64 protein-coding genes (2 of these 64 cut by a window edge) are annotated in these 55,859 nt (G+C 44.0%); 15 read left to right on the top strand and 49 right to left on the bottom strand.

The features are described from left to right. Together F0231_RS02170 and phhA are read right to left on the bottom strand one after the other, a co-directional pair. Positions 1 to 183, bottom strand: the 5' portion of a protein-coding gene (locus F0231_RS02170) for a 4a-hydroxytetrahydrobiopterin dehydratase (protein ID WP_171758058.1). It extends 147 nt beyond the left edge of the window; the window shows 183 of its 330 coding nt (coding positions 1-183); the start codon lies at positions 181 to 183; its stop codon lies beyond the left edge, outside the window. Continuing rightward, positions 176 to 967 (bottom strand): phenylalanine 4-monooxygenase, encoded by a 792-nt coding sequence (gene phhA / locus F0231_RS02165; protein ID WP_171758057.1) that lies wholly within the window; start codon positions 965 to 967, stop codon positions 176 to 178. Before phhA ends, F0231_RS02170 begins: the two co-directional genes overlap by 8 nt. A gap of 223 nt (positions 968 to 1,190) precedes the next feature. Between phhA and F0231_RS02160 the strand changes: the two genes are divergently transcribed. Then, positions 1,191 to 3,179: an acetoacetate--CoA ligase gene (locus F0231_RS02160; RefSeq protein WP_171758056.1), complete on the top strand. Its 1,989-nt coding sequence runs from the start codon at positions 1,191 to 1,193 to the stop codon at positions 3,177 to 3,179. A gap of 71 nt (positions 3,180 to 3,250) precedes the next feature. Here F0231_RS02160 and F0231_RS02155 read toward each other — a convergent pair whose 3' ends face one another. Next, positions 3,251 to 3,829, bottom strand: coding sequence for a class I SAM-dependent methyltransferase (locus F0231_RS02155; RefSeq protein ID WP_171758084.1), 579 nt, complete (start codon positions 3,827 to 3,829; stop codon positions 3,251 to 3,253). A gap of 144 nt (positions 3,830 to 3,973) precedes the next feature. Between F0231_RS02155 and F0231_RS02150 the strand changes: the two genes are divergently transcribed. Together F0231_RS02150 and F0231_RS02145 are read left to right on the top strand one after the other, a co-directional pair. Then, positions 3,974 to 4,852: a LysR family transcriptional regulator gene (locus tag F0231_RS02150; RefSeq protein ID WP_171758055.1), complete on the top strand. Its 879-nt coding sequence runs from the start codon at positions 3,974 to 3,976 to the stop codon at positions 4,850 to 4,852. 170 nt (positions 4,853 to 5,022) lie between these two features. Continuing rightward, entirely contained in the window at positions 5,023 to 5,916 is an 894-nt protein-coding gene (locus F0231_RS02145; protein ID WP_171758054.1) for a cation diffusion facilitator family transporter, read from the top strand. A gap of 54 nt (positions 5,917 to 5,970) precedes the next feature. On the opposite strand, the gene F0231_RS02140 is transcribed toward F0231_RS02145, so the two are convergent. From F0231_RS02140 to F0231_RS02130, 3 genes are read right to left on the bottom strand one after another with little or no spacing between them, the layout of a single operon-like run. Further along, a complete protein-coding gene (locus F0231_RS02140) occupies positions 5,971 to 6,357 on the bottom strand; it encodes a DUF4345 family protein (protein WP_171758053.1) in 387 nt (128 codons plus the stop codon). Positions 6,358 to 6,416: 59 nt separating this feature from the next. Next, on the bottom strand, positions 6,417 to 6,881 hold the full coding sequence (locus tag F0231_RS02135; protein WP_171758052.1) for an ASCH domain-containing protein: 465 nt from the start codon (positions 6,879 to 6,881) through the stop codon (positions 6,417 to 6,419). A gap of 23 nt (positions 6,882 to 6,904) precedes the next feature. Beyond that, positions 6,905 to 7,369 carry a DUF2059 domain-containing protein gene (locus F0231_RS02130; protein ID WP_216611924.1) on the bottom strand — a complete coding sequence of 155 codons (465 nt, stop codon included), beginning with the start codon at positions 7,367 to 7,369 and terminating at the stop codon, positions 6,905 to 6,907. A gap of 308 nt (positions 7,370 to 7,677) precedes the next feature. Here F0231_RS02130 and F0231_RS02125 point away from each other — a divergent pair, with 308 nt between their 5' ends. Further along, positions 7,678 to 8,640, top strand: coding sequence for an integron integrase (locus F0231_RS02125; RefSeq protein WP_171758050.1), 963 nt, complete (start codon positions 7,678 to 7,680; stop codon positions 8,638 to 8,640). A 69-nt stretch (positions 8,641 to 8,709) separates the two neighbouring features. Here F0231_RS02125 and rplT read toward each other — a convergent pair whose 3' ends face one another. The 4 genes from rplT to thrS form a co-directional block, all read right to left on the bottom strand. Next, complete coding sequence (gene rplT / locus F0231_RS02120; protein WP_004401084.1) at positions 8,710 to 9,063, bottom strand: 50S ribosomal protein L20; 354 nt, start codon at positions 9,061 to 9,063, stop codon at positions 8,710 to 8,712. A gap of 41 nt (positions 9,064 to 9,104) precedes the next feature. Continuing rightward, on the bottom strand, positions 9,105 to 9,299 hold the full coding sequence (rpmI, locus tag F0231_RS02115) for a 50S ribosomal protein L35 (protein ID WP_004411425.1): 195 nt from the start codon (positions 9,297 to 9,299) through the stop codon (positions 9,105 to 9,107). Positions 9,300 to 9,405: 106 nt separating this feature from the next. Then, positions 9,406 to 9,957: a translation initiation factor IF-3 gene (gene infC / locus F0231_RS02110; protein ID WP_071881323.1), complete on the bottom strand. Its 552-nt coding sequence runs from the start codon at positions 9,955 to 9,957 to the stop codon at positions 9,406 to 9,408. 3 nt (positions 9,958 to 9,960) lie between these two features. Then, positions 9,961 to 11,889, bottom strand: coding sequence for a threonine--tRNA ligase (gene thrS / locus F0231_RS02105; RefSeq protein ID WP_004411423.1), 1,929 nt, complete (start codon positions 11,887 to 11,889; stop codon positions 9,961 to 9,963). A gap of 373 nt (positions 11,890 to 12,262) precedes the next feature. Between thrS and F0231_RS02100 the strand changes: the two genes are divergently transcribed. Together F0231_RS02100 and F0231_RS02095 are read left to right on the top strand one after the other, a co-directional pair. Then, positions 12,263 to 12,745, top strand: coding sequence for a molybdopterin-dependent oxidoreductase (locus F0231_RS02100; protein ID WP_171758049.1), 483 nt, complete (start codon positions 12,263 to 12,265; stop codon positions 12,743 to 12,745). Beyond that, a complete protein-coding gene (locus F0231_RS02095) occupies positions 12,729 to 13,823 on the top strand; it encodes a GGDEF domain-containing protein (RefSeq protein WP_171758048.1) in 1,095 nt (364 codons plus the stop codon). Before F0231_RS02100 ends, F0231_RS02095 begins: the two co-directional genes overlap by 17 nt. Here F0231_RS02095 and F0231_RS02090 read toward each other — a convergent pair. Genes F0231_RS02090 through F0231_RS02080 form a run of 3 tightly spaced genes read right to left on the bottom strand, consistent with a single transcriptional unit; the run spans position 13,820 to position 15,547 of the window. Further along, a complete protein-coding gene (locus F0231_RS02090; protein ID WP_171758047.1) occupies positions 13,820 to 14,656 on the bottom strand; it encodes a CsgG/HfaB family protein in 837 nt (278 codons plus the stop codon). The genes F0231_RS02095 and F0231_RS02090 overlap by 4 nt on opposite strands. A 10-nt stretch (positions 14,657 to 14,666) precedes the next feature. Next, a complete protein-coding gene (locus tag F0231_RS02085; protein ID WP_171758083.1) occupies positions 14,667 to 15,047 on the bottom strand; it encodes a curli assembly protein CsgF in 381 nt (126 codons plus the stop codon). Between the two features lie 41 nt (positions 15,048 to 15,088). Then, a complete protein-coding gene (locus F0231_RS02080) occupies positions 15,089 to 15,547 on the bottom strand; it encodes a curli production assembly/transport protein CsgE (RefSeq protein WP_171758046.1) in 459 nt (152 codons plus the stop codon). 402 nt (positions 15,548 to 15,949) lie between these two features. Here F0231_RS02080 and F0231_RS02075 point away from each other — a divergent pair, with 402 nt between their 5' ends. Further along, complete coding sequence (locus F0231_RS02075) at positions 15,950 to 16,582, top strand: curlin subunit CsgB (protein ID WP_171758045.1); 633 nt, start codon at positions 15,950 to 15,952, stop codon at positions 16,580 to 16,582. Positions 16,583 to 16,631: 49 nt separating this feature from the next. After that, positions 16,632 to 17,585: a curlin gene (locus F0231_RS02070; RefSeq protein ID WP_171758044.1), complete on the top strand. Its 954-nt coding sequence runs from the start codon at positions 16,632 to 16,634 to the stop codon at positions 17,583 to 17,585. 444 nt (positions 17,586 to 18,029) lie between these two features. On the opposite strand, the gene pstB is transcribed toward F0231_RS02070, so the two are convergent. The 4 genes from pstB to F0231_RS02050 form a co-directional block, all read right to left on the bottom strand. Continuing rightward, positions 18,030 to 18,779 (bottom strand): phosphate ABC transporter ATP-binding protein PstB, encoded by a 750-nt coding sequence (pstB, locus tag F0231_RS02065; protein ID WP_171758043.1) that lies wholly within the window; start codon positions 18,777 to 18,779, stop codon positions 18,030 to 18,032. A 49-nt stretch (positions 18,780 to 18,828) separates the two neighbouring features. Next, positions 18,829 to 19,692 carry a phosphate ABC transporter permease PstA gene (pstA, locus tag F0231_RS02060; protein WP_171758082.1) on the bottom strand — a complete coding sequence of 288 codons (864 nt, stop codon included), beginning with the start codon at positions 19,690 to 19,692 and terminating at the stop codon, positions 18,829 to 18,831. Positions 19,693 to 19,726: 34 nt separating this feature from the next. Beyond that, entirely contained in the window at positions 19,727 to 20,656 is a 930-nt protein-coding gene (gene pstC, locus F0231_RS02055; protein WP_171758042.1) for a phosphate ABC transporter permease subunit PstC, read from the bottom strand. A 105-nt stretch (positions 20,657 to 20,761) separates the two neighbouring features. After that, positions 20,762 to 21,583 (bottom strand): phosphate ABC transporter substrate-binding protein, encoded by an 822-nt coding sequence (locus F0231_RS02050; protein ID WP_171758041.1) that lies wholly within the window; start codon positions 21,581 to 21,583, stop codon positions 20,762 to 20,764. Between the two features lie 369 nt (positions 21,584 to 21,952). Between F0231_RS02050 and F0231_RS02045 the strand changes: the two genes are divergently transcribed. Continuing rightward, a complete protein-coding gene (locus tag F0231_RS02045) occupies positions 21,953 to 23,596 on the top strand; it encodes a methyl-accepting chemotaxis protein (protein WP_171758040.1) in 1,644 nt (547 codons plus the stop codon). 67 nt (positions 23,597 to 23,663) lie between these two features. Here F0231_RS02045 and F0231_RS02040 read toward each other — a convergent pair whose 3' ends face one another. Continuing rightward, positions 23,664 to 24,995 (bottom strand): DEAD/DEAH box helicase, encoded by a 1,332-nt coding sequence (locus F0231_RS02040; RefSeq protein ID WP_171758039.1) that lies wholly within the window; start codon positions 24,993 to 24,995, stop codon positions 23,664 to 23,666. Between the two features lie 357 nt (positions 24,996 to 25,352). Here F0231_RS02040 and F0231_RS02035 point away from each other — a divergent pair, with 357 nt between their 5' ends. Next, positions 25,353 to 25,601, top strand: coding sequence for an Lpp/OprI family alanine-zipper lipoprotein (locus F0231_RS02035; protein ID WP_126572928.1), 249 nt, complete (start codon positions 25,353 to 25,355; stop codon positions 25,599 to 25,601). A gap of 964 nt (positions 25,602 to 26,565) precedes the next feature. On the opposite strand, the gene F0231_RS02030 is transcribed toward F0231_RS02035, so the two are convergent. The 22 genes from F0231_RS02030 to F0231_RS01925 all read right to left on the bottom strand — a co-directional run bounded on the left by F0231_RS02030 (position 26,566) and on the right by F0231_RS01925 (position 43,631). Next, positions 26,566 to 28,203, bottom strand: a complete 1,638-nt coding sequence (locus F0231_RS02030; protein ID WP_171758038.1) for a hypothetical protein — start codon at positions 28,201 to 28,203, stop codon at positions 26,566 to 26,568. Next, a complete protein-coding gene (locus F0231_RS02025) occupies positions 28,200 to 28,673 on the bottom strand; it encodes a DNA-binding protein (protein WP_171758037.1) in 474 nt (157 codons plus the stop codon). The genes F0231_RS02030 and F0231_RS02025 overlap by 4 nt, the downstream gene beginning before the upstream one ends. Next, a complete protein-coding gene (locus F0231_RS02020) occupies positions 28,667 to 29,554 on the bottom strand; it encodes a hypothetical protein (protein ID WP_171758036.1) in 888 nt (295 codons plus the stop codon). The genes F0231_RS02025 and F0231_RS02020 overlap by 7 nt, the downstream gene beginning before the upstream one ends. 3 nt (positions 29,555 to 29,557) lie before the next feature. After that, entirely contained in the window at positions 29,558 to 30,049 is a 492-nt protein-coding gene (locus F0231_RS02015) for a hypothetical protein (protein WP_171758035.1), read from the bottom strand. Beyond that, the gene (locus F0231_RS20900) at positions 30,046 to 31,620 is read right to left on the bottom strand and encodes a phage tail protein (protein ID WP_253825699.1); all 1,575 of its coding nucleotides are present in this window, start codon (positions 31,618 to 31,620) and stop codon (positions 30,046 to 30,048) included. The genes F0231_RS02015 and F0231_RS20900 overlap by 4 nt, the downstream gene beginning before the upstream one ends. A 50-nt stretch (positions 31,621 to 31,670) precedes the next feature. Beyond that, the gene (locus F0231_RS02005; protein WP_171758034.1) at positions 31,671 to 32,333 is read right to left on the bottom strand and encodes a phage tail protein; all 663 of its coding nucleotides are present in this window, start codon (positions 32,331 to 32,333) and stop codon (positions 31,671 to 31,673) included. Between the two features lie 6 nt (positions 32,334 to 32,339). Beyond that, a complete protein-coding gene (locus F0231_RS02000; RefSeq protein ID WP_171758033.1) occupies positions 32,340 to 33,530 on the bottom strand; it encodes a baseplate J/gp47 family protein in 1,191 nt (396 codons plus the stop codon). Beyond that, positions 33,527 to 33,868, bottom strand: coding sequence for a DUF2590 family protein (locus tag F0231_RS01995; RefSeq protein ID WP_171758032.1), 342 nt, complete (start codon positions 33,866 to 33,868; stop codon positions 33,527 to 33,529). The genes F0231_RS02000 and F0231_RS01995 overlap by 4 nt, the downstream gene beginning before the upstream one ends. Beyond that, positions 33,858 to 35,678, bottom strand: coding sequence for a phage tail tape measure protein (locus tag F0231_RS01990; RefSeq protein ID WP_171758031.1), 1,821 nt, complete (start codon positions 35,676 to 35,678; stop codon positions 33,858 to 33,860). The genes F0231_RS01995 and F0231_RS01990 overlap by 11 nt, the downstream gene beginning before the upstream one ends. Positions 35,679 to 35,878: 200 nt before the next feature. Next, the gene (locus F0231_RS01985; protein ID WP_171758030.1) at positions 35,879 to 36,160 is read right to left on the bottom strand and encodes a putative phage tail assembly chaperone; all 282 of its coding nucleotides are present in this window, start codon (positions 36,158 to 36,160) and stop codon (positions 35,879 to 35,881) included. Further along, positions 36,153 to 36,467, bottom strand: a complete 315-nt coding sequence (locus F0231_RS01980; protein ID WP_253825698.1) for a hypothetical protein — start codon at positions 36,465 to 36,467, stop codon at positions 36,153 to 36,155. The genes F0231_RS01985 and F0231_RS01980 overlap by 8 nt, the downstream gene beginning before the upstream one ends. A 224-nt stretch (positions 36,468 to 36,691) precedes the next feature. Beyond that, the gene (locus F0231_RS01975) at positions 36,692 to 37,291 is read right to left on the bottom strand and encodes a glycoside hydrolase family protein (RefSeq protein ID WP_171758029.1); all 600 of its coding nucleotides are present in this window, start codon (positions 37,289 to 37,291) and stop codon (positions 36,692 to 36,694) included. After that, entirely contained in the window at positions 37,278 to 37,487 is a 210-nt protein-coding gene (locus F0231_RS01970; RefSeq protein ID WP_112460238.1) for an HP1 family phage holin, read from the bottom strand. Before F0231_RS01970 ends, F0231_RS01975 begins: the two co-directional genes overlap by 14 nt. 4 nt (positions 37,488 to 37,491) lie before the next feature. Beyond that, the gene (locus F0231_RS01965) at positions 37,492 to 37,698 is read right to left on the bottom strand and encodes a TraR/DksA C4-type zinc finger protein (protein WP_076653592.1); all 207 of its coding nucleotides are present in this window, start codon (positions 37,696 to 37,698) and stop codon (positions 37,492 to 37,494) included. A gap of 15 nt (positions 37,699 to 37,713) precedes the next feature. Continuing rightward, positions 37,714 to 38,172: a phage protein gene (locus F0231_RS01960; RefSeq protein WP_171758028.1), complete on the bottom strand. Its 459-nt coding sequence runs from the start codon at positions 38,170 to 38,172 to the stop codon at positions 37,714 to 37,716. A gap of 3 nt (positions 38,173 to 38,175) precedes the next feature. Continuing rightward, a complete protein-coding gene (locus tag F0231_RS01955) occupies positions 38,176 to 39,309 on the bottom strand; it encodes a DUF2586 domain-containing protein (RefSeq protein WP_171758027.1) in 1,134 nt (377 codons plus the stop codon). 2 nt (positions 39,310 to 39,311) lie between these two features. Then, a complete protein-coding gene (locus F0231_RS01950) occupies positions 39,312 to 39,971 on the bottom strand; it encodes a phage virion morphogenesis protein (protein ID WP_171758026.1) in 660 nt (219 codons plus the stop codon). Then, a complete protein-coding gene (locus F0231_RS01945) occupies positions 39,964 to 40,452 on the bottom strand; it encodes a phage tail protein (RefSeq protein ID WP_171758025.1) in 489 nt (162 codons plus the stop codon). The genes F0231_RS01950 and F0231_RS01945 overlap by 8 nt, the downstream gene beginning before the upstream one ends. Continuing rightward, positions 40,449 to 40,913 carry a head completion/stabilization protein gene (locus tag F0231_RS01940; protein WP_171758024.1) on the bottom strand — a complete coding sequence of 155 codons (465 nt, stop codon included), beginning with the start codon at positions 40,911 to 40,913 and terminating at the stop codon, positions 40,449 to 40,451. Before F0231_RS01940 ends, F0231_RS01945 begins: the two co-directional genes overlap by 4 nt. 108 nt (positions 40,914 to 41,021) lie before the next feature. Further along, complete coding sequence (gene gpM, locus F0231_RS01935) at positions 41,022 to 41,738, bottom strand: phage terminase small subunit (RefSeq protein WP_171758023.1); 717 nt, start codon at positions 41,736 to 41,738, stop codon at positions 41,022 to 41,024. A gap of 10 nt (positions 41,739 to 41,748) precedes the next feature. Next, positions 41,749 to 42,759: a phage major capsid protein, P2 family gene (locus F0231_RS01930; RefSeq protein ID WP_171758022.1), complete on the bottom strand. Its 1,011-nt coding sequence runs from the start codon at positions 42,757 to 42,759 to the stop codon at positions 41,749 to 41,751. Beyond that, a complete protein-coding gene (locus tag F0231_RS01925) occupies positions 42,759 to 43,631 on the bottom strand; it encodes a GPO family capsid scaffolding protein (protein ID WP_171758021.1) in 873 nt (290 codons plus the stop codon). Before F0231_RS01925 ends, F0231_RS01930 begins: the two co-directional genes overlap by 1 nt. Before the next feature lie 176 nt (positions 43,632 to 43,807). On the opposite strand from F0231_RS01925, the gene F0231_RS01920 reads away from it, so the two are divergent. The 3 genes from F0231_RS01920 (at position 43,808) to F0231_RS01910 (ending at position 46,944) form a co-directional block, all read left to right on the top strand. After that, a complete protein-coding gene (locus F0231_RS01920) occupies positions 43,808 to 45,595 on the top strand; it encodes a terminase family protein (protein ID WP_132941697.1) in 1,788 nt (595 codons plus the stop codon). Continuing rightward, complete coding sequence (locus tag F0231_RS01915; protein WP_171758020.1) at positions 45,592 to 46,626, top strand: phage portal protein; 1,035 nt, start codon at positions 45,592 to 45,594, stop codon at positions 46,624 to 46,626. Before F0231_RS01920 ends, F0231_RS01915 begins: the two co-directional genes overlap by 4 nt. A 66-nt stretch (positions 46,627 to 46,692) precedes the next feature. After that, complete coding sequence (locus F0231_RS01910; RefSeq protein ID WP_171758019.1) at positions 46,693 to 46,944, top strand: ogr/Delta-like zinc finger family protein; 252 nt, start codon at positions 46,693 to 46,695, stop codon at positions 46,942 to 46,944. On the opposite strand, the gene F0231_RS01905 is transcribed toward F0231_RS01910, so the two are convergent. Both F0231_RS01905 and F0231_RS01900 read right to left on the bottom strand, forming a co-directional pair. Further along, positions 46,939 to 47,241 carry a hypothetical protein gene (locus tag F0231_RS01905; RefSeq protein ID WP_171758018.1) on the bottom strand — a complete coding sequence of 101 codons (303 nt, stop codon included), beginning with the start codon at positions 47,239 to 47,241 and terminating at the stop codon, positions 46,939 to 46,941. The two genes, F0231_RS01910 and F0231_RS01905, sit on opposite strands and share 6 nt — an antisense overlap. 35 nt (positions 47,242 to 47,276) lie before the next feature. Continuing rightward, positions 47,277 to 47,993: a DNA cytosine methyltransferase gene (locus F0231_RS01900; protein WP_253825697.1), complete on the bottom strand. Its 717-nt coding sequence runs from the start codon at positions 47,991 to 47,993 to the stop codon at positions 47,277 to 47,279. 123 nt (positions 47,994 to 48,116) lie between these two features. Here F0231_RS01900 and F0231_RS01895 point away from each other — a divergent pair, with 123 nt between their 5' ends. Continuing rightward, positions 48,117 to 49,151: a DNA adenine methylase gene (locus tag F0231_RS01895; RefSeq protein ID WP_171758017.1), complete on the top strand. Its 1,035-nt coding sequence runs from the start codon at positions 48,117 to 48,119 to the stop codon at positions 49,149 to 49,151. Continuing rightward, positions 49,144 to 50,478: an ISL3 family transposase gene (locus tag F0231_RS01890; RefSeq protein WP_171758016.1), complete on the top strand. Its 1,335-nt coding sequence runs from the start codon at positions 49,144 to 49,146 to the stop codon at positions 50,476 to 50,478. The genes F0231_RS01895 and F0231_RS01890 overlap by 8 nt, the downstream gene beginning before the upstream one ends. A 20-nt stretch (positions 50,479 to 50,498) precedes the next feature. Here F0231_RS01890 and F0231_RS01885 read toward each other — a convergent pair whose 3' ends face one another. The 7 genes in view from F0231_RS01885 to F0231_RS01855 are tightly spaced (at most 53 nt apart) and all read right to left on the bottom strand, a layout consistent with a single transcriptional unit that may run on beyond the window. Beyond that, positions 50,499 to 51,284 (bottom strand): DNA cytosine methyltransferase, encoded by a 786-nt coding sequence (locus F0231_RS01885; protein ID WP_253825695.1) that lies wholly within the window; start codon positions 51,282 to 51,284, stop codon positions 50,499 to 50,501. A gap of 11 nt (positions 51,285 to 51,295) precedes the next feature. Then, the gene (locus tag F0231_RS01880; protein WP_171758080.1) at positions 51,296 to 53,779 is read right to left on the bottom strand and encodes a replication endonuclease; all 2,484 of its coding nucleotides are present in this window, start codon (positions 53,777 to 53,779) and stop codon (positions 51,296 to 51,298) included. 53 nt (positions 53,780 to 53,832) lie between these two features. Continuing rightward, positions 53,833 to 54,384, bottom strand: coding sequence for a hypothetical protein (locus F0231_RS01875; RefSeq protein ID WP_171758015.1), 552 nt, complete (start codon positions 54,382 to 54,384; stop codon positions 53,833 to 53,835). Then, the gene (locus tag F0231_RS01870; RefSeq protein ID WP_029837881.1) at positions 54,381 to 54,923 is read right to left on the bottom strand and encodes a DNA methyltransferase; all 543 of its coding nucleotides are present in this window, start codon (positions 54,921 to 54,923) and stop codon (positions 54,381 to 54,383) included. Before F0231_RS01870 ends, F0231_RS01875 begins: the two co-directional genes overlap by 4 nt. After that, positions 54,920 to 55,204, bottom strand: a complete 285-nt coding sequence (locus F0231_RS01865) for a hypothetical protein (RefSeq protein WP_171758014.1) — start codon at positions 55,202 to 55,204, stop codon at positions 54,920 to 54,922. Before F0231_RS01865 ends, F0231_RS01870 begins: the two co-directional genes overlap by 4 nt. A gap of 16 nt (positions 55,205 to 55,220) precedes the next feature. Continuing rightward, the gene (locus F0231_RS01860; protein WP_031844044.1) at positions 55,221 to 55,628 is read right to left on the bottom strand and encodes a hypothetical protein; all 408 of its coding nucleotides are present in this window, start codon (positions 55,626 to 55,628) and stop codon (positions 55,221 to 55,223) included. Next, positions 55,625 to 55,859 carry the final stretch of a hypothetical protein gene (locus F0231_RS01855; RefSeq protein ID WP_171758013.1) on the bottom strand. Its footprint extends 320 nt past the window's final position, so the window shows 235 of its 555 coding nt (coding positions 321-555); its start codon lies off the right edge, out of view; it ends in the stop codon at positions 55,625 to 55,627. Before F0231_RS01855 ends, F0231_RS01860 begins: the two co-directional genes overlap by 4 nt.

Raw genomic sequence — 55,859 nt, 5'->3', positions numbered from 1 at the left:
TTGGTTAGCAAATTCCCAAGCCAGTTTGTAGTTTTTGAACTTATACACTTTCTCTAGTTGAGGGATACCATCACGATCTAAAATTTCCCAACCGTTAAGTTCGGTGAGCAACAGCCTTCTCTCTTCTTCACCTAATGCTACTGCACTGCTCGTGCATGCCTCACAACGTAATTCATTAAGCATGTGTCGTTTCCTTTGGTTCAAATAGTGGTGGGAGTAAACCAGCTTTCATTGCCTGCTTTACATGGAACATTAAATCCATCTTACTGAGTTTATACAGCTGTTCGATGTTCTCGAGAATAAAATACTCTGGTTGCATAATATCTATGCGATAAGGCGTTCTTAGTACAGTGTGGATATCAAACTCGACGCGCTGCGCCAATGGCTCATCCAAAGAATAAACCGTTTCGCCCGGTGACGATAAAATACCGCCGCCATAAATTTTTGTCTCAGTGCCCTCTTTGACAAGTCCAAACTCCACCGTAAACCAGTAAAGGCGGGCTAAATAGACACGTTCTTTATCGCTCGCATCTTTGCCTAACATTCCGTAAGTGTGCGTAAACTCCGCGAACTCTGGGTTGGTGAGCATAGCGCAATGGCCAAAGATCTCGTGGAAAAAGTCTGGCTCTTGCAGGTAATCAAACTCTTCACGAGTGCGTAAAAATGTCGCGACAGGGAATTTTTTGTCAGCCAAAAGCGCAAAGAACTTATCAAAATTAATCAGTGCAGGTACAGGCTCGACTTGCCATCCAGTTGTGGCCTGCAACACTCGGTTTATATCGACAATTTGAGGTGCTCGATCGATGGGCAAATCAAGCAGCTTCAGACCGGCTAGGTACTCTTTGCAGGCTCGATTCTTAACTAAGCGCAGTTGCCGCTTCACCAGATCACACCAAACGGCATCTTCATCTGCACTCCAATCAACAATCCCATGTTCATTCACGACTTTAGAATGATACTGCGTCATACCCAACTCCGTTAACAATTCCTTTACATAAAGCCTATCGTTCTGAGTGAGCGCTGACAATTTAACCGAGGCAGTTAGCTCACGAACCTTCCTGTAACATATATTTTACATTTGACAGTTTTTTTCTTATTTTTCAGGGATCTGATGTATTCCATAAGTTTGACATTGGTTACATATTCATCAAAGCTTAATCGAATATCGAGAATTTATAGACGAGGATGTCATGTCTCAATCAGAGCTTGGTTTGCCCATTCCTATTTGGACGCCCAGTCCGGAACGCATTGCTTCATCAAACCTTAACCAGTTTATTAAACACGTTAATATTCAAGGTGATAGAGTAGATAGCTACAAGCATTTACAGCAATGGTCAGTCAATAATAAAAAAGATTTTTGGCTTGAGGTGTGGCAATTTTGCGACGTAATCGGATATAGGGGTGAATGTATTTTGGGCGAAGGTCTCGCCAAATGGGGCGAATTCACCCCGAGCCGCGATACCATTTGGTTTCCTCAGGCTCAGCTCAATTACGCTGAGAATTTACTGGCATATGCATTCCAAGCTCCCGACGATATTGCTATTTGGTTTAAAAATGAGCAGGGAGAAAGCCGTAAACTAACTTGGCAAGAACTGTGCGATCAGGTCTCAGTGCTTCAGCAATGGTTAAAGCAAAATGGCGTCGAAAAAGGCGACGTCGTTGCAGGTTATCTACCTCATATGGCTGAAACAGTCATAGCGATGCTCGCGACCACAAGCCTCGGCGCAATTTGGACATCAACATCCCCTGATTTTGGGGTAGAGAGTGTCATCGAACGTTTTGGGCAAGTGAAACCAAAGATTCTATTTTGTTGTAATGGTTACAACTTTAATGGCAAAGCTTTTCATATGGAGCAAAAGAATCGCCAAATTGTCGAAGCTTTGCCGAGTATTAACAACACCTGCCAAATTGAATACCTCAACACCAATGGTTCATTTGAATTTAGCAGTGAATCCTTTTCAGATTGGGATGCAATTCTCTCGAGCTATCTGCCAAGAGGTATTCGTTATCAACGAATCAGTTTTAACGATCCTCTGTTTGTTCTTTATTCTTCTGGAACGACAGGCAAACCCAAATGTATCGTTCACTCAGTAGGCGGCACTGTATTAAACCATTTGAAAGAGCATCAATTGCACTGCGATATTCAACCTAAAGATAGAGTGTTCTATTACACTACCTGTGGTTGGATGATGTGGAATTGGCATGTCTCTGCATTGGCTAGTGGCGCTACTTTGGTCATTTTTGATGGTAGCCCAATGTACCCCAACCCCAACGTACTTTGGCAATTGGCTGAAGAAGCTGAAGTGTCTCTATTTGGGACCTCGGCAAAATACCTTGAAGCCCTGCAGAAAAGCGCTTTTAACCCAAGCGAGCATCACAACCTCTCGATGCTTAAAACCTTATGCTCAACAGGTTCCGTCCTTTACCCACAGCAGTTTGACTTCGTCTACGCCAATATAAAGGTCGATCTTCATCTTGCCTCAATATCAGGAGGAACCGATATCTGTGGTTGCTTTGTATTAGGGAATCCAATCTCCCCTGTTTACCGAGGTGAATGTCAAGGTGCGGCACTGGGTATGGACATCGCCGTATTTGATGAATCGGGACAAGCTATCTCGTCTGAACGCGGCGAACTGGTCTGCTTAAACAGTTTTCCTAACCAGCCTTTAGGTTTCTGGCACGATGATGGCGAACGTTACCATAATGCTTATTGGAGCAAGTTCTTCAATGCTTGGCACCATGGTGATGACGTCGAAATGACCCAAACTCGAGGCATGGTCTTTTATGGTCGCAGTGATGCGACGTTAAACCCTGGCGGGGTACGGATTGGCACCGCTGAGATTTATCAACAAATCAACCAGTTGAGTGCAGTCAAAGACTCGATCGCAGTGTCACGCAAAGTCGAAGGCGATGAGAAAGTCGTTTTATTCGTCCAGCTAGAGGAAGACTCTGAACTGAACGAAGCTCTCATCAACCAGATCAGACTAACTTTAAAAAGCCAGTGCTCGCCTCGTCACGTGCCTGCTGAGATATACACCTTGTCCGAAATTCCCAAAACTAAATCAGGGAAACTTGTCGAGCTTGCCGTTAAACAAGTTTTGCATGGGCAAGACGTACAAAATAGAGCGGCGATTACCAATCCATGGGTATTAGATGAAGTAGCTCAATACAGTGCTTAAGCATCCGCCAACAAAAAGCCCAGCACTATTGGCTGGGCTTTCGTTTTTAATCTTTGGTTTAATTATGTGCGTTACTTCTTAGCAATCGCCATTAGAACTTTTAACGTACCTTGAGGGGTTTCAACAGCAAACGGTGTTGTCACATCTACTTCCTGAAAACCAACGCTGCTCAGAACTTGTTTCGCGTGTTTGGTGGTCATTCCACCGACTTCATCGCTCTCTGATAGCCAGTCCCAATGGACAAAGTAACTGCCTTCATCCAATAAGCTAAAGATAACGTCAGCAACATCTGAGTAGTTAGGCAAGAAACTGCATACTGAAGAAGCCACAACTAAATCAAACTGCCCACGAAAAGCTGGATGCATTGCCACTAGTCCACGGCTAAGCATATCAACGACTGGCTCCACGTTGTCGAGCTCTTTCTTGTCAAGTTGTTCTATCATTGCTTCAGAACTGTCTAGCGCAACGATATCTTTAGCTGCCGGTGACATTCGCTGACTTAGAAGGCCAGTTCCGCAACCAAAATCAAGGACATGCAACCCTTCAATATCAACAACATTTTTCAACGATTCAAACGCTTTATCTGCGTAATCGCTGGTAGAGGCTTCTGTGTCCCAGTTTTGTGCAACATCGTCCCAACTGTTAGCCATCATGATCTCCCTGTAACTACATTCACTTGGCATGTCCCAAGAGTATCAAAACTGCATGAAATTCATAGCATTTCGAATAGGAAAACAGACAATAGCCAGAGTTTAAGATAAGATCGCATTTAATCTAATCAAATAACCCTAGCGATGAACTTATCCCAGATAGAAGCATTTTGCACTGTGGCAGATACTGGCTCAGTTTCTGAAGCCGCAAGACAACTTGAGTGCAACCGCACAAAATTAAGCATGGCTATCAAGGCGCTAGAAAAAGACCTTGATGTCGAATTGTTTGTGCGAAGCGGTAACAACGTAGCGCTATCTGAAGCAGGCAAAGCCATCTATAAAGACAGTCAAAACTTACTCGTTACAGCGTCTCGAATTCGACAAACCTGCGCGCAAGTTTCTGGCGAGTTCAATGCTGAAGTTTGGATAGCCCGAGACGACTCATTGCCCGACGAGCTTTGGCAAGACCTCTCCCACCGATTGAACAATCGCTTTCCAGCAACTGCATTTAACATCGTTTTAGCTTCTAGCGGTGACTTAGCCAACTTGGTAGCGACATCCCAAGTTGATTTCGCTTTCGGTGTGGACTACGAGCGTATTGACGATCCGCTCATCACCTATCAACCGCTTGGTAAAATTCGCTTAATGTCGGTTTGCCGTTCAAGTAATCCGCTAGCAAAACTGAGACGAGTCTCCGATGATGAGTTACGTAATGCGATGCAAGCCGTAATGGTCTATCTCAATGAGAAAGACAACCCAGAGCTTCAACCCTTTTCGCTACGCCACATCGGTTTCTCTAGTTTCGATTACATGCTTAGCACGATCTTGGAAGAAGATGCTTGGGGAGTGTTACCCGAACCATTGATTCGCCACCTATTGAGACAACAAGAACTTGCCGTAATCAAACATACTTATGGTTTAACGCAAGAAGATTACTGCATGTTTACCGCAGCGGGGATGACGGAACATCCAGGAATGTCATGGCTTGCAGATAAGCTCAATGAGTTTCTGTTCGATTTCTAACCATCAGTCAGCGTCAATTTACTTGACACACAATTATCATCACAAATTACTGAAAAATATAAAGTTTATCCAAGCCCTTGTTTTCCGACTCGTTTGTAAATCAGATTCTGTTTGAGTAATTCTCCCATTATGAGAAAACTATAAAGGTGTTTATACAAGAGATACCTTTTATGTGTGCCAGGACAAGCTCAAACGAAAAACGAATACTTACCTTCTCAGCACTGCTAGCATCAGGCTTTGCGGGCGGTGGGCTAGTACTCGGCTTGCTTGTTGGTTCACTGGTTATTGTTTTTGATGGTGTCTATTCACTGGTCAGCTTACTGTTAACTTTATTGTCACTGGGTGTTTCCCGTTTCATTGAGCGCCCATCAAAGCGCGAGTTTCCTTTCGGTAAATCTGTACTAGAGCCTATCGTGATTGCGATCAAAGGTAGCGTTATCCTTGCAATCGTCATCTACTCGCTCTATTCCGCCGTCATTGCAGTATTCAATGGTGGACGTGAAGTCGACGCCAGTATCGCCACGCTGTTTGGTGTCGTGAATGTTTTAGGTTGCGGATACGCTTGGTGGCATATTGCCAATAAATCAAAACGATTCTCTTCAGGGCTAATTGAGGCCGAGGCCAAACAGTGGCAAATGGATACATTACTCAGCGTCGCTGTGACACTTGGCTTTATCGTCGCTTGGCTTGTGTCAATCTCCTCATTTGCTCAATACGCTGTCTACGCTGACCCAATGATGATGATTTTGATGTCTTTCTATTTCATCAAAGTACCCTTTGAGATGCTGCGTGATGCACTGCGTGAGCTGCTAATGATGAAACCAGATGATTCAATTTGCCGAGTGGTCGATAAAGAAGTATCAGCATTGGATGAGCAAATGCCCCAACAGTTAGAGGTGGCAGGCGTAACGAAAGTAGGGCGTGAGCTTAGAGTCAATTTGGATGTTCACCCGCAAGGCCAGCAGGTACAAGTCGCAGACTTAGAGAAAACTAGGCGAGTACTTAAGAACAAGTTATCAAAGCTGTCGTTAGATCTTAACTTAACGATGAACATCGCAAGTTAACAAATTTACTTCAGCAACAGCGTCGTACTTACCGGTAGGACGCTGTTTTTATTTTCAAGTCGTAAAATGCTTTCGTTGAAAAACCATCGCGAGCGTTGCAAACGTAAATTCGCCAACGAAGTAGAGGTACATCAGTACGTTTGGGTCACCATCAATCATCATGCCCAACAATCGAGTAAATGCCATTGCGTAAAGGGTAATAGCGACGACAGAGAGCCCGAAAGAAAGTGATTCCTTGCGCGAGCCAAGTATGAACATGATGATACTTGCGGCGATAGACATACCGCCATAAGTTGCTCTCATATCCGTTATCCCAGAGGAGACTTGAGGAGAGCCTCCTGTCACAAAGCTTGAAGCTTCAATAGGGAACACGGTAAATAATATTCCGTAGCCAAGAAAGAATATCCCTGACGCATAAACCAGCCATTTCGATGCTTTCATCTGTACTCCTTTACATACTTAACGTTTCTAGCCGTCTTTTGTTAGCCTAAGATTCGATCTTAGCTATACACCGTCTTAAATCGCTCTAAGACCAACAGCATGGTCTGTTGAGGCTCAATCCCTAACTCTTCACACTCCCGTGAGAAAAATCGCCAATGCGCATCTCTCCACCACTCTAGGGTTTGGTCACCTTCACCTTCGGCAGCAGCAAATTCCGAAGTAACGTCGCAGTAACGACTGAGCTCGACTGAAGTAATCTCTATGATACACACTGGTTCGCCTTCCCAGTTGGTCACGACCTGTAAGTGGCCAGTTTGAGGCATCACTTCACCTTCGTGGCTATACCAATGCTCCATACTGCAGGAAGCTTGCTTTTTGCCTTTTAAAATAAGCTCAGCGCATAAATTGGCATTGTATTCGTCCGCACAAAAGTAATCCGCGCTAAATGATTGGTATTTTTTAGCTTCGCTTTCATCGAGGGTATCAAGGTATTGCTGTAGAAATTGCTTACTTCTATCATCCATTGTGGTCGACTTCCTATCGCTTACTAAGGTTGGTGTTTTTCAATAAAAGGAGTGAGCTTCTCGAGCAACTGTTGCTGTTTTCGCTGTGCTTCTTCGAGCCCAATTTGCGCTCCAAGCTTAGTCAGTTCTGGAGATTTATTCACGAGCTTTCTGCCCGTTGGCGTTTGGTAAAACTGAATAATCTCTTCGATTTCACTTTGGCTAAAGGTGTCTGAGTACAAGTCCGCTATTTGAGAGCCTATATAGAACCTATCGACATCATTTTGGAACCAGTCACGATAGATGTTTTTCAGCTCTTCCGTTTCATCAGCACTTAACTGTAGGCGCGCCGCTAATTGATGAATAGTCGGCAACATTGCTTCGAAACCACCCTTCATTTGGTCGTCGATTTTCATAACTTCAAGCAACTTAGCCACTGAATCACTTTTGGTATTCGCAATACAAACCGGACTATAGGCGACGACAACAGCAACTATGATAGCTAACATATTTCTCACTCTTTGTTTCCCTACTAAGTTATTAATAATACGAATGAATCATACTGACTTTGAAGCTTGGGAACATCGAGCCGTTTCATCCTTTATTAAAAAGGTGGCCTCGATGCTAATAATGTCCCAACTATGATACTCCCTCGCAAGCTTCACACCTCACAGGTTTGAGTAACGTATCCTAATGCCTTAGCATCAGTAACAGCACTTCTCGTCGCATTCTTTTTCGAGCGATGAACATACTGGTTGCATACCTTTGATGATCACAACATTGTGGGTAGATCGGAATCAACGAACGCTAAGGGAATATGAAGACACAGTTTATTTTAAGTTTGAAAGAGCACATGCGAGCCCGGCATTACGCGACCAAAACGATTGATGCTTACATTACGTGGATTTCACGATTCATCACTTTTCATGATATGTGTCACCCTTCAAAGCTCTCAGAAAGAGACGTAGAAGCCTTCTTAACTCATCTCGCACTAAACGATAAAGTGGCAGCCAAAACCCAAGCGCTGGCACTTAACGCGGTTAACTTCCTCTATCGTGACTACTTAAGGGCACCACTAAAATCCGAAATGAAGTTCCAAAAGTCGATGCTTGATAGAAAACTCCCAGTGGTACTGACTAAGGAGGAAACACGCCGATTTCTACAACATATCGATCCAAGATATAAGCTCCATATCATGCTGCTTTACGGTTCTGGTTTAAGAGTCATGGAAGCCGTCAGATTGCGAGTTCAAGATATCGATTATCACTATTCTGCGATTCGAATCTGGCAAGGGAAAGGAGGAAAAAACCGTGTCGTCACATTGGCAAAAGAATTAGTTCCAATGCTAAAAGAACAAGAAGCACTCGCGCTTCGCTACTACCGTAAAGATATGAACACCCCAGGATATAGCGGCGTGTGGCTCTCCCCCTCGCTACAAAAGAAATACTCTGGCGCTGAACTCGAATTTAATTGGCATTATCTATTCCCTTCGACCAAGCTTGCCGTTGATCCTGAGTCAAACCTGCTTCGCCGCCATCATATCAATGTAGTCGCACTTCAAAGAGCAGTGAAGCGTTCAGCCAAAGACGCCGGCATAGACAAAAACGTCACCTGTCATACACTCAGACATAGCTTTGCAACACACCTACTAGAGTCAGGAGCAGATATTCGAACCGTGCAAGAGCAACTCGGGCACAGTGACATAAGGACAACACAGATCTATACCCATGTACTAGATAGAGGGGCCAATGGTGTAAAAAGCCCTCTTTCAAACTTATAGAAAGGAATTTTAGATACAAAAAAGAGGAGCCTAAGCTCCTCTTTCCTTAATCCTAATCACTGACTCTAATTAAAGAGCAGCTTTCGCTTTTTCAACTAGAACTGCGAATGCAGCTTTGTCGAATACCGCGATGTCAGCAAGGATCTTACGGTCGATCTCGATAGATGCTTTCTTAAGACCGTTGATGAAACGGCTGTAAGATAGACCATTCTGACGAGATGCCGCGTTGATACGTGCAATCCATAGTTGACGGAATTGACGTTTCTTGTTGCGACGGTCACGGTAAGCGTATTGACCAGCTTTAGTAACTGCTTGGAAAGCTACGCGGTAAACACGTGAACGTGCACCATAGTAACCTTTAGCTTGTTTTAGAACTTTCTTATGACGTGCACGAGCTTGTACACCACGTTTTACGCGAGGCATTATGCTTCTCCTAAACTAAACGATTGATAAACTAAAAAGAATTATGCGTATGGTAGCATACGAGCAACTGCAGCCACTTCACACTTAGGAAGGATTGCATTTGGACGAAGCTGACGCTTGTTCTTAGTAGTACGCTTAGTCAGGATGTGACGTTTAGTAGCGTGCTTAAACTTAATACCACCAGCAGTTTTCTTAAAACGCTTAGCAGCACCTTTGTTGGTTTTCATCTTAGGCATGATGAATAACTCCGCATTGTTGAGTTGTATTAAACAATAGTAATTAGGGCGAACAAAACCCAGCCACCTTACGGCAACTGAGTTCAATTACTTGCAAAGCCGTTAATTACTTCTTTTTAGGGGCAAGAACCATGATCATCTGACGACCTTCGATCTTCTTAGGGAAAGATTCCACTACTGCTAAATCAACAGTGTCTTCCTTAAGACGATTTAGAACGTCAACACCGATCTCTTGGTGTGCCATTTCTCGGCCACGGAAGCGAATTGTTACCTTCACTTTGTTGCCTTCTTCAAGGAAACGCGTCAGGTTGCGTAGTTTTACCTGATAGTCTCCAATATCAGTTCCAGGACGGAATTTTACTTCCTTAATCTGAACCTGCTTTTGCTTCTTCTTCTGCTCTTTAGCAGATTTGCTCTTCTCAAAGAGGAATTTACCGTAGTCCATTACACGACATACTGGTGGCTCAGCATTTGGACTGATTTCTACCAGATCCATACCCGCTTCTTCAGCGGCTGCTACTGCTTCTTGAATAGAAACAACGCCAACTGATTCACCATCAGCGCCAGTTAAACGAACTTCACGAACGCCACGAATTTCACCGTTTAAACGATGAGCATTTTGTTTGGCCGGTACTTGGCCGCGTCTTCCGCCTTTAATAGTTTATTCCTCCAGATTGAGCTTACGGCTTGAAATCTCGTCTTGGATGTATGAAATAAAGTCATCCACTTTAAACTTGCCGAGATCTTTGCCTTTACGAGTACGTACTGCAATTTCGCCAGCTTCCATTTCTTGGTCGCCACAAACAAGCATAAACGGTACACGCTTCAAAGTGTGTTCGCGGATTTTAAAGCCAATCTTCTCATTTCTCAAGTCCGCTTTAGCTCTAATTCCACATTTTTGTAGTTTTTGTGCCACTTCCTGAACATAATCTGACTGTTTATCAGTAATGTTCATGATTACAGCCTGTTCTGGCGACAACCAAGTTGGGAAGAAGCCATAGTATTCTTCAATCAAAATACCGATGAATCGTTCTAGTGAACCTAAAATCGCACGGTGAATCATAACTGGCGTTTGACGCTCGTTATTTTCATCAACGTAAGTTGCACCTAGACGGCCTGGTAAATTGAAATCGAGCTGTACTGTACCACATTGCCATGCACGATCTAAACAGTCATGAAGTGTAAATTCAATCTTCGGACCGTAAAACGCACCTTCGCCTTCTTGAATTTCATAGGCGATATCCATCGCTTCAAGAGACTGCTTGAGCGCTTCTTCAGACTGATCCCAGATCTCATCTGAACCAACACGCTTTTCAGGACGAGTAGACAGTTTAACAACGATATTGTCGAAACCAAATGTCTGGTATGTATCGTACACCATTTTGATACAACTAGTCACTTCTTCTTGAATCTGACTTTCAGTACAGAAGATATGAGCATCATCTTGAGTGAAACCACGTACACGCATAATGCCGTGTAGTGCACCAGATGGCTCATTACGGTGACATGAACCAAACTCTGCCATACGCAGTGGTAAATCACGGTAAGATTTTAGACCTTGGTTGAAGATCTGTACGTGACCTGGACAGTTCATTGGCTTAAGCGCGTATTCACGGTTCTCTGAAGAAGTCGTAAACATTGCTTCTGCGTACTTGTCCCAGTGACCAGAGCGTTCCCAAAGAACGCGGTCCATAATAAGCGGACCTTTTACTTCTTGGTAGCCGTACTCTGTCAATTTTTCGCGAACAAATACTTCTAGGTCACGGAAAATAGACCAACCATTGTGATGCCAGAACACCATGCCTGGTGCTTCTTGCTGCATATGGAATAGGTCTAGTTGCTTACCAATCTTACGGTGGTCACGCTTCGCCGCTTCTTCTAGGCGAGTTAGGTGTGCTTTAAGCGCTTTTTTGTCGTGGAATGCAGTACCGTAGATACGTTGAAGCATCTTGTTGTCACTGTTACCACGCCAGTATGCACCTGCTACGTTCAGTAGCGTAAAGTGCTGACAGAAACCCATATGTGGTACGTGTGGACCACGACACATATCGATGTATTCTTCATGATGGTATAGACCTGGACGATCATCACGAGAGACGTTTTCGTCCAAGATTTCCATCTTGTATGTTTCACCGCGAGCTTCAAATGCATCGCGTGCTTCCTGCCAGCTTACCTTTTTCTTGATAACTTGGTATTTGGTCTTCGCAAGCTCTTTCATACGCTTTTCGATCTTCTCGAGATCTTCTTGCGTTAGAGAGTACTCAAGGTCGATATCGTAGTAGAAACCGTTATCGATAGTTGGACCGATCGCCATTTTTGCTTCAGGGTAAAGCTGCTTGATCGCGTGACCTAACAGGTGAGCACATGAGTGACGAACGATTTCTAGACCATCTACTTCATCTTTTACTGTGATGATTTCAAGGCTTGCATCTTGTTCAATAAGATCACATGCATCAACACGGTTGCCATCTACACGACCAGCGATGGTTGCTTTCGCAAGACCAGGACCGATAGATTGAGCAACATCAAGAGTAGAAACAGGGTTGTCGAACTGACGCTGACTGCCGTCAGGAAGAGTAATAATAGGCATTAACATATCCTTTACAGTGGTGTTGCACACCAAGCAACACATGCAATTTAAAACGAGTCTTTAATGAGAATTCTAAGATTAAAGACGAGAATTCGTGTCCTTTCTGCGCAAATACGGATGCACAACTCAGGAAAGAACTCGCATTGTAACGAAATAGAATCAAATAACAATCGAAGTCACAGAAAGGCACTAAAAAAGTTCAAATTTCATTCAATTAGCACATCAGTTCCAACTGCTTGATGAGGAACCCTCTCTGTTCAATGGCGGCTATCATTCACCCAATCAATCATAGAAATTGATTTCATTTATAAATATTCGAACATATAATGTTCTATAGATAGATTTATTACTTATGGCTTTGCTTGGAGTTCTTATGAGGTCAATATTACCGGTATTTATCCTCTTATTCTGTGCTAATGTCTTTAGCTCAGAACTTGTCATTCGAATTCCTGAAGAGCAAGAAAAAACGCTCCCACACAGTGACATCATCAAACATCTCCCATCTACAACGTTTGCTACTTCACTTCCTTGGTTTAAGGGTAAAAATTCTTTTACTGGTTTTAAAGTTACCGACCTGCTAACGCATCTCAATATTGATGATGCATTTTCAGTGTCCTTTATTGCCCTCAATGACTATGCCGCAAGCTCACAAATTGACGATATAGAAAAGTACCAACCGATTGTTGCGTATAAGATGAATGATAAGAAGATGAAAGTGCGAGACAAAGGGCCCTACTGGCTGATCTTCAACCTTGACGAGCATGCTGACATTAACAATGCCGTATACCACTCTCAAATGGTGTGGCAAATTGACGAGATATTGATTCATAGACATAAAGATGTGGAAAAGCAATAACTACCATACCCCCTCTTCTCTACTTCAAAGAGCAAAGTACCTCTTATTGCTGTGCAGCGTTGCACTTATCGCTGCCAATTTATTCTTTCTAAACGCTACTAGACAGCATGCTTTTTCTTACAGTGAACAACAAAACCAAGCAACTTGGTTCTTGTTTCAATTGACTAAAGAGTTTGCGGAACTTAATGCAATTACCCCTTTCTCAGCAGACTCAATCGATAACTATGCGAAAACCGAACTCAAATACGAGCTAACGTGGTCTCGCTTTGATCTGCTTTTGACAAGTCGCGAAGCGGACACATTTATCTCTTTGCCTGGTGCTGAAACCTACTTTCAAAACTTGTTCAATCAGTTTAAAACTCTAGAGCCTCAACTAATAAACGTTAAGTCAGCGAAAGACGCCAAGTTACTAGGTCAAGAAATAGAAACACTATTCCAATCAATGATTGATTACGTCAACACGAACTTTCGCGTAAAAAGCCCGCTGTATGAACTACAAATGAAAGCCGCGAAAGACTTAAGTCAATTTCAGTTTATCTCTCTGATTTTACTTGTCGTGTGCGTTGCTCTGGCTACCTATATCCTTCACAAAGAATCTGAATTCCATAAACAACAGTCACTAACTGATTCGCTGACAGGAATTGCCAATCGATTAGCGCTATTTCAAGAGTTAAGAAGCCGAACCGAAAATAAAAAACCATTCTGCCTTTTACTTTTGGACTTAAACAGTTTTAAACAGATCAACGACAGATACGGCCATCAAGCTGGAGATAGAGTTCTGAGAGCTTTCGCTGCAAGAATTGGAGTTATCAGCCCACACTGCTATCGAATTGGCGGGGATGAGTTTGCAATAATCTGTAATGTTACTCAGACACCTGAATTAACCCATTTAGCGCACACGATCCGAACTGAGACCGAGCAAGCCATTAGACTCGCGGATAATACGGAACTGGTAATTGGAACAAGTATTGGGCGAGCCGTTTATCCGCATGACTCTAAAAGCATTCACGAATTGATGCTCATCGCCGACAGCAACATGTATCTTGAGAAACATGCTCAGCGAGAAAACGTCATTTAAAGAATTTGATGGGTTTGCTTTGCATACTTTTGAATGGTGGGATCATTTAGATCGTTTTGGTCAGCGGGTTGCCATAAACCTCGTCCAATCCCTCTAACGATTAAGTGAATAACCGCGGCGTCAATTGCTGACATCACTGCGACATTCACTGGTTCGTTATTGGTGTAGCCCATTTCAACTTCTAGAAGATCTTTGTAGTCGATAAAACGAAATGCACCAGCGGTAAGCTCGTGGGAGAAAATCGTTTTACTTGTGGTTACGCTAAGAAGAATTTGACCTGTGCGTACGTTCACAGCTCTAAGATTAACGGTCACTTGGTCTGTTCGATACTGACCAGATGAACCAATGCCTAAATATCTTGCCCCTAAGCCTCCGGTTTTTATATTCGAATCGTAGGCAACAATCCCGCCTTCAATAACCACATTGGCTGAGCTCAAAGCAGAAAGCTCATCACCATGGTTTGATGCTCCTTGCCCTTTTTTTTGAGCCGCACGAATTATCTTTCGCTCAGTCAATAGGTTTTGTAACCCCTCCCTTTCTAGGGGAATAAACCAACGAGAGTCCAAAAGTGATGCGGTGAGCAGTGCTGTCCCACCTTGGGGTACTGCTGTCGAGAAGTTACTGTTCGGTTGAGGCTTGTATTGTCCTGTTTGATCTCTAAAGTCATAAACAGACACTAAAATCTTGCCCTTGGGTTGAGGTAACTGGACTAAATCTTGATAAGAAGCCCCACGAGGCATCAACGTTGGATCTTCATCAGCATCAGGTATAGACATTGAATTTGAACAACCAGCCAAAAGAAGCACGGCGCAAAGAGAGATTAGATATTTCATATTCAGCGCCCTATTGATCTGGATTTAGGCCAGCGACCTTGATTTCAGTAGACTCACCCGAAACCTTGTCGACAATCTGTACAATGAGCGAGCCATTATCATCAACAATGTTTAAGAAAAACTCGTCTGTTTCAAGTTGACCCGTATTGCCATTACCAACATCCGCCAATAATTGGCTAATCAAACGAGACTCCAGACTATTCGCTAAACGATCCAAAGACGACTCACTCTCAAAATCAAGATCGTTGTCAGGCGCTTGGTAATCATTGATGGCGTTTGCGACTCCAAATAAATGGGAACTATTCAAAGCATTTCCGCCGAAGCTAGGATTAACTGGCGTATATACCAATTCTGTAGCCAGTGAGCACTGTGCAAGCAAACACAAACTCATTGCACCGTACTTTGCGAGTTTTGGATTCATAATCTATTCCTTTAGAACTCATCTTGATCAAGATCGAACGTATCTTGATATGTGAGTTGAGATTTCCATCTTATAAGGTGTGATGTGACAGCATTTAGTGCCTCTTTTGCTTTATCTTCTGCGTGTTTCCTACCTGGGGATAACGCTGTCCTATAGATGGGTTTATCCCGATGGTAGACGCCTATAATACTTCCAGATAACGCCGTAGGGCGCTCTTTAACCGTCAAGTTCTCTTTCAACGAACCATGACGTTCATTCATTAATTGTGTAAAAAAGAAATAAAAATCGTCACCTAAACGCGTCATGGTTCTATCAATAATCAGACCGTCGACTTCATTCTCTATTAATGATGAGGATTTATTCTCTTCAAGAGTTTGTCCATTCTCTAGGGCCGCTAGAGACAGCGAGGTATTAAATAAAAGTAAAAGGATAAAGGTTTGGGAAAGTCGACATACTTTACAGCAGCCCATTATTAAATTCCTTTTTCCGACCAGTTCTATTTCACTAAAAAATCACATTTCAAACTTATATGATTATCTCAGCACTTAAAACAGTAATTTATCAACGAATTGCTAATTCTCATATTTAACACAAAACAAGTCTCAATTTCGCCACAGCAAACACACCTTTCAAATCATCATACTGATAGATGAGTAATAGCTACAAAACAGTCATTTACGAGAAAATGTAAACTTTAGCATTAATGTAAAACTCATTTTTAATAAACTATATTGTGTCATTTATGATAATCACTTCCTACAAAATAAACATCCTCAATATTTATTTTCAATTCTTAGTTCATTGAGTTTAATATTCGTAAAACCATAATAAAGCCGAGTTTGGAAAACACTCCTACTCTTTTGGAGGTTAAGGTGCAAAATCAAAGACGCAGCGGATTGGGTTTTGTTGTCTTTTCTTTATTAGTCGCATCTACGGTATATGCTGGCGAAACAGAATTAAATTACTCAAGTGATATGGCAAATGAATTTGGTGAGTTTTATGACGACTCACCTGTATATTCTGAGCTACAAGGAAAGTCTGTCCCATACGACAATTATGCTGAAGTTATTTTGAATAATGCCATTGATTCTGACGTTTATATTTCGCAGTTCAATGACGGTTTAGGAACCAACAAGGCTAAAATTGTACAAAGAGATGTAACGGGAAATACAGCAATTATTACTCAATCTGGTTCGAGAAACTTAGCGGTAATAGAGCAAGCTGAAGGACAGGGAAATTACGCACATATAGATCAAGCAGGTTATGACCACGATAGCTATATCAGCCAAACGGGTAATCATAACACTGCTTATTTAAGGCAATGTCGTGGATTAGATTGCTCTTATACGAATTACGGTAGTGATATCAGTATCGTTCAAGAGAATAACCACAACTTTGCACTTGTCGTAGATAAAGGAAACTCTAACTACGGCATCGAACAAGATGGTGGAGACTCCATCATCATATTTAGCAATATGAATCGCGGTATTTACGTTAAGCAGTAATGGACGTAAAGGATTAAACACAATAAATGGACAAATAAAGGATCTATTCATGAAAAAGTTAGCAATCGCTATTTCAGCTATTCTTGCATCAGGTACAGTGTATGCAGGCAATGAAGCTGGCGTTCAACTCAATGACTCCTTAGATGATGATGTCACCATCACACAAAACACAACGCTCGCAAATCTCAGCTTAGGAAACGATGTGACAGTTGGCCTACAAACGACTGAAAACAACGAAATCGCTATCCTTCAAACTGGTAACTTAAACAATTCAGAAGTACTTGCGACTAACGCGGAAGATTCATTCTTCGATGTCACCCAAACAGGGAACAACAATACTGCGTCTATTACTACGTTTGGTGCAACAAATACCGGAAATGACGTTGATATCGTTCAACAGGGTAACTTGAACAACTCTTCTGTTTCAGTAGATGGGGGGAGCTCTAACGTAGCCAACATTAACATCCAAGGTTTTGACAACGTAACCGAAGCATCATTCAATGGCTCGGGGGCAAATGGCAATACAGTGCTTAACACTATTAATGATGGCAGCAGAAACAATAGCGTGACCAATACGGTCAACGGCGGTACTGGCAACACTGCTGATGTTCTAATTCAAGATGGTTGGACCAACCAAATCACAACTACGCAAAACGGTAGTGGTAGCCAAGCTGACATTGATGTGACCGATTTCAGTGACAACAACACCGTATCTCTTACTCAAAACGATACAAACACTGCAAGTGTTACTATCGATGGAGCAAGCTGGACAAACAGTGTCACGATCAGCCAATACAACAATAACAGTGTTGATATTGACCTAGTGGATAACAGTGATTCCAACATTCTGACTGTGACCCAAAGTACCAATGATTCTTCAGCACTCGTTAGCTTAACGTCTTCGGACTCTAACGCGGTTAGCATTTCACAGAACGCTTGGGATGTTGCAAGTGTCTACGGTACAAACGCAGTAAACGCGACTGTTACTATTCTACAAAACTAATCGATTGATATGAAAAATATCCTTCCGAAGGCGGTGCATATTAGCATCGCCTTTTTTCTTTATGCCTTAACAACACCCCCTATATCCGCTGAAGAGTACACTTATAAGAGTTCAGACTTTGTCTTGATTAAATGCACACCTTTAGAGATAAAAGTATCTATCGAAATACGTGCACTTAGTAATACTTCGAACGATGCTAAAGTCACTATCTCAGGAAGAAGCCGTTTAACTTACTCTCTATCTAAGAACTCTGTGTATCGAACTACCATAAGCCGACCAGAAACAATCTTAATTGAAGTTTTCTCGGCAGAGCAATATCAGTCCTTTCAACTTCTACCCGACTGCACTTCCGTTAGTATTGAATCATAGGCATAAAAAAGCCCCTCATGAAGAGGGGCAAAGTACCATCGCTTATAGTTATAATGTTATATGCCAGTAATACGATTAACCGAAGTCACCATTCACGTAGCCTTGAGTACGGTCATCTTTAGGAGCGCTAAATATTACTTGCGTATCATTGTGTTCTACTAACTCACCCATTAGGAAAAAAGCCGTACGGTCTGAAATACGACGCGCTTGCTGCATAGAGTGGGTCACGATAACAATCGTGTAGTTCTTTTTAAGATCTTCCATCAATTCTTCGATCTTGTGCGTCGCAATTGGATCAAGTGCAGAAGTCGGCTCATCCATTAAAATAACATCGGGTTCCATTGCAATCGTACGTGCGATACATAGACGCTGCTGCTGACCACCAGACAGACCAAACGCATGAGATTTCAGACGATCTTTTACTTCGTCCCATAGAGCTGCACCACGTAGCGAGCGCTCGACAACCTCATCTAAGTGCTTCTTATCTTTAATCCCTTGAGCACGCAGCCCATATGCCACGTTTTCATAAATGCTCATTGGGAATGGGTTTGGCTTTTGGAACACCATGCCGACTTTAATGCGCAGGTCAGCCACATCGATGTTGCCATAAATGTCCGTACCATCCATATCCAACTTACCGGTGATCTTCACACCTTCGATCAAGTCATTCATGCGGTTCAAACAGCGTAATAGAGTCGACTTACCACAGCCTGAAGGGCCGATTAATGCGGTTACCTGCTTGGTTGGAATTGGCAAGTTGATTGACTTAAGTGCTTGGTTCTCACCGTAGAATAGGTCTAGGTTTTCAATATCAAATTTGTTCATGTTCTTAATCTCTAAATTCTTAAATTCGTGTCTAAATGCAAGTTAGGTATTAGTAAGTCGCAGTATTAAAGCGTGTTGCGATTAGCTTAGTCACCATATTGATAAGTAATACGACAACAATCAGTACGGTCGCGGTGCCGTAAGCTTGGTTCCACTCATCAACGGTGAATAGCTCTGTTGTCAGCTTATATAGGTGAACCGTCAGCGTACGGCCTGAGTCAAATAGAGACTCTGGGATACGTGCCACCATACCTGCAGTAAGGAATACAGGTGCAGACTCACCAATTACACGACCAATACTTAGAATGACCGAAGTTAAGATACCTGGGATTGCACTCGGTAGAATCAAACGCCAGATAGTATAGATTTTAGAAGCGCCAAGGCCGTAAGAGCCTTCACGGTATGTTTGTGGTACTGCCATCAATGCTTCTTCGGTTGTACGGATGATAACCGGAAGAATTAAGATACTTAGAGTCAGTGCACCTGACAGAATCGAGAAGCCTAAGCCAAGAATGGAGACAAAGAATGTCATACCAAACAAGCCAAAGATAATCGATGGGATACCCGCCAGCGACTCTGTACAGAAGCGAATCACTTTAACTAGCTTACTGCCTACTTTCGCATATTCCGTTAAGTAGATTGCCGTCATAATGCCAAGTGGCGCTGCAACCGCAATTGACGAAATAACCATATAGATCGTAGCAACGATCATTGGGAAGATACCACGCTCTTCACCAGTACGAGTGTAGTTGTCAGTAATAAAGTTCCAATCTACGTATTGCAGACCGTTAGACAGGATGTACCAGATAATCCAGAACAGAAAACCGACCGTAACCGCTGCCGCAGCCCAGATAAAACCGCTCAGAATGTTATCTTTGCGCTGACGAGACTGTTTTAGCTTCGTAAGGTCCATTGATTTTACTTGAGTCATTGTATTCACCTTGCCCTTACTTCGCTTTTTCACGATTTAGATAAAGAAGTGCAGCGTTCAGAATCATGATGAACACGAGAAGAACCACACCAGTTGCGTATAAAGCGTTTGCGTGTACGCCACTTGCGTAAGACATTTCAATTGCGATGTTTGCGGTTAGTGTACGCGCCGAATCAAGGATACCTTCTGGCATAGCAGGAGCGTTACCCATAACCATGATGATTGCCATGGTCTCACCAAGCGCGCGTCCAATACCTAAGATAACGCCTGTCATAATGCCAGAGCGAGCAGCAGGAACGAGCAGTTTGAAGATAGTAAAGATTTTCGAAGCACCCAGTGCCAGTGAGCCCTCTTTGTAGGCACGAGGCACTGCACGAATAGACGTTTCAGAAACCGTGATTACCGTTGGAAGGATCATAATTCCAAGAACGATAATACCCGCGAGGATCGTATTACCTGCTGGAACATCAAAGATGTTTTGAATCAAAGGAACGATAATAACGAGGCCAAAGAAGCCATATACCACCGATGGAATACCGGCTAAAAGCTCAACGGCTGGGCGAATGATGTCAGCGACACGTTTTGGTGCAATTTCAGCGATGAATATTGCCGTTAATACACCAACAGGTACACCAACGACTACGGCACCCAATGTTGACACAATCGACGCAACAATCATTGTCGCTACGCCATACAATGCTGGTGGTAGCCAATGTGTCCCGGTGACGATTCCTACTACGCCCGCTTCTTGGAATGCAGGAATACTCTCTGCAACGATGAAGTAGGCAATTACTGCTAGTGATACAATACCGATTACGGCACTTGTTAAGAATAAGCCGTGAAAGATTCTCTCTCTCCAGTCTACGCGTCTCTTTTGGCGCAGGGCTGGCTTGCTAGTCTGAGTCATTTCAGAATTCATAAGCTTTTCACTATTTGCGATGGTCATATCGATAATCTCAAACTTCTATTGCTAAATACTCAATAGAGTTGATAGAAAAGGCTCAGCCCAAAGGCGGGCTGAGCAATAATTTAGGAGTTAATGAGCCACAGATTAGTTAACTGTGATGTAACCTTTCTTAGCTGAGATAGCTTGAGCTTCGTCTGCTACCATCCAGTCTAGGAACTTCTGAGTTTCAGCTGATGGAGCGCCATCTTTGTACAGAACAAGGAAAGGACGAGCTACTTTGTAAGAACCGTTCTTAACATTGTCTACTGTTGCTGCTGCACCATCGATCTCTAGCGCTTGAACAGTGTTGTCTACTGTACCTAGAGAGATAAAGCCAATTGCGTATGGGTTGCTTGCAACTGAAACTTTTAGAGCGCCGTTACCATTCGCTACTTGAGCACGTTGAGAAATAGCTGATACTTTCTTACCTGAAATCTTCATTTTCAGTTTCATGATGTCTTCAAAAGCACCACGAGTACCAGAAGCTGTATCACGAGTAATCGCTACGATTGGCTTGCTTTCACCACCAACTTCAGACCAGTTAGTAATTTCGCCTTTGTAGATACGAGTGATTTGGTCAGCCGTTAGTGCTTTTACTTTGTTGCTTGGGTTAACGACAACTGCGATACCGTCACGAGCAATAACAAGCTCTTTCAAGTCTGAAGACTTTTCTTCTGCTTTTAGGTTACGAGAAGAGATACCTAAGTCTGCACTTCCATTTTTTGCTGCTTTGATACCTGCTGATGAACCCGGAGCTTGGATTTCGATGAATACTTGCTCGCCCTTGTTCATGTATGTTTCTGCAAAAACTTCAACCAGTGGAGATGCACTGTTAGAGCCAACTACAGAGATAGTTTCTTTAGCTGAAGCTGTATTCACTGTTAGAGCGCCTAGTAGTGCAATTGCACCGATAACTGTCTTTTTCATCACAATTTCCTTTGAGTGGCGTTATTGCCGTTGTGTTTCTCTTGAACGGTGCTCACTTTAGAATTCAAATATGACAGTTGTGTTTCACTTAGTTGAAGCCTCTATGACAGATTGCATTTATTTAAAATTCTTAAAAATTCGACGCAAACGTTTAAATGAGCAGTACGACAGACCGTAAATAACAATTTACACAGTATTTATATGCAACGATTAACCTCATGAATTAAAAGGAAAAATTGGTTGCATAGTGCCAATTCAAACTTTGCTTATATCACTTTATTTGTTGATTGAATTATCTACAAAAGGAATTAGAATCATTCCCACAATAATAAAAACGAATGATTTTTTAATTTTTTCAGAGGATTTCAAATGCGCCAGTTACTCGGTGGCTTGTCAATAAAGCTACAAGTTGTTGTTCCGGTCGTGTTCACATTGCTACTTCTCATCGTTGGAATTAGCTACAGCACATCAAGTTTAAAGCATGCTTTTGGTCAGGTTACGGTCTCCACTGAAAACCTAGTTAGCCACAAAGACCAATTAACGAAAATTATCGACAACACATACGGAATGCGAATCAAAGCGATATACAGTTTGTTTCGTGCCGAAGATGTTGGCCAGCTTCAATCAACTTTACGTTCTAAACAAAACGACAATCTTCGACTGTTAAACTCACTCAACGAAGTAGAAGGATTGCAGAACGAAGTCGAACAAATGGAAATTGCCATCGAGAACTATGTCAATTACTCCATCGAAACTATGACACCGCTTCTGAACATTAAGCACGGTCAATCTCAAGTCTCAGCTGATTTCCAACGCCAGTATGATCAAGCCTCTGCCGTCTATCGCGATAAGGGTGCGCAGATGGTTCAAGGCATCGAAAACCTGTCGAAACGCCTGAATGAACTAGCACTTAAAGAGGTCGCGCATAACGAAGTCATCCACTCTAGCGTACTCACAAACTCAACCTTGGGGTTAAGTTTGGTGCTATTTATCGCTCTCATTATCAGTTGGGTGTTAGCGGGAATTATCGTTACTCCAGTTAAAAAACTTCAATTGGCGATGAAAGAGCTGGCGAACGGTAACTTGAAAGTGTCAGTAGAAGAAGAAGGCAACAATGAGATATCGGCGTTATCAAAAGACTTCAATGTCACGGTCGTTCAACTAAAAGGCACGGTAGACTCACTTGTTCGCATCAGTGTTGATGTTGCTTCTGCTTCAACAGAACTCGCTGCAGTCATGACTCAATCAACAACGAACTCAGATCTAGAGAAACAAGAGATTGAACAAGTCGCCTCTGCTATCAACCAAATGGAAAGCACGGCTTCTGAAGTTACTCAGAATGCGAATCTCGCAGATGCTGCATCTACTCAGGCGGACCAACTAGCACGAGACAGCCTAGCGATCTTCGAAGAGAATACTCGTGAAAGCGCTAAAATGGCCGACCAATTAGGTCAAGCAGCAAATGTTGTAAATAACTTAAAAGAGCAGTCAGAACAGATCGGCAAGGTCATTGAGGTAATCGAAGGCATCTCAGAGCAAACCAACCTACTCGCCTTAAATGCGGCGATTGAAGCGGCTCGCGCGGGTGAGAGTGGCCGTGGATTTGCGGTTGTTGCTGATGAAGTACGAATGCTTGCAGCACGAACTCAAGAATCAACCAAAGAGATTCAAACTATTATCGAAGAGCTGCAACGTCAGTCTGGCACTGCCAACGATAGTATGAACTCTAGCCTTGAAATGCTTGACCAAAACCAACAGCAAGCAGCTAAAGTCAGTGAAGCACTAAACAACATCAGTTCTTCTATCTCTGAATTGACCTCTCTGAATGCTCAAGTTGCGGTTGCATCAGAAGAGCAAGGACAAGTGACTGCAGATATAAACCAAAACCTCGGCAACATCCATGAGCTTGTGAGTCAGAATGTAACCGGGATAACCCAGTCTGCCGCGGCAAGCCAAGAGCTTTCCAACCTCGCTGAAAATCAAAAACAGCAGCTAGGGTTCTTTAAAATTTAAGTCGATACAGGAAGACAAAAAAAGGGTTGCCACTTGGCAACCCTATTCTATTGATAGCGAGAATAGCTTATTCGTCGTCGGCTTTAGGTGCCACTTTCTTCTTTGGAATAAACACTGAGTCACCCACAGCAACGTTCTGGTGGAAACTCTTATCGCGTTTAACTGGCTTCTTAGTCCCTTTCTTCGCTTGCGGTTTCGCTTTCTTAGTGCTTTTGCCTTTATTACGAAAATCTGGCTTACGAGGTCTTAGACCTTTAAATTTGCCTTTTAGACCTTCTAGCTCGGAGAAGCTCAAGTCTTGCTCAAGATACGCTTCTACACGCTTAAAGCTGTCCCAGTCTTTCGGACCAACCAAAGAGACTGCATCACCTTTGTTGCCTGCTCGACCTGTACGACCTACACGGTGAACGTATTCTTCCGTGTGCTTTGGCATATCAAAGTTAACAACATGAGTCACGTTGGCGATATCAAGACCACGAGACGCGACATCGGTTGTGACAAGAATCTTAAACACAGCACGCTCAAATTGACTCATGATCGTATTACGCTGAGTCTGAGTTAGGCTTCCGCTTAATGCGATCGCTTTAAGTTTCTTCTCATTCAGCTTGTCCGTCAGGCGCTCAGTATCAACACGAGTCGCTGTAAAGATAATAAGCTGCTTATATTCTGCTTCTTCTATGATGCGGTCTAAGATCGCTTCTTTATGATCTAGGTGATCACAAAGGTAAAATTTCTGAGTAATGTCAGTGTGCTTTTCTGTCGAAGCACCAATTGCAATGCGTTTAGGCGCGTCTAGCATCTCCATCGCAATGTCGTTCACTTCCGCATGGTCTAGGGTAGCTGAAAACATCAACGTTTGACGACGGCGGTGTTTTGCTGCGTTGTGAATTCGACGTAGCTCTGGGGCAAAGCCTAGGTCAAGCATACGGTCAGCTTCATCAAGAACCAACGTCTCTAAACCATCAAGGTACAATGAGCGGTGTTCTAAGTGATCGGCCAAACGCCCAGGAGTCGCCACAATAAATTTAGGGTACTTACGCAGTGCTTTAACTTGGTCATTAAAGTTTTCGCCACCAACAATCAGCGTAGCGTCATAAGAGAGACCACCCAGCATCGAACGAAGCTCGCCATACACCTGCTTTGCAAGCTCACGAGTCGGCGCCAGGATAACACCACGCGGGTCTTTCGCTGAGAACGCTTTATTTTTCAGAGATTTGTGCAGCATAGGAAGAACAAAAGCTAACGTTTTGCCAGAACCTGTCTTTGAAGAAGCCAACAGATCTTTCCCAGCAATCGAAACAGGAATCGCTTTTTGCTGAATTTCTGTCGCTTGCTTAAAGTCAAAGTGCTTCAAGTTCTTAAGTAAGCGATTGTCTAAACCTAACTCTTTAAAATACAAAGTATTCTCCACATGATAACTGGCAGTGATTCACCTCGATTTTGTGGAGGGAAACCACTAGATAATTCTAAAAACAGGCTATGATAACTGGATTAGATTAAAGAGGATAGAGATCACAGAAAATATTCTCTTCATTAATGAATTCCCCCCTTTTCTGATAAACCATTTAGTTACATTCATTTCTCTCATCAATGAGACTTTAGTCACCTTATTCGATAATTACTTAAAAACTTGGGTTTTTTTGACTTTCCACTGCTTTAGGTAGTAGGAATTAGGCGCTACACTGAGGACGTCACTATACGATAAAAAGGGTATAGGACCATTACATTGATACTTATATACGCAAGGAGTTCTCTTATGAACAAAATGTTGATCGCAGCTGCTGCATCTTCTGTTCTTCTACTAGCTGGTTGTGCATCTGGTCCAGATGAAGCAACAACTGCAAAAATGGATGAGCTAAGCAATCAAGTAAGCCAACTAAGCCAAGATGTTCAAGCACTTCAATCTGAAGTACGTAAATCAGGTGACGCGGCAATGTCTGCTCAAGAAGAAGCAGCACGTGCAAACGAGCGTATCGACAACATTGCTCAGTCTTACACTAAGTAAGATTAACGACTGTTATTAGCCTATTTAAATCAACAAGTTAACTAATAACCAAACGATTTATGGCGATAAAGTGGCGACACCATTGTGTGTCGCCACTTTTGTTTTTTAGTTTCTTACAAATCAGGCTTAGGAGACTGTCTTGGAATGTGTTTACGTAGAATGAATTCTTCCCCTTTATAAATAAGGTAAGGAAATGGGTAGACGAAATAGGCTTCTTTTCCACAATACGTACATATGTGTCGCCATTGGTTATTGCTAGGTGCTTTCGAGTTATCAACTCTGTACACACCTCTGCAGCATTCATCACACTCAAATTCCACTAACTCTACTGTAATTTGCTTGCTTTTCTTCATAATCAAGTAACGAAATCCGCTTTTTGTGGCATCACTGTATTTAATCTTACCGTAAAGTTTTTCTATTTTTCCTCTGTTCTATTTTGAAAAAATGTAAATCCGCTAAATTTCGCTTTCAAGCCTTGTTCTATCTAGCCTAACAAGACACAGAAGAGATCTTTAAAAATCCCTTTCAGATCATCTAAACAGTGACAAAAAATATTTAAACCTTTATTTATCAACAACTTAAAAGCACATGCCAGATCTTTTCTGATCGTTAATTTTTCAATTTTCTGAAAAAAACTGAAATGACTGAAATTCTATATAGGGCTATATAAGCCATTTTGATAGGGCTTTTCCCACCCCGAAGCCCCTTTTAGCAAAAGGCTTTGCACCTTATCCGCTTGGCTTTCTGACACCCTTATTTTTCATAACTCAAAAACTGTAAAAAAACTGATCGAAAAACCGCGCAGGCGGGTGAGGAGAGTGCGGATTTTGTCATCCGGTCTTTGTGTTTCGTGGCTCTGTGGTTGCTGTTTGCCCCGTAGTGGCGTTGTTCTGGTTTCGCCTTGATGTGGGCATAAAGAAACGCAGCCGTTTGGCTGCGTTGATTGTGGGCGTTTAGGGTGGTGTCATTTCGGTTTCGTTATTGGGTCTAAGCGATCTTTTAGTGCTTTACTGTCTTTGCCATGCCCAGTTATTTCACCACTTTGATGCGGTTCAGAAGTCGGAGCCCCTGTTTCCGGGCTTCGATGAGTATGCCCAGCTAGAGTGTCGGCCAGTTCTTTCACTGTCTGCATAAGTTCAGACAGAAGAATCAAGACATTCTCTTGCTTTGAGCCTACCCACGTTTTTGGTGACTGCAGCCACTGGTGATCAGCAGCAATACTTCGGCGAACTTTGCCGATAGTCTCCACCAATTCGCCAGCAGTCGCGGTTTGCATGTTGCCTAAACTGCCTAGCACAATGTCATCACCTGCAATTAGGTTAATCGCGCCTAGTGCTTCAATAAGCTTTTTGCCGATCACTTCTTCAATGCTGTGCTCATCAACCAAAATATGGTGCTGACCATACATTGCTAAATAACGGTCTGCTTCATCTATCTTCTCGAAAGCCCGTTGCTTTTGAGTTTGGTCTGTTTGTTGGGTGGTATTTCCTGCTGCATCTATCCGATTGCAGACCTCTTCACGTTGCTGCTGCAGTTGTTCCCCCGGCTCTATTGACGGTAACGCATATTCACGACCATAAACACTACGAATGATAGGTCTGTCATTGCGACCATATGCGAAAGCGATTTCAACCAATGTCCCCTCTAAAGGGTAAGACAGCAATCCAGATTCATGCCCACTCATATGAACAGGCAATGGAATCGAACGATAGACAGGCACATTAATATCTGGGTTTAAGTTTTCATCAAGCACCTGAACGTCTACCGCAAACCTTGGGCGGAATGGGTCAGCAACTTGCCCGGCTGTCGCTGTATCTCTTACTACCTCTACACGACCAAACTTAGGCAAATGAAAACCTGCTGCCAACTCTGGGAAGTTCTGCAGTGTTTCACGTTTCTTCGGTGGTACTTCGGATTGTTCAGTCTTCCAATAAGCGGTCATTTCATCTTGAATCAAATCAACTCGATTAACTCGCTTGTCGTTCATGACTCTGCCCGGTCTTAACATAGGGAACGGAACAAAGGTGACACTGTTACCACTTTGGCGACTGGTGAACTCTTCCGGTATCGGCATAGGTTTATTGTCGAAGTGACTATCTTGATACGAACCGAAGTACACGACCTGATCAGTATGTTGGAACCAAACACAATCTGGAATAGAAAACGCCTTGGCGATTTGCTCTAAACATTGATAGCCAGTTCCTTGGCAAACAAAGTTTGGAATAGCGGTTGTGATGTAGTCAGCATCAGGCAAATTAAACTCAAGCCCCGTCAAATCAGAAAGAACGCCGATCACCTGCTCTGCGGTTGGATGCTCTATGCTTACCGACCAGCGTTTTGACAAAATGCCTACCAGTTCTTTAACCGTAATTTTATGGTAACCATTGGCTGCAGGTTGAACTTTGTCGATATACCCCTCAAACCATGGGGCGGTTTTGTTCTCATAACCAATATCAAAACGCACGGACGCAAACTGCTCTGGCTTTTCCGTAGTTTCAATTTCGAAGATAGCAACACTGCCTAGCGATAGCTTTAGACTCACCATGTTACTAACCAGTTTGACTTCTTCACCACTAATAAACAGACGTTTTTCTAGCTTCATTGCGTTGCTTCCTCTGCGTTATTCAGTGCCTGTTTTAGTCGGGTGTTTTCTCGCTGTTCCGGTTTGGTTTGCTCTTTGGCTCGTTGCTCTTTTTGTTCTGCCACACTGTTGTGCTCTCGCAACTCAAAAGAGATGTTCCAAGCCTGTAAAGTTTCATGCTCTCTCGCATTGATACGGCCAGTGAATTTCACATTGCGAATCTTGAGTGCTAACGCAATGTCGTTACCAATCCGATAGACCCTGCGTGTATTGGTTTCGTCTTTGTTCGATGCAAGCGAATACAACTGGGTGAGCGTTTCTACACGTGTGAAAGGTACACGGCCACTAAAGGTCAGTTTCTTGCCTTTATCGCCTTGTTCTGCCGTATCGGTACCCGATGATTGGCCGCTCATGTCTTGGTCTTTCAACTCCATCGACATTTCAACTTTCATCGAGTCCAAGTTAACCGGCACACCATCGAGAGCTAACATAGCAACTCCTCAAAAAAGGTCATTGGTTCATGGCTAAGCAATAAACTTGCCACGGTAAATTGATGATTGTTAGGCGCACCCGCTTGGCTAATCTGCGTTGCGATGCTTTCAGCATTACCAGTAACAGAAAAAGCGTAAACACTACCTTTTAGGTTTTTCAATGCGTTTACTTTAGCCTTTACCTCATCCAATTTACTTGCTCGCTTTACCGACAACGTATTGAGTTTATCGATCACACTACTCTCATCATTCGCTAGAGATTCAAGTGTGGCGATTTGCGTACCTTGAAGATTCAGAGAACTACGTAAAGGATTAACGTTTATAAATGACATTGGCTTAAAACGCGGCTGCACAATTGCTGCAGATTGGTGAAACTTATCTGTCTCATTGTTCACTAGTGCCCGAGTTTGCCTAGCTACCTGACACCAATCAGGTAAAGGGAACACAGAAACAATGTCCGCTAACTGATTAGAAAACAGAGTTAGTTGTGAAGCTGTCACCATAAGCGCGACACAATGAAGATGACCATTTGGTCGGTGCTTATCAGCATGATCACGCAGTTTACTTGATAGTACTTTGACTGCTGTCTGTGGGTTTAGGTAACAACCTGAATCCAACTTGGTGCCAACTTGAAACTGGTAAGGTGTGGTGGTTAGTACAGTGCCAGTTCTTAACAAAGACTCAAGATCACCACGCAACCCAAATAACGCATTCGCTTCTTCACTTAAAGAGTGACGCCCATAACTGGCGTCACTTTCAAGGTTAGTTAAGCGGCTAACTGCATCATTCATCGCTGTGCCGATTTGGTCTGTTACCTGCTCGGCACTGGTTTGAATTGCTTGCGAACTGCTAGGCCAACTAAGTGGGGATTGTTTCCACATACATTAGACCTCTGGCGGAGTCGGCCAAGGGTTTTCGGTTTGGATTAGCTCTCGTTCTTGGACGGCTAAGTCCATCAGCCGGGAGTATTCGGCTTGGTCTCCCATGTGCTTTTTAATTTCAGCTTCTTCAAGATGCGGGCGAACGCGTTGGGTGTACTCAGATTGACGCTTATCATCAACGGCTTTGTATTGCTCTTGATAAACGTCTTGTTCGGTTTTTAATCGCCATACTGGACCATCTTTAATAAGCACATCAGAATAACCGCACTCTATTTCCTGCCAAGTTTCATCATGCTGCTTGATATGCTTAACCCCGACTTCATCGATGTAAAATCGAGAATAACCCGCTGCATCAACGAGATCACCGTCAACGACTCGAAGCCGATCTAATGACAACGCACCTGTTAAGTTGTCAGGCACGGTCAACAAGTTAGGCATTGAGCCAAAGGCTAGATTGGGAATGTCACTACCCGATTGAACTTGTACTGTTATCATGCTCTCACCTCTTGTTTAAATCGAACACCTAGCTGACCTCCCTCCCAATTAACGTTGTCGTCGAGTGCTCGATATTTATGATGTACCGTGTATCGATTGAGATTCACCAACAAAACATCAAAAGCTGAAACTCTTTCACGGAATGAGTTATTCCAATCCTCAAAAGCTGTCATGGAGTGAGCATTCATGCCAATAATTAAACCTTCGACTTGAAAAGGAGTTCTCGCCCAGTTGTATGTAAAAATACGGGCAGGGTGGACAGGGTTAGTATTCATCCCTACCATTTGCATCTCTGCATGCAGTTCATGCTTATTAATGAGTGGGGTTAGTGTTCCTGTTTCAATCTTGGCAAGCAGCATGTCGTCATAGGCACTATCAAAACTAGGGTCTGTTTCAGCCTTTGACGTTGGGTTATAACCCACATCAGACAAATCTTTAAGCTCTAGAGCATGATCTTCCGTAAATCTCAAGTGATAGGTTTTAGCCAAATCAATTTCAAATGACTTTGTTTGAAGATCAGTAGTATTGAAGTCTTTCCATCCATACAACCGAACAACTTGATTATCAGCAACCGTGATAGTCGTTCCAACCAAGCTAATATCTAGCTGATTATTTACCGTCATTATTTCTGGATAGTGAGGCAACTTCACTAAGCTAGCCTCTTGAGCTGCTTTATCTTGATTGTATTCACTTTCTTTTAAATACTGCGCATGAGGATCACTATCAGCTACATGCTCAGCTAAGCCACCTTTTTCCCGCCAATCAACCACCGAACCATCAGCATTAATTCCGGCCAATTTTGCTACGTAGTGCTGTTCATCGTTGCCGTCGACATAATCGGTTAGCTCAGTTTCAGAAACTGCAATCGTGACTTTGTTTTCCCACACTGACAGCGCTGTACCTTGTCGAACGATATCCACATACAAACCATTAGGTTTAGTAGCGATAGTTTGGATTACTTCTTGTGCCAGAACACCACGTAAACCACCGACATAAACAACACCAGGAGTCACTTTGTATTTATTCGGGTCAGCTTGTTGGGTCACGTCGAACCCATCAACAAAAGCCGTGTGACCATAGTTATCTAAGCAGGCTAAACGGTGGTCTTCTTCGATACCTTTCAAACGTGCTTGATAGTCAATCTGCCAAGTCGAAGCATCAACAGTAATTCCAGCGATTTGCGCGGCCCCGTCATAGGCTTGCACTAATGACTTAGTGCTAGCCATACCGTTTTCTTTGGTTTCTTCGGCCTTGTGAACCACCATCCCGCAAGAATTCGGCACATTCTTGTCACGTAGATAAATCGCATTAAAGGTGAACTCTGCAACGGTACCGGGGATCACCACTGAATACGCCAGTGCGTTGTCACCAAGTTTGCCCACTTGGTCGATGTCTTGTTGGTGAACCCATAGCGAAACATCAGGCAAACCATTTTCACGATTAATTGGCTGGCTTGGGTCTAGCCCCGGAATGTGCGCAAAAATCATTTCGTTCATGTCTGGTGCATCACCGACACTAATCTGATTTTGCAAGTAACGCTCAAATTCGAGCGGGATTGCCGTTTGGCTCATTGGGTACCTCCCCCTATTTTTCTTTAACTGGCTATACAAATGTTTACCAACTAAAGGCTGGCAATGAATACTTGTTGTTGATGTTCAACTGGCTGTGGTTTCACGTTCATTTCAACGGCTTGCTTAGCCTCCGCTAAAAACAGGCTGAAATTGTGTGAGAACTCACCACTGGCAATGGTTAAGGTTGTCGGGAACGTCACTTGAAAACGATAGCGGCGACATGTCCGGCCATACTGTTCAATCAGGGTTTGAACCAACTTGGTGTTATTGGAAATATCACCGTCTGTTAGCTCAATGGTGCAAACGTCCCACTGCACTGCATCTTCACGCTCTTTAAACGCAACGATACCAATGCCCAGCCTTTCAAAAATTCGCTTAAACCCTGCAACGCTGCCTGCGTCTTTGGCATTCACGGCAGCGTATTTCACTCGTTTACGAAACAGAGAAAGCGGCTCACCCTCAAAGCGTTTGATGTCTCTATCCCAAGCCATTAACTCTAAGGTGTTCTCGCTGCATGTCAGCGCATCCATTTGGCGAAGCGGGAACAGCAACCAACCCCAAACCATTTGGAAAAATTCGAACACGCCTTTTGATAGAAAGTGCGGCTCTTTGACTTCTTCCGATGTGGTGGTGCCGTCTTGCCACCATGGAATAACCGTTTCCGGTAACTCTGGTGCATGTTGCTCTTGGTTGTAGCTTTCAGGTTCAGACATGGCTTACTACCTTACCGTTAGCGTTTTCAAACGTGGTTGCTCTAGGTCGCTGATAATGTCCTCTTGAACCTTTCCGCCTACGGTGAACTTTACCGATTCGACCTGCGCCATATTGGTGTGAATTTCAGTACCAAGCAGAGAAAGGCTAAAGCGGCTTTCTGGTTTTGCGCGGGTCATTTCTGGATAAGCGGCAGTCTCACGAAATGCGGCCCTGATACGGTCTTCGACTTCTAGCAGCTCATTAACTTTGGTTGCTTCGTCTAAGTTCGCCACCAAAACAACATCGGCGATCACATCGTGCTCAGTATCTGGAATAGCTTTACAAGTCAGCACATCACCATGCCCGTGATGCCCTTTAGCCATAATGTAGTCATTTAACTGGTCAAGAACGGATTGTGGTGTTGCTCCGACTTCCATCAAGATCAATGCTTCTGCAGTGCCCGGTGTCACTTTACCTGTATTGTTGAAATAGATATTGTCGCTACGAATCCCGGCAACACTGGAAATAATGGAGCGGTAAACATCATCAATGTGCCATTCACCCGAACTGGTGAAAGCGTTCTGAATACGCAGTGCCAGTTCTTCATTGCTTTCAGCGTCTGCGCCTAATTTGGTTATCCAGTCAGGTTCGTTAACCGCATCGACAATGCCCGGAATCTCTTCTGGAATGATATTAAAGTAACCTGCAGGTAAGTTAAAAGCTGCGCCTGCTTCAAATGCTTCAACCAGAACTTTGCCCGTTAACTGCCCCGCATCAATCACGGTTTCAGCAAGCACTCGAACCTTATACACCACACCATCAATCGGCAGGGTTTGAACCACTTTACCCGCTTCTATCGTGACAGCATCAGCAGCGTTCGCCTTGGTTAAGGTGATATTGCCTTGTGTTTTCTCTGCGTCTTTCGGCTCGATGTCATGTTCCCAAGCTTTCAGCTCTAAAGCCCAACGCTCTGCCGTTGCCACAAACATATTTGGCATCACGTGTTCTGCTAGTAGTGTTTTGATCAGCCACACACATGGCGTAACTACAGCGGCGCGAACCCATCGCCAAAACGGTGACATTTCAGAGTCATTAGATACCTTGCTGCCAGCTCCCACGACTTCTTGTTTTAGCTTGGCTTCAAATTCATCTTCGGCAACAGGCACACCCGATTCACTTAGAATCTCAACAAAGTCTGCGTTTGGTCGTTTGCTCATGCCCCGTTCTCTCCTACAGAAAGTTCTAGATCACCATATTCATAAGCGGTTGCGGTTAAGGTAATTTCACCCGCATCTAATTCTGTTACGGTTGCAGTACCGGGAACGAGTCTCACATCACGCTCGGCTAACTGCTCAATCTGCACCATTACATCAGCGCGTAACGCTGGGTTGCGTTCAGCAACCAATTGACGGGCTAAACCCGACTCCATAATGGCGTGCTTAATATCTTGTGCGATGCTGTATAAATCGCTGCATTCAGCAGGTTGTTGACCTGCGTCCATATCCCAACCGCCATCAATCACTTTAATGTCGATATATTTTTTACTATCCGGCATTGAGTTCATCCCATTCGGCTAACTGGTCTGGTGTAATTCCATTCGGTGCAGTGATGTATACATCACCGTATGAGTTCATATTGCCGCCTTGTGGTTTATGGGTAGTCGTTACGTTTTGAACCATGCTTGGCGGTAGTGTTGGCATTGCTCCCGGCTGTTTGTATTCGGCAATGCTGCCACCGTTACCTGTTGGCATTTCTGCGGCTTCAAACTGCATTGGCTGAATAGATTTAGGTGCGTTGCGTTCGGCTTGAACTGCTGCACTCACTTCTGGTGTATCAACCTTACTGCCCAGTTCAATATCCACACCGGGAATCATGTTCAGCAGATCAACAATACCCTCAATAGCTCCTGCAATTACTTTGAACCAAGCGGTATCTTTGAATGCTGCAGTTAAGTCGTCCCACCAATAAATTGCAGCGGCTACACCACCAATAAGCAGTGCAATACCAGCCACTACCCACGTGATTGGGTTCGCCCATAAAGCTGCATTAAATAGCCAAGCAGCGGCGGTTGTTGCAATCGTATTGATTCGAAGTAAAGACATAACAGAACTCAAACCTGTCATCGTCACAGCCCAACCACCCGACATCATCTGCCCGATACCCATTGCAAGCGATAGTGTTGCGACTACGCCACCAAGGGATAAACCCGCAATAGCGACATAGCCCAGAATTTCAGCCAACCAAGGAAATTCTTGTGTCCAACCAGTGATGTAAACCAAGCCATTAGCCATTGAACCTACAATGGCATTGATAGACGGAAGAATGGCACCAAAAACAGCAGCTCGAACGGCAAACCATGAGGCTTCGAGCCGTTCCCATTGGTCGGTCATCGCACTGGCCATTTCTTCGGCTTTTGACATACCTTGAATTTGTCCAAGCTGTTCAATGCTTCCAGCCAAACCTTCTGTATCAGCCATGAGCAACTTGATCATGCTGACAGCTTCTTCCGAGCCAAATGCCTTTTTCAGTGCATCACTTTCTGCCACATCAATCGTGTCACCGAATTTGCCTTTCAACTTATCGAGGATATCGAGTACAGGTAACATCTGACCTTGGCTATCAGTAAAAGACAGATTAAGTTTGTCTTGCGCCGCGCCGACACCCGCTAGGAATGCTTTATATTTGGTACCGGCTTCACTGCCGCTCATAGTGGCTTGCAACGTACCTAAGATCGCCATTTGTTCAGACATCGCAATACCTGCCGACGTAGCATTAGCACCCACACTTGTAAAGGCACTACTCATTTCACTACCCGTTGTCTTGAACATTTGAACGGCACTGGCGGTCATGCCAGCTACTTGTTCAACCCATTCACCTTTGCCCATTTCTGTAGCTTGGTTCTTAAATATCCCGTACATGGTGCCCATGTAACTGGTGATAGTGGCAGTGTCAGCTTTAGTCGCAGCAGCAAGCACACCCGAAGCTTTAGTAAATTGAGAAAGCTCATCACCGCTTAACCCCGCAATAGCGGATTGAATATCATAGGAAGCACCAACAAACTCAGTTGCTGATTTGCCGTACTCAGCAGCAAAATCTAAAGCCGTTGCTTGTAACTGTTTTAACGCATCATCAGTGACACCAAGTGATTTAACCTCACCTAGTTTTCTGTCCATTTCAATGGCAGGCATCAACGCATTTTGTATAGCAAAGCCAGTAGCAACCAAACCTGCACCACCTGTTGCCATGTTCTGCATGCCTTGTTTGCCTGCTTCCATGGAAGATTGCACTTCTTTGGTAATGCCTTGCAGCGGCTTGGTAATTTGGTCAACCAGTGCCACATGCATTAATAGCTTTTCCATACTCATTGCGTAATGCTTACCTTAGTTATTGAACAATCGGCTAATTGCGCTCATTACTGCTCTTTCTTCGCGTTCGAACTGGTGTTTATCCAGCCAGATAGCGCGGCTTAAACTTTGTTCGTCGTCTGGTTCATTGGGTAGAAAATGACGACGCAGGGCAAAGGCTTGTTCAAGTGGGTTATCTTCAATCCGCTTTGCCCTGTTAGTTATTTTTTTAGTGAGATTTCAATGCCACCTTTAGAGGCATTACTCACCGTTGCGAACAGCTCAATGGTTAGACCGGGCACGCTATCAAGTAACTCGATCAGCGCTTCTTTCTGCTCTGGTTTAACAGTGCGAGTCAAATACGTGTATGCAGGAGCTACTTTGTTATTCGGCATCATGTCATTGGTATGGTTGTTCGCATCTTGCACCGTTGGATTGAATTCGAAATCAGTACCACCGATAGCCACTACTACAGGTTTTGATGTGAAAGCAGGTTTAGTCATTTTCTTCTCTCTTGGTTTGTTCGTGCTTGGCACGCCATTGCAAATAATCTTCGGCCTGTTGTGCGCATTTACTCAGGGCCGCTTTTAATTTAGGTACATCTTCACTAGCAGTTATTAACGGGCTAGTACCTTGAATTTCTGGTTTATGACACGGAACAATCAGCCCAGCAGGAGGTAACTTGACGACGACTTGAGTTGCAACCAACTCAGTACGGTTCGCGCAACCTGTTAGCAACATCACTAGGCCAAGGCTTTTGATAACATTCATCATCGGCCAATTGACGTCGAAGCATTTCAATGTCTTCATTGAGCTTTCCCTCTATAGTGCTGTGCAGCCTTGTTCTATCTACCAGTAACCGATTTGCATCACTGTTTTCTTGGGTGAGTGTTTCAATGGTTGCTTGGCTAACTTGATTGGTTGATAACGCATTATCTAAACGTGCCCTCAAAGCGGCCTGCTCAGACTTACTAGCTTTCAACATTAACCACATCGACACCATGGCAACCCCCACTGCAGCAATAACTAGCCACTTAACCCATTTGATGTTTTTGACTGGAAAGGCAGCGATCATGCTCTTTATCCCTACGGTCAATTAAACCTTTCAACTTCACACCTCCGCCATAAACCCACCTTGGCAACTCATGACAGGCGTTAGTAAAGTCACCCTGTTTGATGAAGCGATAAATCTGCGTTTCACTACCATCACGATTTCGCATAAATCGAGTACAGCCAGTGTTAAAGCTAAAAGAAGTGAATGCATCGAACTGACCTTGTGACATCTGTTTGCCAGAATCTGCCTCTGCACGACTGATACATTGTTCGGCCTGCTGCAAGTTCTTCACCCAGTCGGTTGCAATTTGCTCCAAAGACACCACTTGGTCATTTACACCATGAGTGTTACCAATGCCATTAGTTGCCAGTCCTGCAGGGCATGTGTACGGGTCTTGTCGGCACCCCTCTGCATCACCGATAATTTCCAAACCAATTGGGCTAGTTCTTAGCTCGCCTACTTGCACACCTGAAATCGTCACGGTGCCAGTTGGGAGTTCTGAACTGTTCAGTGTCACACCACCCGTAACCAAACCGATCACAGCTGCGACAGAACAAATAATTCGTTTAGTCAGTTTCACTTAGTGCCACTCCTTTTTCGCTTGCAATACGCTGCATCGCTCGTTTATGCCAGTAATTCAACCCTAGAGCTGCCAGACCAATGACAAGCGATAAGATGAAGTACCACTGTTCAAATGTCAGTTTGCTGATAGTCATACCTGCCAATGACATTAGGTAAGCAATTCCGCTGGTTATTTTGTCGTACCAGTCTTTCATTCCGTTACTCCCGCTCTGCTTGGCAAGATGCACAGTAACGACACCCCGCTATAGCAACTCGACGCGCTTCTGGGATTTCATCGCCACACTCGTAGCACTCTTTCGCGCTTTCTTGTTGGCCTGTCTGCACTGACCGTTTAAGTTGGCTTGCAATAGCCATTTCGGTGAATTTGGCTTCATTACTACTGGCATGATCGATAAAATCCGGCATTCGTTATCTCTCTGGTTAGGCTGGAAGCAGACCGCGTGTGTCGTCTGAACTCAGGTATGAAATACCATTGATGCGAACAAAGTGCGGACTCGTTACAAAACCTTTCAGTTTGCGTTTGGTCTTATCACTGCTGTTAGGGTCGACACTTAGTAGATCAGTGATTTGAAGCTTCACACCGAACAACTCAACTTTGTCTTCATCGTCACCTGTATTTGCATAGAACATGCAATCGTGAGGCTTGATGCCGCGCCAGCTACCTGCTTCACGGGCTTTTTGCTGCAACTTGCGGAAGTTGTTTAAATCCAACTCATATTCCACATCACAACTAACTGCACCATGAGTAAAGCCCGTTGGAATCCCACGCTCTTTATCAACGGCTGATTCGTCATTGATGGTTGCTGTTGCCGATTCCACATGAACCAGAACACCCATAATGTTTACGTCGAAGCTTCGACCTGTATAACGAGAAGTCATTTATTACTCTCCTAGACGTTGGTTAAGCATGATGCCGATTGTGATTTTTACTGGGCATTCATAAGGCGTAACAGCTAGCAGAATTTCCACTTCTTCACTGTTAATCCAAGTGATGGTGATGTCTTCATCCTGTGGCGGTTTGATTTCACCGGGGAACTCGTAATCGCCGATTTTCGTTACTACCGCCATTTCGCGCAGGTCTTGGGTAAAGTAGAGTTTTGCGCTTGCTTCACTGCCTGGTGTTGAATTGAACTCACGATCAGCGATTCGAGCAATCGCACGCACACGAACTTTACGGGCAGCTTTCATCGCAACACGGATATGGCGAATATCTTGAAAGTCACCACCCGGAACATCTAAAGTACGGCCCGTTGTCCAGTACTGCCCCGGATAATCTGGGTACCACATTGGAACCGCAATTCGAGCGGCTTCCAGTGCTTTAAGGGTTGCCAACTCCAACGGCTTACCATCTTTATCCGTTGCCAGAGTCATGCTACCCAGTACGCTGCCTGTTTTGACTCGTGCAGGGGAATCAGCAATAGACACTTCTTGGTTTGCCAAACGGCCAGCGTAAATACCTACTGTTGAGTTTTCTTTGTGAACTTGAGGAACGACAGTGATGTACTCACTTGCGATGCTCGTTGGTACCGCGACTGTTGCTGCCAACCACTCTGCCCATGTTTCACCCGTCACCGAATCATCATTAATACCCGGCAAGGTGCAGATCATGAATACTTCACGGCCTAACTTGTTTTTCAATTCAGTGCGGAAAGCAACAGCATCTTCAAGAGTCGATGTACCTGTATCTGGCTTATCAAGCACTACGGCTTCAAAGCTTGATGTTTCATTGGCTTTAAACACTGCGGCTTGCCAACTGTCTGCGGGGTCTAAGACGATCACACCTGCAGTCCAGTTCTGTTTCCCGTTTAACTGGGCAGCTTTTAGCGTAAGCATGTGCACAGGGTCGATGTTATCGAACGTGCTGTCTGCAAAATCCGTGGTGTAGTCAACCATAATTAGGTTGCGCTCTGTTCCTGCGACTGTGCCGTACACAACAAACAGAAAGTGAAATTCAACGCCCGGAATCGGTCCGCGCATCATGTTCAGAATGTTAATAATGACGGTAGGCCATGCCATGTTTAGTTGCTCCTGTTTCGATTCAATTCCCGCTTGATAATGATTGCTGCCCGTTTGGGGCTAATGCCTATCAATCGGCGTTCTGGGCGATCTACTTCCCACTTACGTGATGGAGTTTTGTTTTCCAGATCACTAATCAGTTTTGCGGCTTCGGCTACGGTCATATTCTGAGTAATGAATTTGAGCGTTGGCTTTTTGCCTCTCTTCTGCCTGCCTTGGGGCGGAAGTCTGTAACCTAAATCGCGTAGCTCTTTCGCTTGCTCTCTAGTTGCCGGGTCGGTTTTTTTTGGCTCTTTCGCTTTCTTGGCTTGCTTGAACCTCTGCTGCAAACCGCTTTTCTCTGCTTCACCTGTATGATGAGCCAGTGCTACGGTTCCTCGTCTTGAGGGCCAACCAACAACCAAAACCCGGTTATTGTCTTTTTGAAAATGCTTTAGCTTCTTGGTGAAGCCTCTAAGCATCTTGCGCCTGCCTTTTTTGCGCTTTGACCACGATTTACCGTCTGGGTCACGCTGTGCTCGAATGTTCTTTTTGGTCGTCTTGGTGATGTATTTACCAAGCTCTTTCAGCACTCTGGCTCTGGCTTTTTTATCAAGCTTTAACAGCTCGAATTGCTCTTTAACTCGCAGATAACTGCGCTTATCTGCCCGTATCTCATACATTGCGAATAACTACATTTGATAGCCTTTCCGCTTGCCAAATCTCGTACTCTTCAATCTTCCAGCGTTGACCATTCCAATAGATTGGCCCGTCTGGGTCAGCAGTCACTTTGACTGGTTCTTCAAACATCACTGAGATCAGCACTTCGGCATTTTTCTCATCTTCCAGCACTACATCTACGTCTGGGTCGTCTAAGTCTTCAATGTGGAAACGGTCAGAGTCGTTATCCATCAACCAAGCCCCAACGTTCGCAAACAGCACTGCAGGGTCGTATTCTTTGAAAGGGAACTTGTCGAAGTAGAAATCAGCAACATAACGTTGATAAAGCAGGTCAAAACCATGGCCCATGTGCTTGGTTTCGAGTTTCAACTCAACCTTACCCATTTCACATTCCATGCGCTTGGCTATCTTGTCGCCCACAACGCTGCTTAAAAATGCGTTTAGGTCACGCAGCTTGTAACCTGCTTGGTACTGCGTACTCATAGCAAATCCACCGATGAACGGTTTAGCCCTTTCATGTTTCGAATAATGCGCTGGCTTTCTGAAAGCAGTTCAGTGCGAACCTCGGCGCTTCTGTCTGCCATATGGTCGCCTTTGTCCTTGGTGTGAACAGTTGCAATGTCTGGCAGCAAATCAGCTTTGGCTCTCGCAAACACTGCTGATTCGTATTGATATACAACACGGTTTTTATCGCGCATCTTCGGAAAAGCAGGAACATCACCAGCAGTTGCATGTCCCTCTTCCTGATACTTAGCTTTTAAGTCTTCAAGTTGCTGATTAACTTCCGAAATAGCATTAACCAGAGCAATAGCGATACGTTCTGAATCTTGAGCTGCAGGAATACCGCGACGTTTTTCAAAGTCACCTGCATTGATGTTCGGCCAAAAGCCGTCATTGGTGATTTCTGTCGCTTGATAATCCGAACCGGAAGATCCCGTAAACATCGTTATTCCTCTTTAAATAAGTGAGCCTCTAGCCACTGGGTCGACGGTATCGAGTTAGCCTACTGGCACTCTTACCTCACCAGCCGAGGCTCGGCGGCGTAGGAGTCTTTACAGATTCTTGTTGTCTTTAATCGCGCGAATACGTTGCTCGATTTGACCAATCTTGGTTTTCACACCCACTTTGTCGTACTTGTCGTGAGCGTATTGCAGTAGCACCAAAGCTTTTTCTAGTGTTTCTAAGCACCCGATAGCCGTTGGTTGTGGTTGGCCCTCTTCATTTCGAATTAGGTGCAAACCTGCGAATCGGTACCACTTGGCATGAACTTCTTCATGCAATCGCCACTCTTTTTCGACCTTTTCAAACACCTTGCTGAAATAAGGCTCAATTGAATGACCACGGCCAGATTCTTTTTCTGCCCACTCAAGCACTGCATCAGCACAGACAGTCGGCCAATCACGGCGGAAGTTGTCCGGTGTAGGCAAATCCAACTCGATAGCTTTCAAACACCAATCAATAGCGGTTTCCATGTCGTTGACATCGAACAGCCAGATCACCATGTTGGTAAAGATTGGGTTTTCGAATACTTCGCCTTTTGCTAGGTAAGCTTCCACGTACGGTTTGTACTTAGGCACTAAAACTTCTCGCTTATGCTTCACTTTGTCTTCGATTGCATTGAGCTGTTTTAGGTACTTACGGTCTTCTTCAAAGTCGATCAGCTTGATGTGCAGGCTTTCGGTATCTGCACCGGAAATCAATTCCGATGCAGACTGGTTAGCTTGCTTTTCAAGCATTTGTTTACGCTGTCTTGCTAATGGGCTAACCATGTGTCACCCCTTATGCTGCTGGCGCAGGGTCAACAACAGTGACAGTTTCGATTGCAGCAAACTTTTTAAGGTTGCCCACTGCGTAACCTTCCATACGAATATGGTTAGATTCGAAACGTAGCTCATCGTCATTGTTTTTCTGGCGACGCTGTTGTGTGTTTGCTTGAGTAAGAACTTGTAGGTTCTTAGTATTTGTCACCCACACTTGGTCAGCAGGGAAGAACGGAGGCGTATAAGCTTTTTTGCCTGCAATGGTTTTTGCAAGAGCTTGTGCCGCTTTATGTTCTGTCGGTGAATTTGCAGCTTCTAGCAAACGATGTTGTTCAGCTGCGACCAAATCAGAACCAACTAACACGACAAGATCAGGGTCTTGGCGATGTTCTGGAGCAATAGTTGTGTTGATTAGGTCTTGTACCAACGAATCAAGGTTTTTGTACGAATCCGCTGCTGCACCAGTAGGGTCTAGCTTCGCAGATGCCAAAACTTGACCGGCTTTCTTCTCTTTTACAACTGTAAGCCAGCCCTTGTTTACGTCTTGGCCTAGTGGATTAGCATCTGGGTCAGTAGGCGTTGCGATTGATGTACCGTTGAAACCTACACGGAGAATATCCAATGCAAACACACGAGAAATCGCGTTTAGCATTAGTTTCAACCATTCGCCTTTCTTCCCTGAGTTCGCCCATTGGGTCATGGTTTCCCAAAGAATATGAGCACCAGAATCCGTTTTGGTCAGTTCGTAGGTATTGCCACTTTGGCCCATTTCACGACTGAAACGACCTGATGAAGTACGACCTGTAGAAAGACCATTATTACCAACATCTACCACTTGACCTTTAATCTGCTGCACAGGTAGCAGAGAGATCATGTTTAAGAATTCATGAGACTCTAAGATTGCCTGACGTAGAGCAGTTTCCATCGGTGGTGTGATGTTAAACGTTCCATAAGGTACATCTAAACCAGCGGCTTGAGCTACGGATAAACTGAACTCCGCTAAGTATTTCGTTGAAACAGCATTCAGCATTAAAATACTCCTTCCATTTTGTCACTCGCACCCTCACCACCCGGCTCTTGTCCCGGCACTTCTTGTGAAAGTTTGTTAAATTTCGATACCAAACCGTTCACTGTTTCTACCAGTGGGTTTAGCTTTTCATCCAAAGCTGCAGAGAACTGTTCAACAGTTGCCCCTGAATTTACTTCCGGCTCTGGTTCTGGGTTTTGCTGCGAAAACTCTTGTTTGAGTTCATCTTTCAGCTCGGTTTTTAAGGCACTAAATTTTTTATCAAATAGTGCTTCTAGTTGCTCTTGAGTCACGTCAATGTCCTCTGGTTCAGGCTCTACAGGTGTAATTTCTGGCAGTGCCCCGCCAGATTGGAAATGTTTTGCCAAATCTGAGAAAAACTTAGAGATAGGATTTGTTGTGAAGCATTCGGACACGTCTAACTCTTCAAGATCACTACATTCAATCTTGGTCACTTCACCTTGCTTGCGTGAGAACTCAAGGCGGTCTGTTCCTGTAGATGCTGGGGAGTCAGTCACAGCTAGGCCCATCAGGTAACATCGCCCCTCGCCCTTGTAATCAGGATTAGGCTCAATAGATGTAAATAGCTTTTGTCCATCTTGGTTAGCATCAAGCAAATATTGGTTTGGCGTAATCTTGGCGAATAGTCTCAACTTGCCGTCTTTTTTTTCGGCTTTTAGTTCTTCAACCACACCCCAGTTTTTACCCTCAAACACATTCCAGTGAGAACGTGCGTGTTCAGGCCAGATCATCGCGGTGTACTCAGAAGTTGAATACAGCGATGCCATGTCTTTAATCCATGCAGCAGTTATTTGGCGACCATCTACAGTAGCCCCCTCAGTTGCAACAATTTTCCAATCACTGGTTTTGCTCATGTTTGTCGTTTGCCTAGTTAAATCACGTCAAATAAATCTCGATCACGGCAAACAATACGCCTTTGAATGGGTGGTTTCAGCCACTTCAATTCCTAGAAATTCGGATTTAGCCCATATCCGAATTCATCCGAATTTTAGTTAGTCATTTGCGAGATTTCGGGGCGTATGATGCGCTTATGGCATATTCTCCCGAAGTACGACAAGCCGCCCGAGCACTCTATTTGAAAGCTTGGACGCCACGTGAAATCGCTACCGAACTGAACCTGAATAATGAGCGCATCATTTATTACTGGGCAGATAAATTCGGTTGGCGCGATATGTTGCGTGAACAAACTATTGATGAAGCAATAGCAAACCGTATTCAAACGTTGCTCGAGTTGGAAGACCCAAGCAAGAACCAGCTAGACATGCTCGATAGGCTTATCAAGCATCACGCAGCTTTGAAGAAACAAAGGGCGCAAGAAAAACAGCAAGGTGAACAGCCTTTAAATGCTGGCAACAAAAAACACGAGAACAAAAGTAACCGTGGTGATCAGCAATCTGGCAGCAACTCAAAATCGAATAAGAAACGTAAAGGCAAAAAGAATGACATTAGCGAACTGAGTGAAGAAGACTTTGCCACGTGGCACGATTCGCTTTTCGCCTATCAACACGTAATGCGCAACAACATCAAACAGCGTATTCGTAACATTCTTAAATCCCGCCAGATTGGTGCGACCTACTATTTCAGTGGTGAGGCTTTAGAAGATGCGATTCTGACTGGTGACAACCAAATCTTTTTGTCAGCGTCACGCGCTCAAGCGGAAGTTTTTCGTAGCTACATCATTGCTATTGCAAAAGAGTTCTTAGACATAGAGCTGACCGGGAACCCGATCATTCTCTCTAATGGTGCTGAACTTCGCTTTTTATCAACCAACAGCAAAACCGCGCAGAGTTACCACGGCCATGTTTATGTTGATGAATACTTCTGGATACCGAAGTTTGACGAACTAAACAAACTCGCTTCGGCAATGGCTACCCATAAAAAATGGCGTAAAACCTACTTTTCGACACCATCATCGAAAATGCACCAGGCATACCCATTTTGGACGGGCGACCAATGGCGAAAAGGCAGAGACTCTCGCGCTAAGATTGAGTTTCCAACGTTCGATGAATACCGCGATGGTGGTGTGCTTTGTCCCGATAAGCAGTGGCGCTATGTCGTTACTATTGAAGACGCTGCTGCAGGCGGTTGTGACCTATTTGATATTGAAGAACTGCAGGACGAATACAGTAAAGACGATTTCGACAACCTGTTTATGTGTGTCTTCGTTGACGGCTCTTTGTCTGTATTCAAATTCTCTGATCTCGAAAAAGGCATGGTTGACTCTGCCCACTGGCAAGACTTCAAACCAAAAACAAAATCACCGTTTGCTGGCCGTGAAGTATGGCTGGGTTATGACCCTAGCCGCACCCGTGACAATGCTTGTTTAGTCGTCATAGCCCCGCCTGCAGTTGCAGGTGAGAAATTCCGTGTTTTAGAGAAGCACTACTGGAAAGGCCTTAACTTCCAGTACCACGTGAGTGAAATTGAAAAGGTATTTAAACGCTACAAAGTCACTTACATAGGAGTTGACACTACTGGGATTGGCGGCGGTGTTTGGGACTTAATCAAGAAAAAACACCCACGTGAAGCCCACGCCATACATTACAGCAACGAAAACAAGAATCGCCTTGTGATGAAGATGATCGACATTGTAGAAGCTAAGCGCCTGCAGTTTGATGCCGAACACAAAGACATTGCTATGGCATTTATGGCTATTAAGCGAGTACCAACCAATAGCGGTAACGCTATGACCTTTAAAGCAGAGCGAAGTGAGACAACAGGCCACGCCGATGCGTTTTGGGCAATTTCACACGCCATCATTAACGAACCGTTAGATCACGATACTCCAACGAAATCAACTTGGGCCACTGCAGCATGACCGACACAACAGAAACACTAGTTAAGCAAGAAGAACAACATGCAGAGTCTGTTTATCACATTGACTCTTCGCCAGAAGCAATCGACTCAACCAGTTGGATGACGTCTTACTCTGAATTGTTCTACAACGACTCCGACGACTATTGGGAACCGCCAATCTCACGACAAGGTTTGGCAGAGACTTCACGTGCAAACGCCTATCATGGTTCACTTTTAAAGGCTCGTGCAAACTATGTTGCTGCTCGTTTCACCACAGGCGGAGGTGCTAGACGTCGACAGATTCAATCATTTTGCAATAACTACTTCACTTTTGGTGACGCTGCTTTTTTAAAAATCCGCGATCACTTCAAGCGTGTTGTTCGTTTGTTCCCTTTACCAACGATGTACTTACGTCGACGTAAAAACGGTGACTTTGTTCTACTTGAGCGTGACAACAAGCAACGTGTCTATAAGGCGAATGACATTATTTTCTTACCCCAAGAAGACTTACAACAACAGATTTATGGCTTACCTGACTATTTGGGGAGCTTACAAAGCAGTTTACTAAACAAAGACGCCACACTATTTCGTCGCCGATACTACAAAAACGGTGCTCACATGGGTTTTATCTTCTATGCGACTGACCCAAACTTGAGTGATGATGACGAAAAGATGTTGAAAGATAAGATCGCCAGCTCTAAAGGCGTTGGTAACTTCCGCAGTATGTTCGTCAATATTCCCGGAGGTGCAGAGAAAGGTATTCAGCTAATCCCCGTAGGTGACATTGCAACAAAAGATGAATTCGAGCGCATCAAGAATATTACAGCGCAAGACATCTTAGTGGGGCATCGTTTCCCAGTGGGTAAGGCTGGCATTATTCCACAAGGGACAACCAGCTTAGGCGACCCGATCAAGATTGGTAGTGAATACGCCAAAGACGAGATCATACCTGTTTGCGAACTGATTATGGATGAAGTGAACAATGACCCGGAAATCAGAAACATAAAAAGCCTACATCTAAAGTTTGATGTTACTACCGGAGAAAACGCATAAAACTGTACAAAAATACAGCCATTGACGTAATATTATGCTGTCAGTCAGTTCAGTTAGGTCAATGTTATGAGAGTGCTTTGCCCAGAGTGCGGCGAGAGAAGCCGCATCCAGAAATCAAATAGAATGAGTACGAAATATGCAGATTTGTATTGCTCATGTAGTGACCCCGAGTGTGGGCACACTTTCGTGATGAATTTATCATATAGCCACACTCTTAGCCCTAGTGCTAAAACCACGTCACAGCTAGCTTTTAATATGGTTAAGGCTTTAACACCAGAACATAGAGAAGAGTTGAAACAGCAGCTTTCCATGCTATAACTTAAACGTTGGATTCTCCGCTTCATCAGCCATCCCGATTATCGACTGGATGGCTTTTATTTTTTCATCATCCAAAAGATGAGCAAATCTTGGCAGCACTCCCTCAAGTAGCACTCGCCCAGCTTCCTCTCTTCCCTCACCTACCGAACTAACGGCCACACCATCAATAATTACATCCAGAGCGGATTGAAATAGCTGCTTTTCTTTAGACATATCAATACCCTTACTAATGACACTGTAAATATACTGTATATCCATACAGCTTTCTAGCTGTAATATTAGACAAGCTTCACTCATATGATATTTCCCTTACCAACAAAGACTGTTAGTAGTTAAGCCGCTATCCTTGCTCTTTCAACACCGACATTTGCTTCAACCAGAGCTTGCGCCACTGGCGGACACACTGCATTACCACATCGAGCAACCTGACTAGCTTTAGATAACTTCTTACCCTCACTATTGTGAGAGATTTTATAGTCCTCTGGAAAACCTTGTGCCGCAAACAGCTCATGTGGTTCTAACATGCGCATACCAATATCAACGATTTGATACTTTTCACCTCTAACTGTAACCAAACCAAATCGGTCTTTTGTAGTAACAGTACCGATTGGACTATCACATGCCTCACCGTAACTTGTGCCGTAGTACTTGAGTAGAAATGCTCTTACCTCTCCGATATGAAAACCACCTGCAGAAATGGTATGTACTGGCTCATTGGTACTATGACCGATATTGGTACCGCGCATTTTTACCATATGGCTAGTGACTAACGCATTGTGATCAGTCGTTGTTACTGTGTGCAATGGCTCCTCGATGTCAGAACCACTGACACCAGTAAAGTGCTTTGCTATAAACGCAGTTACCAAAGCGAAGTGACCACCTTTAACTTGAGCACATATGGTTCGTAAAGGTTCATTTGCTGGCATGTTTCTTTGACTCGATGCGTTGGCGCATTCAGTAACAAATGGCGTAACGCAGTTTTCTGGCACAACAAAAGGGGCATCCGAAGAAAGCACAAACTTATCTAACCCTTTGGCTATCCGTTCCATTGTCTTTTCCGCTAATGGTCGTTTGCGGTTAAAAATAGACGGGTATACGGATTAAAGTGTGTACATGAAATAGAGTTCATTTTATAATCGGTAGTGTGTAATTCGGATTATAGTGAGTATAGCATGCATACACCAGTTCTTCGTTATCACGGCGGTAAATACAGATTATCCAAATGGCTCTATGAGTTCTTTCCCAAGCACAAAACTTATGTAGAGCCATTCGGTGGAGCAGCTAGCGTTCTACTTAGAAAAGAAAGGAGTCATGGTGAGGTTTATAACGACCTCGACCAAGATATATTCAATCTATTTAATGTTCTTAGGGATAAATACTCATCTTCTAGATTGATAGAACTGTGTCATTTAACCCCATACAGCCGCGATGAGTTTAAGTTGGCGTATGAGTTTACGGATGAGCCTATTGAGCGAGCGAGGAGAACTATTGTCCGTTCTGCGATGGGGTTTGGCTCGGGTGCAGCCTCTGGCCACATTACTGGTTTCCGTTGTGAAGCATCAAGAAAGTACAACACTTCAGCTCATTGTTGGGCTAAATACCCTCCCGTACTTAAATATGTCCATGCAAGATTGCAAGGTGTGAATATCGAGAATCGACCTGCTATAGATTGCATCACAAAGCATGATGCCATCGACACCCTTCACTACGTCGATCCCCCTTACTTGTTCGAAACAAGAACGCTTAACAATCGCTCTGGGATCTACCGCCATGAAATGGACACCAATGAACATGAGAGATTACTTTCCACGTTAACTTCTCTTGATGGATTTGTAGTGTTAAGTGGTTATAACAACGATTTGTACAACGATTGTTTAACTGGATGGCGTAGGGAGGAGAAGCAATCACGAATATCTGCTGGTAGTGGAACTGGACTGAGAACGGAGTGTGTTTGGATAAATGAGCAATGCAGTGAAGCGCTAAAAGAGAAAGGAAGCATTAGCATGCGTCACACATCACAAGGCGCATATATCACACATCACATTAGAACGGAAAGCACAGAAAACAAAATTAAGTCTGAAATAGAGCGCATGTCATTGAATGGCGATAAGATAACAAAAACATCTATTGCTAAAAGTGTGGGATTGTCACGAGAGCAGATCACACGAAGATATAGCCATTTATTTGAAGAGTTGCACAGTGCTTAATCTACGAAATGTTTCCGTTCTTCAATTAGAAGAAAATGAAGATAGTTATGTAATTCATGCTGAGTCGGTAGTTATTGTTCGTGATTGCCCTGAATGCCGCTCAGCCGACTCAGTTGTTATTGGTAAGAGAGTTCAACGTTATGTTGACACTCAGATGCACGCTAAGACAGTACGTATCAGCTTCACTAGAAAACGTCTTAAGTGTAAGCCATGTGGTAAGACGTATTTCGAGCCGCTGGAGTGGCTTCACGAAGACTTTAGAATGCCAAAGCGCACTGTTGACTACATAGTTAAGCGGGCTGCGAAAGTTCCGTTCTTGAGCGTGGCCAGTGAGCTTGGTGTCGATGAGAAGACGATCAGAAATGTATTCGCCAACTACGTCGCTGCTATTGAAAATAAGCACGACTGGCAAGCGCCACGAGTTCTTGGAATCGATGAGACGCACTTTAGCCAGAAAATGCACCTTGTAATGACTGATATTGAGAAGAGAACACTTCTGGATATGCGCAAGGACAGATCGCAAGATGCTACTCAAAAGGCGATTATGCGTCTCCGTGGATGGAAGAACATAGAGATCGTTTGTATTGATATGTGGCGACCATACCGCACTGCTGTTAAGCAACTTCTACCTAATGCTATTGTTGTTGTTGACCGATTCCATGTTGCAAAAATGGCTAACGAAGCAATGGAGAAAGCACGCAAAGCTATCCGGAGAGAGCTATCTGACAAAGAGCGCAAAAAGCTCAAGAACGACCGTAAGATACTTCTGAAGCGCAGAGACAATATCAAAGGACTAAATGAATTGGCTTCTTTTGATTTCTGGACTAATGAGTTCCCTGAACTAATGGAGGTCTACAACGCTAAGGAGGCGTATTTAGGTATGTGGGACATGCCAACAAGACAGCTTGCTGAGGAGTATTGGGAGAATTGGAAAGCACTATCGACTCCTGCGGTAAGGCGGCATTTCAAAGATGCGATAAGGGCTATTGATAACTGGCATGAGTACATCTTTAACTGGTGGGATTATCCATACACTAACGCAGTTACAGAGAGCTTAAATAATACGATTAAAGCAGTGTTTAGGAATGGTCGTGGGTACAGCTTTGAAGTTCTTAGAGCCAAGTTGCTTTACACCAAGGGCGGCTTAGAGACGACTGTGAACTCATTGAACCAACCAATCCCAGAACCAACAGAAATGATCTTGATTGATGAACCTGAAATGTCTTTCCATGGCACTACCGTTGGTCGAATCCTAGAGGTTTGGGAGCAGTATAAGAAACAAGCAAATACACACGACTGGGACTTTAAACTGATTAGTAAAGAGTGAGTATACAATTTAACCAATACTCACTTTAATCCGCATACCCAAATAGACTTAACAGGGATAGACCAATCAATAATATCTGCTGCCGAAGCGTAAGGTTTCAAACCACTCCCATCAGGGCCATGAGTTTTAGCCGGCCACTCGATTGGCTGACCATCATTTCTGGCTACCATAAAGAAACGTTTTCTCGTGGTAGGTGCGCCATAGTCGCAAGCATGAAGAACCTTGAAGTCTAGCGTGTAGCCTAAGCCAGCCTGTAATTTATCGTAATGTGGGAAATCATCACCAAGGGCTGTTTTAATTTCTTCCCATGCTGGGTGGTCTTTATTCAATCCGTCAGTTAATACTTTCACAAAAGCATCAAAGGTTTCGCCTTTGCGGTCTGGGCATGGTTTGAATTTGCCGTTTTCGGTTTCAACAACTGGTCCCCATGTCATGAACTCTTCAACGTTTTCTAACATCATCATACGAACTGGTACCATTGCCGCCCAACGGACAGCTACCCATGCCAGCCCACGAATATTCTTATCAACCGGACGGTTTCCTTTTGCTTTAGAAAAATGCTTACAGTCAGGTGAAAACCACGCTAAACCAACAGGTCGACCAGCACATGCATCAACTGGGTCAACATCCCACACCGATTCGCAATAGTGTTTCGTCTCTGGGTGATTGACTCGATGCATATCGATAGCTGCAGGATCATGGTTAATCGCAATATCTACATGACGATTTAAACCCAACTCCATACCAGTGGAAGCACCGCCACCATCAGCAAAGTTATCCACCACAATTTCACCTGGTAATATCATCCTAAATTCTCCTACATTAACGGCCAGTCGTCCCCATCTGGGAAAATCGACAGGTCGGGTTGTTGATACTCTTGCTTTTCTGGTTGGGCGAATAGGTTGTCCCAACCCTCGAAATCCATCCAATTGGTGTCGTCCGAACGTTGACGGCTCACTTCTACCAACTGGGCAGGGCGTTTATTGCCGTGTTCGTCTACCTCCGCAGGGCGGATTTGAATACTCGTTGCATCGTCGATGCGAATTGAACTGCCTTTTAGCAGTGCGGCCAGTGCCGCTTCATCAATATTTGGTGATTTATTCGCCCGTTTATTAACAGGGTCTAATAATCGGGTTAGCTGATCGCAGACCTGTACTTTCTCAGGCTCCGTACAGTTATTGACAGAACTCCGAGAGGAGCCAGAGGCTCCAAAAGCGGTCGCTTCGCTCCCAAGAGCGCACGCTTTAGCTTCATCGTTAACCTTTGATTTCTTCTGAATCGTCCAAACTTTGGTGCGTGTTTTGATGGTTTCTTCTGGTGTAGTGAAACCCTCAATTTTGCGGACGTCTTCGCCATGAGGTGAAGCGAACGGCAGTACTTCATAAGAGTTCACGATCAGCAAATCTTCGCGCTTAACGAATGGGCCACCTTGCCCCATGATGTAACCTTGCCAGTTACCATGGTCAGCAGCTTTTAAAGTGTCTGTGATGCTTGCGTCTTCGGTCTTCATGCGTGACTGGTAGCTATCACCAATCACTTTCATTAACTCTTCATTGGTGATCAGCTTGCTAGGTTTAATAGGCCCAACAAGATCACGCTGCAGCATTGAGTAGATAGTGAGTAGGTCGACACGCTCTTGCATGAAGAGGTATTCCATAAACGCTTTTTTGTTCTGGTTAGCGAAGCGGCGCAGTTCACGGTAAGTCGTGACTGGCGCACCACCGAAGAACTGGAACTGGCGAATGTTCCAACGGCTTTTCCAAGCACTAACATTCTTCGCCATGTCTTTAACTGGCTTGCCTGTTTCGTCCGAGATCTCCCCGTCCATTGCAAAGCCGTCAATGTTCTTTGAAATGTATTTAGCGATGTAGCCCGTTGCAGTGCCTTTCTCTGGGTCAATAAAACCAAAGTCACAACGTGGACGGTAATCTAGCGGCCCAACGTAAGCACATTTGCGGAATGGCTTTTTCTTCTCTTTCTCAAGCTCTGGATGCAGTTCGCCACGGTCTTCTTGCGTAGCGTATGAAATGAAGATGTCACGCACTTGCATCACATCTTCTGGTTTTGCCCAGATCAGCAAATGCCAGTGTGGTGTGCCGTCATGATGTGGCTCAGCGACACGAACACCAAACCAACGGATTTCTTCACGACCTAGTTTGGCGCGGATTCGCTGCCATACATTGTTTAGGTAAGATTGCGCATCACGTGGGCTTGCACCGTTCCAGTGGTCAATAAAGCCACCTCTTTTGTACGAGTTGTGATACTTAGATGGAGTGGTCAACGTTAAGAACAGACCTTGCAAACCCAGCTCGTTGCCAATGTCTTCACAACCACGGCAGCGCACCATCAATTCATGACGACGAATAGCAGGGTTAGCCACACTCTTTTTGACCATATCCCATAGATCAGCTTCTTCGCCTGTTTCTTCATCTAATAACTGGCATTGCTTGATGTATTCATAGTTAGCGGTTTGCTGCGCTTGGTGTTCACGAACGCAATCCCATGACGCATAAGGTGACGCTTTTGACGAGACTTGACCCATTGCAATGGCAAGGTGTTCACGCATGATTTTGCGTATTTTGTTGAGGCGTCCATACCACCACTTTTCATCTAACATGCGTGAAATGTCATTAAGCGCGGTTAGGTCGGTTTGTTTCTTTTTCTTGCGCGGTGGAGTCATACCGAAGTGGCGGACAAATTCGGCTAATTCTTCATAGCCGATCACCTCTGGCATTTCGTCTTCATCCAGTTCACGTTCAGATATACGGGCAGCTATAAGAGAGAATTTAGCCTTAGTGATTTGGCTAATTTTGAATGCCATGTCTTTAACTTCTGACGGTTCAAGCTCTGCAAGTAGTCGATTGACTGGCGGCTTACGATTCTTTTCTATTTGGTCAAAATCAAATCGCATCTGCTCTTTAGACATAAAGTTACTTTGCTCAGTGTCGTCATATTCTCCACTGAGCAAATAAACCTTTTGAGTTGTTGGAATAGCTTTGTATTGAGCAAGAACTAATCTTGCTCGCTCCATTGCAGGTTCCATTTTTTCACGAAGATATGTATTTGCTGCCGTCTTCCCTTTCTTAGAAAAAATAGCTTTATAGCGTTTAGCAAAATACTTTGTGATATAGATAGGCAGATCACTAAAGAACTTTTTACTGGTTCTCCATGCGTGATCATCTGGATTGAGCTGATATAAATCTCGCTCAATAAAGTTTTGTTCATCTGGTTCAATAGCTACTGGCTGATACCCATGAACTAAACAAGCGTCCCTCTCATCAATTGGATTGAGAGGGCGCATGTATATGTTGCGTAGAGGCTTAACAGATTGGTAATAGCCTTGAGTGAAAGTGTTCAAAATGGGCAGTCGTCCATAAATTCGTTGAACATTTCAGGGTTAGCCTTTTTCTCCTTAAAGGTTTCCAACCTTTCCGCTAACGTCTTGGCTTCGTCTCTCTCTGTACCAATAAACTGAAAGAAAAAGTTAACGTTAGCGACAGTTAGGTGTGAGTTATTACGCTCTGCTGTATGCCACTGCAGAGTTGTAAGCATCACCTTTTCTACTAGATTGTGCTTAGCTTCATGATTGAAGTTTTTATAAGCTTCAAACGAATGATAGGTGCAACTATTCGTCATCATTCGCTCAAGGCGATGACGTAACTTGAATAGCTCTCTTGGTGGATAACAATCAACACGATCAAAGACTTCAATTAGTTCTACCGTGTATTTCTTCCCTTTCTCATCGAGCTTTTTAAGAACAGGCGCCAATGAACTCAAAAACACTTCTGCACCAGCCAATGACCAAGCCGTTTGAACTTGTCCTTTCTTGCCAAACTTAGAGAAATAGCGACCGCTAATTTTGATCACATGAGCTTGCTTAACTGGGTTTTCGATACGTGAGATCATGCCGCTACCTCATGACCAACTGAAACGATATGGCTTAGCCCTTGAGGAATATCGAAGCGGTTGCCGTTATCCCAGATAAACCAAGCGTATTCACACGAATCTGAACCACCGCCCACAAAACGAGGGCGAGGAACGATGATTGGGCACTTTGGCGGAAAGCCGATTTCAAACCAGAAAGGTAAACGCTTTTTAGAACCTAAATAGTTAACACGCTGCAGGTATGCCATTGTCCCATCTGGTGCTAACTCACTTAGGCTTTTGCGAATAAATTCTTCCGTTAGTGAAAACGGTGGATTGGTAATGATCACGTCTTGGGTACCGAAGTCAGTTGTTAGGTAATCAATACCTTTTTCGATTTCAGCAAATGATTTTTGGCTTTGTGGCAAAGCTATCTTGTCGAAGATTGCGCCAGTACCGTAACAAGGTTCTAAAAACTTGTCGGTTGGGCGAACGGTTAACTTTGATAGCAATGCGTCGACAACTTCTGGCGGCGTTGGGTACAGCTCACGAGGTTGCACTTTTCCGGTAGTTGAACTCATGCTGCCACCTCATTAAATGCAGTTCCGCAGAAAGGGCAATGAGACATTTTGAAGCCGTTTTCTAACTTCCTTTTGTTCTTCATTGGCTCATTGTTTTTCTTTAGTGGGTGGTACTCTGTTTCCACATACAGAGCGACAGGGGCAGACGGTTTACCATCAAGAAAGAACACACGGTTTTTCCATTCAACTTTTAAAGAACCCTCTACCATAGGAGTGTCTTTTAGTTGCTCAGCGGCAGCGTCTTTAACTCTTGCGAGCATTTCATCAAAGCAATTACACATATTCGTTCACCTCTCCTTACTTACCAATGACTGACAAGCAGTACTGTTCAAATTGAAAAAGTGCTTCATCGTCCCAACGGCCAAGATCACGCAAGGCAAGCATTTCAATAAACAGGCTGCGGTTTTTCATATCTAGCTGTGACCAATGGTGTAGCTGTGGCTTGGCGTTCTCATTTTGATAAGAGCGGTACCAGCTCACATAGGTATGAGCGAAGAACACGCTTGCACGATCACCCTGCATCGCTTCTTTGATGTCGGCTAAAACGTCTTCTAGTGGGCGGTGTGTTTGAACAGGAGTTAGCTTTTTAGCGATAGCATCAAGCTGAATCACGATTTCTTCTTGCTGCGCTATGCTGCTTTTTTCAAAGCGTGCGGCAATCTGTTCAAATGACTGATTGAATAGTTGTGCGTAGATGTTGCTCATGCTTCCACCTCTGCTTTTGCTTCGGCTTCTTCACGGGCTTCAATGATCAGTTCTGTTAGTTGGCTTTCAATTGAAAGTAATCGCTTCAATGCGAAGTCATGGCTTAACCAAACATTCTTTTCAAAAAGACGTTCGCTGTTGTCTCCGTTTGCGTAGTCGTGTTCCGGTGCATACGCAAAAACAGCTAAGCAATTAATATTAGCTGCGTAGTTAACAAAAATATGGATAACG

Origin of the sequence: Vibrio sp. RE86, from assembly GCF_013114545.1 — a bacterium.
Classification (GTDB): domain Bacteria; phylum Pseudomonadota; class Gammaproteobacteria; order Enterobacterales; family Vibrionaceae; genus Vibrio.
The sequence above is the reverse complement of the archived record's forward strand: the minus strand, read 5'-3'. Positions and strand labels throughout refer to the sequence as shown.

Bases quoted from the DNA above. Each gene is read 5' to 3' on its own strand.
- phhA (WP_171758057.1), bottom strand. From the start codon at position 967: ATGACGCAGTATCATTCTAAAGTCGTGAATGAACATGGGATTGTTGAT.
- F0231_RS02160 (WP_171758056.1), top strand. From the start codon at position 1,191: ATGTCTCAATCAGAGCTTGGTTTGCCCATTCCTATTTGGACGCCCAGT.
- F0231_RS02155 (WP_171758084.1), bottom strand. From the start codon at position 3,829: ATGGCTAACAGTTGGGACGATGTTGCACAAAACTGGGACACAGAAGCC.
- F0231_RS02150 (WP_171758055.1), top strand. From the start codon at position 3,974: ATGAACTTATCCCAGATAGAAGCATTTTGCACTGTGGCAGATACTGGC.
- F0231_RS02145 (WP_171758054.1), top strand. From the start codon at position 5,023: ATGTGTGCCAGGACAAGCTCAAACGAAAAACGAATACTTACCTTCTCA.
- F0231_RS02140 (WP_171758053.1), bottom strand. From the start codon at position 6,357: ATGAAAGCATCGAAATGGCTGGTTTATGCGTCAGGGATATTCTTTCTT.
- F0231_RS02135 (WP_171758052.1), bottom strand. From the start codon at position 6,881: ATGGATGATAGAAGTAAGCAATTTCTACAGCAATACCTTGATACCCTC.
- F0231_RS02130 (WP_216611924.1), bottom strand. From the start codon at position 7,369: ATGTTAGCTATCATAGTTGCTGTTGTCGTCGCCTATAGTCCGGTTTGT.
- F0231_RS02125 (WP_171758050.1), top strand. From the start codon at position 7,678: ATGAAGACACAGTTTATTTTAAGTTTGAAAGAGCACATGCGAGCCCGG.
- rplT (WP_004401084.1), bottom strand. From the start codon at position 9,063: ATGCCTCGCGTAAAACGTGGTGTACAAGCTCGTGCACGTCATAAGAAA.
- rpmI (WP_004411425.1), bottom strand. From the start codon at position 9,299: ATGCCTAAGATGAAAACCAACAAAGGTGCTGCTAAGCGTTTTAAGAAA.
- thrS (WP_004411423.1), bottom strand. From the start codon at position 11,889: ATGCCTATTATTACTCTTCCTGACGGCAGTCAGCGTCAGTTCGACAAC.
- F0231_RS02100 (WP_171758049.1), top strand. From the start codon at position 12,263: ATGAGGTCAATATTACCGGTATTTATCCTCTTATTCTGTGCTAATGTC.
- F0231_RS02095 (WP_171758048.1), top strand. From the start codon at position 12,729: ATGTGGAAAAGCAATAACTACCATACCCCCTCTTCTCTACTTCAAAGA.
- F0231_RS02090 (WP_171758047.1), bottom strand. From the start codon at position 14,656: ATGAAATATCTAATCTCTCTTTGCGCCGTGCTTCTTTTGGCTGGTTGT.
- F0231_RS02085 (WP_171758083.1), bottom strand. From the start codon at position 15,047: ATGAGTTTGTGTTTGCTTGCACAGTGCTCACTGGCTACAGAATTGGTA.
- F0231_RS02080 (WP_171758046.1), bottom strand. From the start codon at position 15,547: ATGGGCTGCTGTAAAGTATGTCGACTTTCCCAAACCTTTATCCTTTTA.
- F0231_RS02070 (WP_171758044.1), top strand. From the start codon at position 16,632: ATGAAAAAGTTAGCAATCGCTATTTCAGCTATTCTTGCATCAGGTACA.
- pstB (WP_171758043.1), bottom strand. From the start codon at position 18,779: ATGAACAAATTTGATATTGAAAACCTAGACCTATTCTACGGTGAGAAC.
- pstA (WP_171758082.1), bottom strand. From the start codon at position 19,692: ATGGACCTTACGAAGCTAAAACAGTCTCGTCAGCGCAAAGATAACATT.
- pstC (WP_171758042.1), bottom strand. From the start codon at position 20,656: ATGACCATCGCAAATAGTGAAAAGCTTATGAATTCTGAAATGACTCAG.
- F0231_RS02050 (WP_171758041.1), bottom strand. From the start codon at position 21,583: ATGAAAAAGACAGTTATCGGTGCAATTGCACTACTAGGCGCTCTAACA.
- F0231_RS02045 (WP_171758040.1), top strand. From the start codon at position 21,953: ATGCGCCAGTTACTCGGTGGCTTGTCAATAAAGCTACAAGTTGTTGTT.
- F0231_RS02035 (WP_126572928.1), top strand. From the start codon at position 25,353: ATGAACAAAATGTTGATCGCAGCTGCTGCATCTTCTGTTCTTCTACTA.
- F0231_RS02030 (WP_171758038.1), bottom strand. From the start codon at position 28,203: ATGAAGCTAGAAAAACGTCTGTTTATTAGTGGTGAAGAAGTCAAACTG.
- F0231_RS02025 (WP_171758037.1), bottom strand. From the start codon at position 28,673: ATGTTAGCTCTCGATGGTGTGCCGGTTAACTTGGACTCGATGAAAGTT.
- F0231_RS02020 (WP_171758036.1), bottom strand. From the start codon at position 29,554: ATGTGGAAACAATCCCCACTTAGTTGGCCTAGCAGTTCGCAAGCAATT.
- F0231_RS02015 (WP_171758035.1), bottom strand. From the start codon at position 30,049: ATGATAACAGTACAAGTTCAATCGGGTAGTGACATTCCCAATCTAGCC.
- F0231_RS20900 (WP_253825699.1), bottom strand. From the start codon at position 31,620: ATGAGCCAAACGGCAATCCCGCTCGAATTTGAGCGTTACTTGCAAAAT.
- F0231_RS02005 (WP_171758034.1), bottom strand. From the start codon at position 32,333: ATGTCTGAACCTGAAAGCTACAACCAAGAGCAACATGCACCAGAGTTA.
- F0231_RS02000 (WP_171758033.1), bottom strand. From the start codon at position 33,530: ATGAGCAAACGACCAAACGCAGACTTTGTTGAGATTCTAAGTGAATCG.
- F0231_RS01995 (WP_171758032.1), bottom strand. From the start codon at position 33,868: ATGCCGGATAGTAAAAAATATATCGACATTAAAGTGATTGATGGCGGT.
- F0231_RS01990 (WP_171758031.1), bottom strand. From the start codon at position 35,678: ATGAGTATGGAAAAGCTATTAATGCATGTGGCACTGGTTGACCAAATT.
- F0231_RS01985 (WP_171758030.1), bottom strand. From the start codon at position 36,160: ATGACTAAACCTGCTTTCACATCAAAACCTGTAGTAGTGGCTATCGGT.
- F0231_RS01980 (WP_253825698.1), bottom strand. From the start codon at position 36,467: ATGAAGACATTGAAATGCTTCGACGTCAATTGGCCGATGATGAATGTT.
- F0231_RS01970 (WP_112460238.1), bottom strand. From the start codon at position 37,487: ATGAAAGACTGGTACGACAAAATAACCAGCGGAATTGCTTACCTAATG.
- F0231_RS01965 (WP_076653592.1), bottom strand. From the start codon at position 37,698: ATGCCGGATTTTATCGATCATGCCAGTAGTAATGAAGCCAAATTCACC.
- F0231_RS01960 (WP_171758028.1), bottom strand. From the start codon at position 38,172: ATGACTTCTCGTTATACAGGTCGAAGCTTCGACGTAAACATTATGGGT.
- F0231_RS01955 (WP_171758027.1), bottom strand. From the start codon at position 39,309: ATGGCATGGCCTACCGTCATTATTAACATTCTGAACATGATGCGCGGA.
- F0231_RS01950 (WP_171758026.1), bottom strand. From the start codon at position 39,971: ATGTATGAGATACGGGCAGATAAGCGCAGTTATCTGCGAGTTAAAGAG.
- F0231_RS01945 (WP_171758025.1), bottom strand. From the start codon at position 40,452: ATGAGTACGCAGTACCAAGCAGGTTACAAGCTGCGTGACCTAAACGCA.
- F0231_RS01940 (WP_171758024.1), bottom strand. From the start codon at position 40,913: ATGTTTACGGGATCTTCCGGTTCGGATTATCAAGCGACAGAAATCACC.
- gpM (WP_171758023.1), bottom strand. From the start codon at position 41,738: ATGGTTAGCCCATTAGCAAGACAGCGTAAACAAATGCTTGAAAAGCAA.
- F0231_RS01930 (WP_171758022.1), bottom strand. From the start codon at position 42,759: ATGCTGAATGCTGTTTCAACGAAATACTTAGCGGAGTTCAGTTTATCC.
- F0231_RS01925 (WP_171758021.1), bottom strand. From the start codon at position 43,631: ATGAGCAAAACCAGTGATTGGAAAATTGTTGCAACTGAGGGGGCTACT.
- F0231_RS01920 (WP_132941697.1), top strand. From the start codon at position 43,808: ATGGCATATTCTCCCGAAGTACGACAAGCCGCCCGAGCACTCTATTTG.
- F0231_RS01915 (WP_171758020.1), top strand. From the start codon at position 45,592: ATGACCGACACAACAGAAACACTAGTTAAGCAAGAAGAACAACATGCA.
- F0231_RS01910 (WP_171758019.1), top strand. From the start codon at position 46,693: ATGAGAGTGCTTTGCCCAGAGTGCGGCGAGAGAAGCCGCATCCAGAAA.
- F0231_RS01905 (WP_171758018.1), bottom strand. From the start codon at position 47,241: ATGAGTGAAGCTTGTCTAATATTACAGCTAGAAAGCTGTATGGATATA.
- F0231_RS01900 (WP_253825697.1), bottom strand. From the start codon at position 47,993: ATGGAACGGATAGCCAAAGGGTTAGATAAGTTTGTGCTTTCTTCGGAT.
- F0231_RS01895 (WP_171758017.1), top strand. From the start codon at position 48,117: ATGCATACACCAGTTCTTCGTTATCACGGCGGTAAATACAGATTATCC.
- F0231_RS01885 (WP_253825695.1), bottom strand. From the start codon at position 51,284: ATGATATTACCAGGTGAAATTGTGGTGGATAACTTTGCTGATGGTGGC.
- F0231_RS01880 (WP_171758080.1), bottom strand. From the start codon at position 53,779: ATGCGCCCTCTCAATCCAATTGATGAGAGGGACGCTTGTTTAGTTCAT.
- F0231_RS01875 (WP_171758015.1), bottom strand. From the start codon at position 54,384: ATGATCTCACGTATCGAAAACCCAGTTAAGCAAGCTCATGTGATCAAA.
- F0231_RS01870 (WP_029837881.1), bottom strand. From the start codon at position 54,923: ATGAGTTCAACTACCGGAAAAGTGCAACCTCGTGAGCTGTACCCAACG.
- F0231_RS01865 (WP_171758014.1), bottom strand. From the start codon at position 55,204: ATGTGTAATTGCTTTGATGAAATGCTCGCAAGAGTTAAAGACGCTGCC.
- F0231_RS01860 (WP_031844044.1), bottom strand. From the start codon at position 55,628: ATGAGCAACATCTACGCACAACTATTCAATCAGTCATTTGAACAGATT.